Origin of the sequence: Shewanella sp. M-Br (assembly GCF_036245925.1) — a bacterium.
GTDB lineage: Bacteria > Pseudomonadota > Gammaproteobacteria > Enterobacterales > Shewanellaceae > Shewanella > Shewanella oncorhynchi.
Genome location: NZ_BJBV01000011.1, coordinates 115,344 through 160,108, shown reverse-complemented (window position 1 = coordinate 160,108; position 44,765 = coordinate 115,344). Strand labels below are relative to the sequence as shown.

At 46.0% G+C, this 44,765-nt stretch carries 35 protein-coding genes and 1 pseudogene (1 of these 36 only partly in view); 11 read left to right on the top strand and 25 right to left on the bottom strand.

Going from position 1 to position 44,765, the window contains the following annotated elements:
- Positions 1-310: 310 nt before the first annotated feature.
- From AAA952_RS11505 to slyA, 6 genes are all read right to left on the bottom strand, one after another.
- The gene (locus tag AAA952_RS11505) at positions 311-772 is read right to left on the bottom strand and encodes a hypothetical protein (protein ID WP_338257130.1); all 462 of its coding nucleotides are present in this window, start codon (positions 770-772) and stop codon (positions 311-313) included.
- Positions 773-1,449: 677 nt separating this feature from the next.
- Positions 1,450-2,517: a c-type cytochrome gene (locus AAA952_RS11500; protein ID WP_263256639.1), complete on the bottom strand. Its 1,068-nt coding sequence runs from the start codon at positions 2,515-2,517 to the stop codon at positions 1,450-1,452.
- A 10-nt stretch (positions 2,518-2,527) separates the two neighbouring features.
- A complete protein-coding gene (locus AAA952_RS11495) occupies positions 2,528-3,151 on the bottom strand; it encodes a c-type cytochrome (RefSeq protein ID WP_338257126.1) in 624 nt (207 codons plus the stop codon).
- A 225-nt stretch (positions 3,152-3,376) separates the two neighbouring features.
- Complete coding sequence (locus AAA952_RS11490; RefSeq protein ID WP_113940046.1) at positions 3,377-4,405, bottom strand: DUF2955 domain-containing protein; 1,029 nt, start codon at positions 4,403-4,405, stop codon at positions 3,377-3,379.
- A gap of 213 nt (positions 4,406-4,618) precedes the next feature.
- Complete coding sequence (locus tag AAA952_RS11485) at positions 4,619-5,677, bottom strand: HlyD family secretion protein (protein ID WP_263172872.1); 1,059 nt, start codon at positions 5,675-5,677, stop codon at positions 4,619-4,621.
- An 8-nt stretch (positions 5,678-5,685) separates the two neighbouring features.
- Complete coding sequence (gene slyA / locus AAA952_RS11480) at positions 5,686-6,159, bottom strand: transcriptional regulator SlyA (protein ID WP_220776938.1); 474 nt, start codon at positions 6,157-6,159, stop codon at positions 5,686-5,688.
- Positions 6,160-6,382: 223 nt separating this feature from the next.
- On the opposite strand from slyA, the gene AAA952_RS11475 reads away from it, so the two are divergent.
- Positions 6,383-8,284: a methyl-accepting chemotaxis protein gene (locus AAA952_RS11475; protein ID WP_338257141.1), complete on the top strand. Its 1,902-nt coding sequence runs from the start codon at positions 6,383-6,385 to the stop codon at positions 8,282-8,284.
- A gap of 51 nt (positions 8,285-8,335) precedes the next feature.
- On the opposite strand, the gene metF is transcribed toward AAA952_RS11475, so the two are convergent.
- The 3 genes from metF to metB all read right to left on the bottom strand — a co-directional run bounded on the left by metF (position 8,336) and on the right by metB (position 13,009).
- Complete coding sequence (metF, locus tag AAA952_RS11470; RefSeq protein ID WP_012088154.1) at positions 8,336-9,223, bottom strand: methylenetetrahydrofolate reductase; 888 nt, start codon at positions 9,221-9,223, stop codon at positions 8,336-8,338.
- A 217-nt stretch (positions 9,224-9,440) separates the two neighbouring features.
- The gene (locus AAA952_RS11465) at positions 9,441-11,834 is read right to left on the bottom strand and encodes a bifunctional aspartate kinase/homoserine dehydrogenase II (RefSeq protein WP_338257119.1); all 2,394 of its coding nucleotides are present in this window, start codon (positions 11,832-11,834) and stop codon (positions 9,441-9,443) included.
- Positions 11,835-11,845: 11 nt separating this feature from the next.
- Positions 11,846-13,009 carry a cystathionine gamma-synthase gene (gene metB, locus AAA952_RS11460; RefSeq protein ID WP_338257118.1) on the bottom strand — a complete coding sequence of 388 codons (1,164 nt, stop codon included), beginning with the start codon at positions 13,007-13,009 and terminating at the stop codon, positions 11,846-11,848.
- Positions 13,010-13,221: 212 nt separating this feature from the next.
- On the opposite strand from metB, the gene metJ reads away from it, so the two are divergent.
- Together metJ and AAA952_RS11450 are read left to right on the top strand one after the other, a co-directional pair.
- Positions 13,222-13,536, top strand: a complete 315-nt coding sequence (gene metJ, locus AAA952_RS11455) for a met regulon transcriptional regulator MetJ (protein ID WP_105251319.1) — start codon at positions 13,222-13,224, stop codon at positions 13,534-13,536.
- 134 nt (positions 13,537-13,670) lie between these two features.
- Positions 13,671-14,414, top strand: coding sequence for a sulfite exporter TauE/SafE family protein (locus AAA952_RS11450; protein WP_212600085.1), 744 nt, complete (start codon positions 13,671-13,673; stop codon positions 14,412-14,414).
- A gap of 104 nt (positions 14,415-14,518) precedes the next feature.
- On the opposite strand, the gene nrfD is transcribed toward AAA952_RS11450, so the two are convergent.
- The 5 genes from nrfD to AAA952_RS11425 form a co-directional block, all read right to left on the bottom strand.
- Positions 14,519-15,466: an NrfD/PsrC family molybdoenzyme membrane anchor subunit gene (nrfD, locus tag AAA952_RS11445; RefSeq protein WP_219253698.1), complete on the bottom strand. Its 948-nt coding sequence runs from the start codon at positions 15,464-15,466 to the stop codon at positions 14,519-14,521.
- Between the two features lie 2 nt (positions 15,467-15,468).
- Positions 15,469-16,035, bottom strand: coding sequence for a 4Fe-4S dicluster domain-containing protein (locus AAA952_RS11440; RefSeq protein ID WP_105251316.1), 567 nt, complete (start codon positions 16,033-16,035; stop codon positions 15,469-15,471).
- 12 nt (positions 16,036-16,047) lie between these two features.
- Positions 16,048-18,330 carry a thiosulfate reductase PhsA gene (gene phsA, locus AAA952_RS11435; RefSeq protein ID WP_168825633.1) on the bottom strand — a complete coding sequence of 761 codons (2,283 nt, stop codon included), beginning with the start codon at positions 18,328-18,330 and terminating at the stop codon, positions 16,048-16,050.
- A 430-nt stretch (positions 18,331-18,760) separates the two neighbouring features.
- A complete protein-coding gene (locus tag AAA952_RS11430; protein ID WP_338257110.1) occupies positions 18,761-19,423 on the bottom strand; it encodes a pentapeptide repeat-containing protein in 663 nt (220 codons plus the stop codon).
- Between the two features lie 104 nt (positions 19,424-19,527).
- Entirely contained in the window at positions 19,528-20,010 is a 483-nt protein-coding gene (locus AAA952_RS11425) for an SRPBCC family protein (protein ID WP_338257108.1), read from the bottom strand.
- Positions 20,011-20,257: 247 nt separating this feature from the next.
- On the opposite strand from AAA952_RS11425, the gene AAA952_RS11420 reads away from it, so the two are divergent.
- Positions 20,258-20,686 (top strand): hypothetical protein, encoded by a 429-nt coding sequence (locus tag AAA952_RS11420; RefSeq protein ID WP_219234511.1) that lies wholly within the window; start codon positions 20,258-20,260, stop codon positions 20,684-20,686.
- Complete coding sequence (locus tag AAA952_RS11415) at positions 20,673-21,776, top strand: phosphoribosylaminoimidazolesuccinocarboxamide synthase (RefSeq protein WP_338257104.1); 1,104 nt, start codon at positions 20,673-20,675, stop codon at positions 21,774-21,776. Before AAA952_RS11420 ends, AAA952_RS11415 begins: the two co-directional genes overlap by 14 nt.
- 438 nt (positions 21,777-22,214) lie before the next feature.
- On the opposite strand, the gene AAA952_RS11410 is transcribed toward AAA952_RS11415, so the two are convergent.
- Positions 22,215-22,721, bottom strand: a complete 507-nt coding sequence (locus AAA952_RS11410; protein WP_181800855.1) for an Imm26 family immunity protein — start codon at positions 22,719-22,721, stop codon at positions 22,215-22,217.
- 401 nt (positions 22,722-23,122) lie between these two features.
- Between AAA952_RS11410 and AAA952_RS11405 the strand changes: the two are divergent.
- Positions 23,123-24,091: pseudogene (locus AAA952_RS11405) on the top strand (transposase).
- 313 nt (positions 24,092-24,404) lie between these two features.
- Here the strand turns inward: AAA952_RS11405 and AAA952_RS11400 are convergent.
- From AAA952_RS11400 to AAA952_RS11380, 5 genes are all read right to left on the bottom strand, one after another.
- Positions 24,405-25,280 carry a toxin-antitoxin system YwqK family antitoxin gene (locus tag AAA952_RS11400; RefSeq protein ID WP_338257102.1) on the bottom strand — a complete coding sequence of 292 codons (876 nt, stop codon included), beginning with the start codon at positions 25,278-25,280 and terminating at the stop codon, positions 24,405-24,407.
- A 583-nt stretch (positions 25,281-25,863) separates the two neighbouring features.
- Complete coding sequence (locus AAA952_RS11395) at positions 25,864-26,442, bottom strand: porin family protein (RefSeq protein WP_105251308.1); 579 nt, start codon at positions 26,440-26,442, stop codon at positions 25,864-25,866.
- 616 nt (positions 26,443-27,058) lie between these two features.
- Positions 27,059-27,910 (bottom strand): class I SAM-dependent DNA methyltransferase, encoded by an 852-nt coding sequence (locus tag AAA952_RS11390; protein WP_338257099.1) that lies wholly within the window; start codon positions 27,908-27,910, stop codon positions 27,059-27,061.
- Positions 27,911-28,050: 140 nt separating this feature from the next.
- Positions 28,051-28,827: an EAL domain-containing protein gene (locus tag AAA952_RS11385; RefSeq protein ID WP_113940061.1), complete on the bottom strand. Its 777-nt coding sequence runs from the start codon at positions 28,825-28,827 to the stop codon at positions 28,051-28,053.
- Positions 28,828-29,032: 205 nt separating this feature from the next.
- Positions 29,033-29,746: an oxidative stress defense protein gene (locus tag AAA952_RS11380; RefSeq protein ID WP_113940062.1), complete on the bottom strand. Its 714-nt coding sequence runs from the start codon at positions 29,744-29,746 to the stop codon at positions 29,033-29,035.
- Positions 29,747-30,163: 417 nt separating this feature from the next.
- On the opposite strand from AAA952_RS11380, the gene rimO reads away from it, so the two are divergent.
- Positions 30,164-31,582 carry a 30S ribosomal protein S12 methylthiotransferase RimO gene (rimO, locus tag AAA952_RS11375; RefSeq protein WP_198573078.1) on the top strand — a complete coding sequence of 473 codons (1,419 nt, stop codon included), beginning with the start codon at positions 30,164-30,166 and terminating at the stop codon, positions 31,580-31,582.
- Between the two features lie 211 nt (positions 31,583-31,793).
- Here rimO and fumC read toward each other — a convergent pair whose 3' ends face one another.
- Both fumC and AAA952_RS11365 read right to left on the bottom strand, forming a co-directional pair.
- Positions 31,794-33,197: a class II fumarate hydratase gene (gene fumC, locus AAA952_RS11370; protein WP_338257096.1), complete on the bottom strand. Its 1,404-nt coding sequence runs from the start codon at positions 33,195-33,197 to the stop codon at positions 31,794-31,796.
- A gap of 208 nt (positions 33,198-33,405) precedes the next feature.
- Positions 33,406-33,630 carry a ribosome alternative rescue factor ArfA gene (locus AAA952_RS11365; protein ID WP_131523432.1) on the bottom strand — a complete coding sequence of 75 codons (225 nt, stop codon included), beginning with the start codon at positions 33,628-33,630 and terminating at the stop codon, positions 33,406-33,408.
- A 266-nt stretch (positions 33,631-33,896) separates the two neighbouring features.
- On the opposite strand from AAA952_RS11365, the gene AAA952_RS11360 reads away from it, so the two are divergent.
- Together AAA952_RS11360 and AAA952_RS11355 are read left to right on the top strand one after the other, a co-directional pair.
- On the top strand, positions 33,897-34,745 hold the full coding sequence (locus tag AAA952_RS11360) for a substrate-binding periplasmic protein (protein WP_317629814.1): 849 nt from the start codon (positions 33,897-33,899) through the stop codon (positions 34,743-34,745).
- A 282-nt stretch (positions 34,746-35,027) separates the two neighbouring features.
- Entirely contained in the window at positions 35,028-37,154 is a 2,127-nt protein-coding gene (locus AAA952_RS11355) for a TonB-dependent receptor (RefSeq protein WP_263142141.1), read from the top strand.
- Between the two features lie 222 nt (positions 37,155-37,376).
- On the opposite strand, the gene pmbA is transcribed toward AAA952_RS11355, so the two are convergent.
- Complete coding sequence (gene pmbA, locus AAA952_RS11350; RefSeq protein ID WP_338257088.1) at positions 37,377-38,720, bottom strand: metalloprotease PmbA; 1,344 nt, start codon at positions 38,718-38,720, stop codon at positions 37,377-37,379.
- Between the two features lie 437 nt (positions 38,721-39,157).
- Between pmbA and yjgA the strand changes: the two genes are divergently transcribed.
- Both yjgA and AAA952_RS11340 read left to right on the top strand, forming a co-directional pair.
- Positions 39,158-39,694 (top strand): ribosome biogenesis factor YjgA, encoded by a 537-nt coding sequence (yjgA, locus tag AAA952_RS11345; RefSeq protein ID WP_198573074.1) that lies wholly within the window; start codon positions 39,158-39,160, stop codon positions 39,692-39,694.
- Positions 39,695-39,723: 29 nt separating this feature from the next.
- A complete protein-coding gene (locus AAA952_RS11340) occupies positions 39,724-42,246 on the top strand; it encodes an Ig-like domain-containing protein (protein ID WP_338257085.1) in 2,523 nt (840 codons plus the stop codon).
- 145 nt (positions 42,247-42,391) lie between these two features.
- Here AAA952_RS11340 and AAA952_RS11335 read toward each other — a convergent pair whose 3' ends face one another.
- Entirely contained in the window at positions 42,392-43,717 is a 1,326-nt protein-coding gene (locus AAA952_RS11335) for an APC family permease (protein WP_263197854.1), read from the bottom strand.
- Between the two features lie 424 nt (positions 43,718-44,141).
- Positions 44,142-44,765 carry the 3' portion of an ion transporter gene (locus AAA952_RS11330; RefSeq protein WP_338257082.1) on the bottom strand. Its footprint extends 264 nt past the window's final position, so only the last 624 of its 888 coding nucleotides appear in the window; the start codon falls outside the window, past its right edge; its stop codon occupies positions 44,142-44,144.

The following is a 44,765-nucleotide window of genomic DNA, read 5'->3' as shown; positions in this document are numbered from 1 at the left end:
GTCCGGACTCACGCAATTTATTCCAACGCCCCGCGGCAACTTCGCAGAGGATGGTGAACTTCTGTCGCCACAGTGCCAACGATTAATCCCCAAAGATCTGTGCCTGTCCGATCTTGCAATTGGTTGTATTCATTAAGTCGTACCTAGTTCAAATGATATTTGGGTGTATTCATTTGGCTCTGTGAGCTGCATTCCTGAGTTATAGCAAGTGTATTCATAGATGCATACATGAATGAATACATTATTGAGATTAAATTAGATGTTTATGCTGAAAATAAGTAACTAGCATTTCTGGAAGGCCTGTTAGTTTTCAGTAATCATTTTCAAAAATAACAAACTTATTTTTAACCGAATAATGTAAATTTGATAGTTGTTCTATCTCTCGCTTCAGCCTAGGTACTTTGGCACATACCCACCAGCCTTCTTTAGGCTTCAATATTTTGTCTTGAGAAAGTTTTTCATTTTTATAATCTGCTAGTTCTGAGCTAAAGCCTTCTGCTTTTACACTAATATCCCATTCAACCTTAAAAACGGTTCTAGTACTTGAATTGTTTATAAAAACTTGAAGTGGGTAATGCTCTTTACAGCTTTCTGGAGAATATTCAATGTTGATTGTAACAGCATTCTTTGCCTCTTCATTTTTCCAATCATCATAGTAAGTATACCCACCAATTACACCGAAAATTAGCAGCACAACTCCTGCAAGTGTAAACATTTTCTTTGGCGAAAAGATGAAAAGCAAAAGTACAATCACAGCGGCAAACCATACCATAACGCATCCCTTTGTATATTTCAGTTACATTCAGACAATTGAAATAGGTATTTATTTTCAATTGATTATGTTTGTTTGTCTTAACATTGAAGAGTCATCTCCTTTGTGTGTCAATAAATTGCAATCTCAAACAGTTTATAAAGTATCTTATTCCCAATCTCATTCGTTTAAAATGATTTACTCAACAACCTGATCTCAAAGCGGGTGGATTGTGACTGCTTGTGATCGTGCATTCCAACATTGATAGATAATGTATGTGAAAAAATTTAGACGGGGTTCGACTCCCCGATATGTTTTGCACACTCAAGATAGTTTAATGAGCCACCCATGGCTAAATTCTCTGTATTTTAAACCAACAGGTTACGCAAATGCTCGAAAGGTGAGTCATGGTGATTTGCGAGGCGACCGTCCGCCCCATGGACGGGGCGGTCGAGCATCCAAGGATGGACTGGCTGCGTGTCGGTGAGCGAATGCCATGACTCATCTATACGTTGATACCTGCAAACACGAAGACCCCTACAACGTAAATCCCAGATGACTCAGTACAATTAACCAACACATATTTGACCCATTAAAAAACCAGTAAAGATAACCTCTACTGGCTTTTGGGTTCATGAAAATAGGTCTAGATTTATAACTAACTCAAACTCATCTCAAAACTGGCCTAACGCTTTGGGCTATGACTTCTTAGGAAAAATCGGATAGGACTCAGTGCCTAACACTTTGCCATCAACAGTGAGACCATAGTAATCGCTGTCATTGTGGTATTTCTCCTGCGCTTGCTTCACATCCCCCTTGTTACGTGGGTCCTGCGGACGCTCGTGGGAGTTGATGTAAGCGGCAACATCCCAAGCCTGTTGGTTCGTCAACTGCATACTCTTACCAAAGGGCATGTTTTCATAAATGAAAAATGCGGCAGTATTGACCCTGTGCATTCCCGCTCCCCAGTTATAACTTTGAGATCCCCACAGCGGCGGCAGTGCATACACACCCGCAATGGCTTGACCTTGCCCATCAACACCATGACAAGTTTGGCAATGGGCGACATACACGGCTTTACCTCGTTCAGGTGAATAGGCTTGTTCGGGTTTTGGGATCTCAGGATAAGCTCGACCCGGCAAGTTAGCACGTTGCTCAACTGTCATCGCCTTAGCTAATGCCTCTGGTAGTGGGAAGTCATCCCGCTTAGCACCTTTGACTAACTCAGCATCACTGATCTCAGGAACAGGGCCACTGATATTAGCCTCATCCATCAAGCCGCCCATGCCTAACCAATAGGCGTAGGCAGAAAGCGCCACTAACTCAGGGCTACCTGATGCAGGGGCTTTACCATTCATCGAATAGTTAAAACAGCCTTGGATGCGTTCTTCAAAGCTACTGACTTTATTGTCTTTTTTACGATACGCCGGATAAGCAAAATACGCGCCCCAAAGGGGTGATGCATTGGCTTTACGGCCTGCATCCATATGGCAATTGGTACAGTTAAGCTCATTACCCACATACTTATCACGCAGCTGTTGGGTATTCACAAACAGTTGATAACCTAAACGCACTTTATCACCAAAGGCGCCTTCGGGAATCGCACTCAAAGGTCTAGGGGTAAGATAGGTTTGATCTGCTACCTTAGGGAAAGAAGGCAGCGGAGCTTGCTTATCTGGGCGTTCTTGTACTGGCTCAGTTTCAGCTTGCGCCTGAACGGTTAACGACCCCATCGCGGCCAGTAATAACATTGCGGAATATTTCATGGCCGGCTCCTTATTTTAAATTCGCAAAGTAGTTGGCTAACGCATCAATCTCGGCGACGGTGAGCTTATTCGCGACGCTCCCCATCATGCCATCGACATCACCTTTACGTGTTCCCGACTGCCATGCTAATAATTGCGTTTTGATATAACTCGCCTGTTGACCTGCTAAGCGAGGAAATAAGCCGCCACCTAATGCAGAAGGACCATGGCAGGTCACGCAGGCTGGTAAACCACGGGACCAATCACCTTGATAGGCTAAACGGGCGGTATCATCATTAAAAACAACTTGTTCACCGCGGATAACAGGCTTGACTTCATTGGCAGGCTTAGCTGAAAAATAGCTCGACACTTGCTCAATACCGTCACCTTGGAGCGTCATTGCCATCGGCATCATGGTCGCGTTTTGGCGAACGCCCGCTTGGAAATGCTGCAATTGTGTCGAGATATATTCTTTAGATAATCCCGCTAATCGAGGGCCGAGTGGTTCAATACCCTCACCCCCTGCCCCATGGCAAGACACACATAACTGCGCAGCTTGTGGCATAACGTTCATCGATTGTTTGTCAGAAGGCTCGGCGGCAGCGGCATAGCCGCTACATAGCGTTAAGCCTATGACTAATGTTTTAATCTTCATGTTCTATCCTTGAAGAGAATTAAGCTCTAAAGCATAGGGGTTATTGTTATTTATGTTTGTGCTCACACACTAAACCCATTTTTAAATCAGCCGCTCATTTTTAAAACAGCCAATAAATGAGCCTTAACATTCATTAAGAGTCACTTATTGTTCAATTCAAACGGGATAAATTTACCTTACTCTGTACAAGGTTAAGCTGCAAGCCTTCAAGACTTAATGGCCTGCTCAATAACCAAATCGCGTCGATTCGAAACGATTCAATAACTTATGTATCAAATAGCATAAAAGTAACGTGCCAACGATAGCGATTAAAATACTGCTCACTCGATATAAGGCACTGAAGATTAAGTCGTTACCTGGGGTCAAATACTGCCCAAACAAAATCCCTAAGGTGGTCATAGCACCAAAACCGACACCTGAGCCATTCGCCTCGCGCACATGGGCTTGGCTAAAAATCATCAGTCCAATCCACAACAAGGGCACAACTAACATCAATAGCCCTGACCAATCATAGAGCAGCAACTGCACGAGTATCCCAAACGACACCCCCAACAGGGTGCCTATGGCGCGCTTACGGGCATAGTCGAGTGCACCATTCCAATGCATAGGAAACAATAGCAAAAGAGTAGTCGCTTGAGCCGACATCGAATCCCGCAGATCAAATATTTGGAACACCAGAAACGATGCCGTCGCTATGGTCGCGCCGAGCAAGGCTTCGTGGCGCATTCGATGCGGCGCCTTAGGCCCAGGTTTGTAAGCCGCTCTTGGTTCCACATCGGGCCAGAGTGCCGTCATAGCGTAGGCGATAACTACTGAAAGTGCTGTCGCCCAAAAATTACTGAAAACTAAGTCGTTTAAGTCAACGCCGGGATAGCTTGCAAAGTGCAGCATGATACTGAGACTCAGCACACCGTTGGCACCAAAGAGAAACAAACTGCCGCGGGACATGGCCGCAAAGCGGTATAAAAATAATAGGAAAACGATGGGAGTCATCATGCCGGGATGGCTGCCAAAGAAACCGCCGAGTAACCCAACCTCTAACCCAGCCATGGCAGATGAAGCCAATAATTGGCGCATAGCATGACCATTCATCACTGGCACTAATCCGAGTAGTAGCATAGGTGTCACAGTGAAAAAGACTCCATTGCTCCAACCAAAAATTTTACACAGGGTAAAACCTAAGGTCGCGCCAGTCGCAATCCGTAAACACTGGCGTAAATCGTTGGCCGTCAATGGGCTATGGCGTAGTAACATGCTCGTCGCCTTGTTCTATCGATACATTAAATGAGGATGTTTAGCTGGCTTATGCTGCGTTCACACTTATGTTGCTTTGAAGCGTTCACTCAAGCGACTCGTGGCAAATACAAACCACCGCGAGTCACTCGTGCTCGTCAACACAGATAAGTACTGATGGATATGCCGATAAATATGCTGGCAAATACGCTAGTAAACATTCTAGTAAATAGGCTAGTAAATATAGTGCAGCAGGCTGATTGCTTTAATTTGCACCTTAGCGAGCAAGCTAAACAGACTATTCTCGGGCAGCAGTTGCACGGTCGCGCGCGCACCCGCAGGTAAGCTGTTCATTGCCATACCATCTAACACTAGATGTAATCTCAATCTTTGAGCATCACGTACCCAACGGTCCGATTCCTGTGGCGCGGCTAAACGGCCATTAGCATCGAATTGCCCAGCACTCACGCCCGCATCAACACTGCTCACCGTCGCCCGATATAAACGCCCAGGTTCGCCATCGAACGCAATCAAAGCGGTCGAAGAAGCATTCACGCCACGCAGGCTCTTCTCGCGAAAATCGGCAATAATATCCACTTTATCCGATACCACGGCCAACAGAGGTTGCCCCACGGTCGCAAAACTACCGACTTCTAACTGCAGGTTAGTCACTATCCCATCTTGATCGGCACGTATTTGGGTGTAAGACAGATTAAGCTCAGCTTGAGCTAAATGGTTTTGCGCCTGACGCACTTTAAGATTCTCTTCGCCATAACTGCCACGACTCACTTTGAGTTTTTCTAAACGGGCATTGGCGGCAAGCAAATTGGCTTCTGCTGCTGCGGCATCACTATCGGCTAGCTCCTTTTGCTGCTGCGATACACCATGGGTGGCATACAGGGCATCGAGACGTTTAGCCTCGCTGCGTTTTTGTTGTGAGGTGGTTTTATTGGCATTGACCTCGGCCTTAGCAGCCAGTAGCGAGGCATCTAACTCAGCATTATCTTGACGGGCTTGCTCTAAGGCCAATTTAGCTTGCGATACCGCTAACTCATAGGGCGCGGGATCGACTTGAAACAACAAATCACCCTTGGCAACCGCTTGGTTATTGGTTACAGCTATGGTCTGGATTTTACCGCTGATCTGCGGCGTCACTTTCGTCACTACACGGGTCGCCATGGCTTGAGGCGTCAATGGCATCATAGTGTCGGCCAGCATGAAATAGCCAAAAACCATCACAAAGCCAAACATGGCAAATTTTACTAAACGGGCAAACTGTTGATCCGGTGTCATCTTCTTTCTCACAAAATGGTGTCTGTAACCTTGGTTAATTTGGCGCTGGCGTTGTCGCTGATCAGGCTAATAATGCGTTCAAATTCGCTCAACTCTTCGGCACTGATCCCGCCTAATAACTCACGGCGCACTTGAATAATCCGCGCTTCCATTTGCTTTAAAACATCTAATCCCGCTGGCGTCAGGCTCACAATCCTTGCCCGCTTATCTTTGTCACAACAATGACGCTCGACTAGACCTTGCTCTTCTAATTGCCCTAAGGTGCGCATTAACGAAGCCAATTCAATTTCTAAGGCATCGGCCAACACTTTTTGGCTAACACTGTCGCCTAAACGCAGCAGTTTCCATAGGGCAGTCCAACGGGGATGAGTTAATCCTAAAGGTGCCAGCTCAACATCGGCCACGGTACGCCACAGTCGATGCAGACGGCCTAAATGCTCCGCCAGTGATAACTCTTTTAGTCGCTCTAATTCTTTTTGCATCTTGCTCACCCACTTAGTTAGCGTGCTAAGCATTATACTTAGTTAGCAGGCTAAGTAAATATTTAGGTCACAAATAGATCTGTGTCCAAGGGCACGAAACGAGCGTAAGAGGGAATAAATAACTTAAAAAGGTTCGCTCCCTCTCAAATCTTATCAAGTTGTATCTCTATAATATCAAAAGGATAAATTGAGTTGATTTGCACATGAATTGGAGGCTGTTTTGATAAATCTAAAAATTAGTACGAGGATCGTTATTGGGATCTGTCTATTACTGTTAACAGTAATGAGCTTTATCATGCCGCTCGTTCTCTCTGAATTCAGTCGCCAAGTTGCAGAATCCGAGCAAAGAGAACTCCATAAGATCTATGAAACCGCTGTTGCCGAGATAGCCTCATCGGGCAAATTAGCCGAAGCAATGGCAACCATCATCTCACTCACGCCAGAAGTTCAAAGCACCTTTGCAACAGGCGAGCGTGATGAACTCACCGCCCGTACCTTACCTATATTTACCCAACTTAAGCGCGATTTTGCGGTTCAGCAATTCCAATTTCATAGGCCACCAGCCACTTCTTTTCTACGCTTGCATCGTCCCGAAAAATTTGGCGATGATCTCACCAGCATACGCAAGACCATAGTTGAAACAAATAGCCAAAAGCGCCCTCTTTATGGCTTGGAATATGGAGTGGAAGGATTAGGTATTCGTGGTTTAGTTCCAATGAGTTACAACGGGCAACACACAGGATCAGTTGAGTTTGGCATGTCCTTCGGTCAACCCTTTTTTGATAATTTTAAACAAGCCTATCAAGCAGAAATTGCCCTCATCTTGCCAGATGATTCTGGATATAAGTTATTTGGCGCTACATTCACGCCTGATACCCAAGCGACAGATGAACTCAATAACGTCATGCAAGGCCATGAAGTCATACGCACTATTTCCTTAAATAACAAAACCTACGCCCTGTATCGCAACGCCATAAAAGATTATTCAGGAAACGTATTTGGGGTACTCGATATTGCGATGGATAGAACCCATTCAGAACAAGCGATAGCGGATATTCGCCTTAAGTTGATCCTTATCGGTTTAGTGGCTCTGGTCATTGGAACTGCCATTGCTTGGTTTATTGCCAAAGGCATTACTCGCCCTATCGCTGAAACCACCCAAGCCATGAATGATATAGCTAAAGGTGAAGGCGATTTAACCCGCAGAATCGCGGTAAAAGGTAAGGATGAAATTGCTGAATTATCGATGGCATTCAACCGCTTTGTAGAAAAAATTCACAACACAGTTTCCCACGTCGCCGACTCAACAAGCCTGCTCGCCACCTCTGCTGAAGAAATGTCGAGCATTACGCGGGAAACCCAGAAGATGGCGAGTCGTCAGCACCTCGAAACCGAGCAAGTTGCCACCGCAATGAATGAAATGGCCGCAACGGTACAAGAAGTTGCCCATAATGCGACCGATGCGGCCGATGCAGCCAATCATGCCAATGACTCAACCGAACAAGGCAAATTGGTTGTACAAAAAGTGGTAACCACTATCGCCATACTGGCCGAGGAAATAGCCACAGCAGCGAGTGAAATCAATGAATTAGAGCGTAATACCGCTGAAATCGATTCTGTACTTGTAGTTATCCGTAATATTGCCGACCAAACTAATTTACTCGCACTCAATGCGGCAATTGAAGCCGCAAGGGCGGGAGAACAAGGTCGAGGGTTTGCAGTCGTTGCCGATGAAGTACGCACTCTGGCGAGTCGCACTCAAGCATCTACGACGGAAATTCAGCAGATGATCGAAGCGCTTCAGCATAAAGCTAAGTCTACAGTCAATGCGATGGAAACCAGCACCCGCACCACCCAAAGCTGTGTATCCCAAGTTCACCAAGCGGGTGAAGCACTCGAAGCCATTACCCATGCGGTTTCCACCATTAGCCAGATGAATATCCAGATCGCCAGCGCTGCAAATGAGCAATGTGCGGTTTCGGCTGAGATTAATAAAAATGTTAATAACATCAATGATATTGCGACCAATGCGACAGATAGTGCGGTACAAACCGCACGCGCTGGCGATGAACTTGCCCAACTCGCAGCCCGTTTAACAACTTTATTAGCTCAATTTAGAATTTAAACAAAACGCCGCATTCGCTGCGGCGTTTTTATTAGCTTATTTTATAAAGTTTTATTTAGGACGCACGCCTAAAGTGTGGCAAATCGCGTAGGTCAATTCGGCGCGATTTAAGGTGTAGAAATGGAAATCCTTCACACCTTCGCGGGACAGCACTTTCACCATGTCGATGGCCACGTTTGCCCCCACCAATTGGCGTGTACCCGCATCGTTTTCTAGGCCGTCGAATTGCTTATGTAACCAATTCGGTAACGACACATTGGTCATGCCCGCGAAACGTTTTAGCTGGGTAAAGTTAGTCACAGGCAAGATGCCCGGCACGATTTCAACGTCGATACCGGCGGCAACGCAGCGATCACGAAAACGCAGGTAAGATTCCACATCGAAGAAAAACTGGGTAATAGCACGGCTAGCGCCCGCATCAATCTTGCGCTTAAGGTTGATCAAATCCGCCTGTGCATTACTCGCATCGGGATGCACTTCTGGATAGGCCGCAACGGAAATATCAAAGTCAGCCACAGAGCGCAGTAAACGCACTAAATCCACTGCAAAACGGGTTGGCTTTGGGCTGCCCGCAGGTAAATCACCCCGCAGTGCCACTATGTCACGAATGCCCGACTTCCAGTAATGCTTAGCCAGTTCTAATAACTCTTCATCGCTGGCATCCACTAAGGTTAAGTGCGGCGCGGCAACGAGGTCGGTTTCCTGTTGGATACGTTCAATCACGCCATGGGTGCGGTCGCGAACACCAGAGTTAGCACCGTAAGTCACAGACACAAACTTAGGATTCAGCGGCTCTAAACGACGGATAGAGTTCCACAGTATCTGTTCCATTTCGGGGGTCGATGGCGGGAAAAACTCAAAAGAAACATTAATATCGCCATTTAGCTCAGACAAGCTTTGGTTTAGCGATTGTGAATGTTGTGCGTGATGAAAAGCCATGTGTATTTCCTCAACCGCCCTTGGCGCTACTCTTTGCTAGTATGAATTATTTCAAATGGACGTTTGGACGTCTATATGTCCATATACTAGAGAAACTGAGATGTAAGTCAAGCCCAAAAATACCCATAAACCGCATTTAATCTCGGTTAATTCGATAGATTTATTCTAGCCAATAAAAAAGGACTCGAATGAGTCCTTTAAGCTGCTGAATTTCAGTCTACTCTTGCAAGAGATCGCGACAGATCTGCGTCAGATCCGACTGCACCGCCGCCGCTGTCACTTCGCGTCCGGCGCCCGGTCCACGGATGATCAGCGGATTACCTTGGTAGAAGACACTGCGGATCACAAACACATTATCACCAGGGGTTAAGTTGGCGTAAGGGTGATGGGTATCGATCCACTGCAAACCCACTTCGGCCTTGAGCTCTGGGCCGCTGTTGTCTAAGGATGCCACATATCTGAGCACCTTATTTTGCTCCGCCGCCGCACCATACTGTTGCAGCAGATCAGCATCTAACTCGGCAATGCGGGCAAGAAATTGATCTAAGGGAATATCGGCCAAATCGGCTGGCACTAATGAGCGTAATTCAATATCTTCGAGCTCGATTTCAAGGCCAATTTCACGGGCCAAAATAAGCAGTTTACGCTGCATATCTCGGCCGGAGAGATCGTCGCGGGGATCGGGTTCAGTAATACCTAAGCCTCTGGCTTCAATCACTAATTCAGAGAAAGGCTTGCTGGTGTCGTATTTCTCAAACAACCAACACAGGGTGCCGGAGAAAATCCCGCCCACGGCTTCAACGCTATCACCGCTGTTACGCAGATCATTTAACGCATGTTGGATAGGCAAACCTGCGCCGCAACTGGCGTTATAGCGCCAAAATAAACGACGATTACCCAGTTGCTGCTTTAACTCACGGTAGAAAGGCAGTGGTCCCGAACCAGCGAGTTTATTCGCGCTCACCACATGTATGCCACGCTCGAATAGCTCTGGATATTGCAGCGTCAAACTAGCGCTAGCACTGATATCTAAGGCCACCAGCTCATCGCAGTTAACCCGTTCTAATTGCTCGAACAAATGCTCGTACTGCCAAGGCGTTGCTTCAGTATTAAACTCTGTTTGCCACGCGGCAAGATTAATGCCAGTGGATTTAATCAAGGCTTTACTCGAACTAACTAAACCAACTAACTCAACGCTAGCTTCGAGTTCATGATCCAGTGATGGCGATACCGACTTAAACAGATCAATCCAAGCCTCACCGATATTACCCACACCGAGCAGCAGGACGCCAATGCGTTTACGCGGCCCAGCGCAGCGACGGTGGACTTTTTGGGTTAACAGATTCACCTGTGACTGAGGCACTAACGTCACTAAACTTAAATCACCACTGAACAAAGGTTTAGCATCACGGCTCAGTAAACGGGCAAAGCTGCGACGATAATGTTCGGCGTCGGCACTCACTAATGCGACTAAACCAAAATCTGTATTGATCTGCTGATCGCTGATCCCGAATGCTTCTGCCTCGGCATCGAGTAATCTTTGAACTTGTTTTTGATTCTCAGCGGTATAGGCAAGTTCAACTCTTTGATGGGCAGAGGTCCAATGGGCCAATGGCGTTAAACCCGCGGCAATCAATAAATCTAATAAACGAGTTAACGCCCCTGTGAGTTTAAAGCCGAACAGGACAACAGCATTGAGGTTAGTCAACACAGGCGCGCTCGCCGACGAACTGTGGGGCGCGATTAAGGTAAAGTCGGTGTGGGACGCATAACTTGAACGCACCGCTAAGCTCACTTCGGTATTGAATAGCGGCTGCAAAGTGCGCGAATGCAATACTGGCGAGCCCAAACGCGCTAGGCGATCGGCTTCGGCAAGTGACATGCTTTTTAGTAACTTGGCATCGTTGATTTTATTAGGATCGGCGTTGAACACTCCTTCCACATCGGTCCAAATGGTCACGCGCTCGATATCGGCAAGGCTGGCAATCAGGCTGGCACTAAAATCTGAACCATTACGGCCAAGTAATAGGGTATCGCCACGCTCGTTAGCACAGATAAAACCTGTGATCACTAAGCGTTCATTGGGATGCGCGGCTAATAGGGCTTGTACTTTAGCGCGGGATTCTTGTACCCGAATTTGCGGCACAGCGGCTTCATCGGCCACTAAAATTGAACAGGCATCCACATGGCTTGCCGCAACGCCAGATTCGCGCAGCAGCGCCGCCATTAAACGTGCCGACCAACGTTCGCCAAAGCTCACCACATGGTTGATTTGATATTCGTTGCGCTCGTCTAAGGACAACAAGCTGATGAGTTGCGCTTTATCAGTGGCCAAACGCTCACGCAGATCGCGGGCTTGTTCATTCGACAACAACTGCTCAATCAACCCCTGTTGGTAGCTGATCAGCACTTGTAATTCTTCTTGCCATAGCTGACCCGCATCACGCAGCGCTAATAATTTATACAGGAAATTCGTGCTTTTACCCGCCGCAGAGACCACCACGAGATCATCACTATGACCGTGGGTTAACAGGATATGGGCGACTCGGCGATAACAATCGGCATCCGCTAAACTGGAGCCACCAAATTTATGTAAGTGACAACGTGCCATCTATTATTCCTCTACTGACAAGCCGCAACGGCGGCTAATCCTGCTTGAATATCTGCAACTAAATCGGCGGCATCTTCAATACCCACCGATAGACGCAATAGGGTGTCCTTAATACCAGCCTCGAAGCGCGCTTGCGGCTCCATGGCTCTGTGGGTCATAGTGGCGGGCACTGCCACTAAACTTTCGACGCCACCTAAACTTTCCGCCACGCTAAATAAGCTGAGTGCACCTAAAAAGGCCACGACTTCGGCCTCGCCGCCTTTGAGCTCAAAGCTCAGCATAGCGCCAAAGCCCTGTTGTTGCTTGGCCGCAATGGCATGACCAGGGTGATCCGCAAGACCAGGGTAATAAACTTTGCTCACCACAGGACTTTGCGTTAATACCTCAACAATGCGCTGGGCATTGGCTTGATGTTCACGAATTCGCACCGCTAAGGTACGCAGGCCGCGCAGGGTCAGATAACTGTCGAAGGCTGACCCCGTTAAGCCTAGAGTGTTCGACCACCAATGTAAGCTTTCACCGATTTGCGCGTCTTTAGCGACCACTGCGCCACCGACCACATCGCTGTGACCATTGATATATTTAGTGGTGGAGTGGATAACGATATCCGCGCCTAACAATAGGGGTTGTTGCAATATCGGCGATAAAAAGGTGTTATCGACCACCACCAGCGCGCCGACCTCATGGCTCGCCTTAGCAATGGCTTCGATATCTACCACACGCAATAACGGGTTCGATGGGGTTTCGAGCCACACCATCTTAGGATTCTGCGCAATGGAGGCGGCTAACGCTTGGCTGTCGGTTTGGTCGACCACAATGAGCTTAAACTGGCCTTTCTTCGCCAAGTTGGTAAATAAACGGTAGGAACCACCATAGCAATCATGGGGCACAACTAATAGGTCATCAGGGCCGAGCAAAGTGGTCACTAAGGTGATGGCCGCCATGCCAGTGCACGTCACTATGCCAGTGGCGCCCTTTTCTAATTGGGCTAATGCTTCACCTAAAATGCAGCGAGTTGGGTTGCCTGAACGACTGTAATCGAATTCGCGGGGATTTTTATGACCATCGAAGGCGTAATTAGTCGACAAATAAATCGGTGGCACAACTGCGCCATATTGAGTATCGCTTTCGATACCCTGACGCACTGCCAGTGTGGCTAATTGACGCTCTGCCATGGGTGGACTCCTAAATTCGGTAGACTGATAGAGATGTCTGGACGTCTAAATGTACCTAAGCCCAACGCCATCGTCAATAGGCGTGAAGACGTTTAGACGTCTGAACATAAAGAAATCTGTTTGCAATCACAAAGAAATAGTAGCAATAATTTGACTGTTCTTTGTAAGGGTTTAAAATCTGCCCCGAATTTAGCGTTATAACAGGTGAGTCAATGACTGAATGGAATGGGGAATACATCAGCCCCTATGCTGAACATGGCAAGAAGAATGAACAAGTAAAAAAAATTACTGTGTCTATTCCGCTCAAAGTGCTTAAGGTCCTCACGGACGAACGTACTCGTCGTCAGGTCAATAATTTGCGTCACGCCACCAACAGCGAGCTGTTGTGTGAGGCATTTTTGCACGCCTACACTGGCCAGCCATTGCCCAACGATGAAGATCTGTCAAAAGATAACCCAGACAGCATTCCCGCCGAAGCCAAGTTGTTGATGGATCAAATGGGAATCGAGTGGGAAGACATGGAATAGCGACTCGTCGCTTTCAAAGTCATATCACAGTGCTCATCAATAGGGATCGTTAACGATCCCTTTTTGTTTATACCCAAGCGACTTCAAACTTTAAATTTCACCATCTTGAGTTGGTTTGGGATATAGGAAATCCTATGTTTTCTATGATAGATCCACAGACACTCGCCTTAGCCTCGCTGGTCGTGTTTCTGGGCGCCTTAACCCAAAGTCTTATTGGGTTTGGGCTTGCGGTTGTCGCCAGTCCTTTGCTGTATATCGTCGATCCACAACTTGTACCTGCGCCTGTTATTGCTATGGGTTTCTCCATCGCCCTGCTGACCTTAGTGCGTGAACGCGGTCACTTAGAATTCAATGGCTTGCAATATGCGCTCATAGGCCGCGTGCCCGGTGGTTTTATCGGCGCGAGTTTATTGCTGTTTGCGCCTCAACCCATACTGGGTTTATCCATCGCCGCCATTGTAACTGTCGCAGTGATCCTCAGCCTGAATAAATTCAGCCTGCCAGTGAATAAGAAAACCCTCTTCAGTGCGGGTGTGGTTTCAGGGATCTTCGGCAATATCGCCGCGATTGGTGGCCCGCCGATGGCGATTTTGTTGGCAGGCAAAGATGCCTCGCAGTTTCGTGCTGCCCTGTCGGCCTTCTTCATTTTTAGCTCCATGATTGCATTGGTCATTTTAGCGATCACTGGCTTATTAGAATTAAAACATCTGTGGCTGTCGTTGATGCTGCTCCCCTCAGTGATTTTAGGTTACTTAGTCGCAGGACGATTAGTGGGCCGTGTCGATAAAGAGAAGACAAAGATGGCGACGTTAGTCCTGTGCAGTATCAGCGCCTTAGTGCTAACGGTGAAGTCGGTTATCGAGTTATTACCCCAATAAGCGTCCTGCTTGTATTGGCAAATCATCTGAAGATTCAAACAATAAAAAGCACTGACATTGCCAGTGCTTTTCTTTATCTATCAATATCTAAAGCCAGCTTACACTCAGCTTAAATAGCTTTGCCCTGCGTACACAATAAAGTGTCTTAGAGCGAGTACGCCGGTTAAGCTCGCGCAGGCAACCATGATCATTGCGCCCTTAGTGTGGCGAGTCGCGGCGGGTAACAGCATAAACAGCAATGGAATACCAAAGCCAATTCCGACAACACCTATCCAGAACACGCTTGCCCATAGCCCAGACGTTAACGATGCTAAGGCCGCAGCAGCCGCGCCGCCCTTAAAGTACAAGGCGCAGAACAACATGAACAGGAACAGAATTTCAATCGCCATCACAGGCAATTCTAAACCGTGCATCTTCACTAAGGTTTTGTCGTGGCTGTCCGTCTTAAACATCAGCAACGCCAGTACCGCATTTGCCGCAGCGCCCGCCGATAGACCTGACACTAAAAACAGCGCAGGCAGTACCGCAGTGTTGAGCATAGGGTAAGCATTCATCGCCGAAATTAAGAAGCCAGTGTAAGCCCCCACGCCAATGGCGAGGACAAACAACAATACTTCAATCAGCTTTCGAAATGGCATAAGTAACTTAGCGATAGGCGCTAGGAAACCTAAACCCCATTTTGGTAAGTCATCCCGCAGCACAATAATGGCGTACGCAAAAGCTAAGGGAGAATACGCCAGCAGCGCCAGCACCCCGATTGCCATCACAGACTGGAAGTTATAGTGAATTAAGATCAACCAAAAGTGGAATGGTTTGGTTAAGTCAAACACTAAACAAGCTAGACCTAAGCTAATTGCTACAGGCCCAATAATGGCTGCCGCCTTAAGAATGCTGCTTTCAGCTCCCGCGCTGAGTTCCTTATTCGCCCAGCGCAAACCAATGCCAATCAGTAAACTGCCCGCGGATAACCCCGCCATAAACAGGTAAACGGCGATGACCCAGTGCCAAGTGACAGGATCATATTGCGCCATGTCGCCCCAAGTATTGTTCATAATCAAATCCCCCCTCTTTTGGTAGGAACGCGATATACCCTAGGTTTAGTGCCCAAATGGGTTTTATCTTGGTAAGTGATTTTAGTGTTGAGCATGATGGCCACTTCACTGCGTGGATCATTGGCATCACCAAACACTAAGGCATCGGTTGGACACACAGTCACACACGCTGGCTCTTCGCCCCGCGCTAAACGCGTATCCTTGCAGAAGTTACACTTATCCGCCGCCTTGGTTTCTGGGTTCATAAAGCGCACTTTATAAGGGCACGCTGCCACACAGTACATACAACCGACACACTTCTCGGTATGGATAGAGATAATGCCATCTTCACCCACATAGGCCGCGCCTGTTGGGCACACTTTAACGCAGGGTGCATCTTCACATTGCTGGCAAGATACCCTGTGATATTTGAAATGCAGATTGGGCATCTCACCAAAGGGGCCTTCCACACGCACTTGCAGACGAGTTACGCCTTCGGGTACGCCATTTTCACTGCGACACGCCACGTTACAAGCTTGGCAGCCGATGCACTTATTCTCGTCGTGCACCATTACATATCGTTTATTCATTTAAGCCTCCGATTAGCGCTTTGCCAGCGTGACGCCCGTGGTGTGCACTGTCATGCCACACACAGGAGCAGTAACATGCGGCAGTAAGTTACCGCAGTGGATACCTTTGCCCGTTGCTCTGACCAACTCTTTGTTTTTAGAACCAAAGCCCATGTAAGCAAACACAGTATCTTGGCGAATACCCGGCGTGACTAAGGCATGGCCTTCTTCTGTGCCAACACTGCTGGTGAGGCGGATTGGATCGCCATTGCTGATCCCTAACTTGCCCGCAGTAACGGGGTGAACCCACACAGCGTTATCCGACATCAGGTTAGCGAGCATAGGCACATTGTGGGTGGCACCATTGGTGTGCACCGCCACTTTGCCTTGGATAAAGTACAACTCATCTGCTTTTTTAAGATTCACTTCGCGGAACTTGATCACCCCACGGCCCGGTGCCATGGCTTCGACTTTCGCGGAAGTGAGTTCAATCTTGCCACTCGGGGTTTTAAAGGTCAGTGCGCTGGCGTAAGTGCCGTCTTCATCGGCAGGTCGCGCATTGGGGTATGCCTTAATAAACTCGGCAACCATCTTAGGCTCGCACAACATAATTGGCTTACCGAAGCTCACAAAACCTTCGTCTTTGATCCGGCGCAGCAGGTCAGTGTCGCGGTTCACCTGCAGCATTTGCAGGGTTTCCATGTTTTCCCATGGATAGAACTCGCCAAGACCCATAGCCACACCCACATCCTTAAAGATCTGCCAAGAAGGCTTAGTATCACCTAAGGTTTCAACGACCCGTTGGCGCACATAATAGGCCGGATTTTTACCTGACTTATCAGCAATTTCTTCATCACGTTCAAGATAAGTTGACTCAGGTAAAATCACGTCCGCATAGGCGGCGGTTTCGCTGATATACACATCACACACGGCGATAAAGTCGAGCTTTTTCATCGCTTCAACAACGCGTGCTCTGTCTGTCATGGTTTGCATTGGGTTAGTGCGTGACATCACCCAACCGTGTAACTGGTAAGGAACAGCGCTTAATGTGGCATCGAGAATAGTTTGGTAAACGCCGCCCGATGTCCACATCATGGCGTACTGTTCTTCCACCTGATCGATACGTTTCGCTGCTGGTTTTGGCATGTCTTTCACGCCAGGTTTTGCCAATACGGGCGCAACCGCTTCACCGGCAAGCTTGTTGTAATCACCGGGTTTCTGGCCGATATAAATCCCGCCCTTACGCTCGATGTTACCAATCAAGACGTTAGCGGCGTAAAGGGCGCGGCGCATCTCAAACTCTTCGGTGGTAAAGGTGGCTCTGTGACCAAAATCGACCACAGCATGGGGCGCTTTAGCGGCATATTCGTGGGCGATACGACGAATGTCTTTGGCAGGCACATCGGAGATGGTTTCAGCCCATTCAGGGGTATAGGCTTTCACTTCGGCGGCAAAGGCTTCGAAGCCTTCCACATAGCGCGCGACAAATGCCTTGTCGTAAAGATTATCTTCAATCAATACATGGCATAACGCCAAGGCGACGGCCACGTCGGTACCGGGGCGAATGGCATACCATTCATCGGCTTTATCGGCCACGACGGAAAATCTTGGCTCGAACACCACCAGCTTGGCACCTTTGTCCATTTGCGCCGCCATCATGCCGCGGGTTTCGGACATATTGATGCCTTCGTACAGGTTATGGCCGAAGTTAATGATGTATTTAGAATTACTTAAATCACGTTTGACCTTAGTGCCAAAAATAGCCTTAGCGGCAATTTCATAACCACCAGGGCAAGTCGACGCGTGGGTAAAGGTATTTGGACTACCAAAGGCGGTCGCAAGGTGAAACAAATGCTTTTCTTGTGAGCCAGATTTTGACGAGAATGCCACGGCTTCTGGACCATGTTCTTTTTTGATTTTATTGAGGTTTTCAGCGATTAATTTATAAGCCTCATCCCAACTGATCTCAGCCCATTTACCTTCGCCGCGCTCACCGACCCGCTTTAACGGTTTAACGATACGCTGTGGATCGTACAATAAACTATGGCCTGCGCCGCCACGGGCACACACTTTACCGCCAAAGGATTTAGCGGCCTTGTTGCCACTAATGAAGACGTTTTTGCCCTCAATCACCCGCGCCGAAATCGGGCAGCGAGTCGAACACATTTCACAAATACTGGCAATGTCTTTGCCCATGCCCTTTAGCTGCTTATTCTCTAATGCCGCTAAGCTGCCCGGCAGCAGACTGGCCAACGCACACGTGGCGCTGCTCGCTCCTGCTCCCTTTAAAAAGGTTCGCCTATTAAGCTCAATCATGGTTACCTCCATCACGCTCATCCCACCCGCCAGTCGCCACATTGGACGCCATCGAGCAGAGGTTTGCTCACTGATTTGATTACTTTTTTAGTTATAAAGCGTTAAAACAGCGCCACCATATCTTCAAAATACACGGCATACGCTGAATACACTGCTCATCCACAGAGATTGTTATCCCGAAAGAGGTAGGTGGGTATTGTGGTAAACCACATGGGGAAGCTCGGTGTGATCTACCGCAACTAAAACCTAAGACTGACCTTGAAATACGTGAATAAGATCAATAGGTCTTAAAAAACGGACAGAAAAAGCCGCCAGATGGGACAAATGGCGGCTTCAAAAACAAACAGATATTTCAGTAAATTGCGATAACACTCGTGGGATGATCATCACTATGCTGAGTGAAAAGCTGAGTAAAAACCTACCACAATCCTTAATCCATTAATTCTATATCGAGGCAGTTGAGCAGCCGAGTCGCTTCATCGCGGCTAAACTTAGCGCCTTTGATTTTATTGTTAAAAATGTCGATATCGTAATTGGATGCCTCGCTGAAATCCGCCTCCAATAATTGAGTTCGGCCAAACAGACTATGACTAAAATCCGTGTAGGTGAAATTGGCTTGATTAAAACTGCCCTCGCGAAAATCGACATCGTGGGCCTTGCACTCTTCGATGATGATTTCATCGAGGGACAAGCCTAAAAATGAGCAGTCATTTAGGATGCATTGCTTAAAGGAAAAGGGCGCGGCAAAGGATAAACGCGACCACGCGGCGCGGGTCCAATCGATACCGACTAACTTACATTCTTCAAACTCCACCCCGCTGAACTGACACTGGGGCACTTTCACTAAACTTAAGTTGCAACGCACAAAGCGGCAATCGATAAACTTGCATTTACGGAAAGTGCTCTCGCTAAAATGGCAATCTTGAAAGCAACAATCCTCGAACTCGATGCCCTGTAGATCTTGGGCTAATTCCGACAAGCCATTGAACTGTTTTGATAAAAAACTATTGCCCTGCAAAGCCGCGCTTTGCGCGAGTTGCGATGGCGCAAGCTGTGATTGTGTAAGCTGTGGCACTTCTTTCTGTGACGACATAACACCTCTAATCCTGCCCAATCCCCAGCAATAAAATATGCAGGGCAATTGGGCTAGATACTGCTTATTGTTTACTCTCTGATACGAGGCTTGAGACTCACCGGCTAAATGCTCGCGACGAGTTCCTCAAGCTGATCGGTCGCCTTAGACCAACCCTGATGAAACCCCATATCCTCATGATTCTGCCTATCTTCACTATTCCAATGCAGCACCCGCGCAGTGTACTTGGTCTTGCCTTCCACAGGTTCAAAAGTAATAGTTGCCGTCATAAAGGCTTTATCGGACGGCACCCAAGCCTCAGTAAAGGCATCGGTAAATACGATGCGCTTATTCTCAACCACCTCGAGATACACGCCACGATTCGGGAAATCCTGTCCCTCAGGGCTGCGCATCACGATCATATTTGAACCACCGGCACGCACATCTAAGCTCGCGCTAGCCACAGTCCACGGCCTTGGCGTAAACCAAATTTTGAGGAGTTCTGGCTCGGTCCACGCGCGGAACAGCTTTTCTGGCGGCGCATCGATAATCCGCTCTAATACTAGCTCTCGTTGATTATCATTATGTACATGCTGACTTGTGCTCATATTCCCTCCATTGGATATTTGGCTTGATGGTCTTGTCGGCTGCAGCTACGTCATAAGCTCGCACATCAGCGCACTAAAATACAGCCCTTCAACATTCGCTCGTCCGCAGAACACCAGCCCTCCATCATGCTCAGCACTGAGTGTTAGCGCGTGATTCCCTTGCAAATCCTTATGCCCGCTAGATTCAAGCCACAGAACTATATAAAGAGCAGTGTAAAGGGCTATGTAAAGATCTGTGCAAAGAGCGATGCAAATAGCCGTGGCAAATTTTGTCAAAAAAGGTAGAATGTCGCCACTTTTTCGCGGCAGTCTAGAACAAGGTTCTCTCGGATTAATGGTTAGCATTTTCGAGCAAAATGGCACGGGCCCAGCCCGCTTTCGCAGACCACTTTCACTGTGGTGCCAACCTTGCCCTGCGTTTGTTCCATCCCTTGCATTATCTCCACCCAATACAATTCAAACACCGCCCGAAAATACGACTTTTGCTGTTCAAGATTTAACATCAAATCCCGCAAACTGGCTGAGCGATTTACGCCCTAAGCCAAGCGCGAATAATAAAGCGGTTGCAATGAATCTGGCTGTTGCTAACGCCATAGTCCATCTGCAAACCGACACTTATAAAAACCTTATCCCTACACTCTCTATCCTAAGGAATACTCGTCATGAGTCTTGCTGATTCCGTATTAGCCGTGAATAACGATTTGCCAATCCGCACCGACAGCCCAGTCCACAGCGGCAAGGTTCGCAGCGTTTACTGGCTAACCGATGCCGACAGCCGCCGTTTAATCAAAACCAAGGGTTATAACGTACCCGAAGATACCCCGCTCGCCATCATGGTGATCAGCGACCGTATCTCGGCCTTCGACTGTATCTTCCACGGTGAAGGCGGCCTCAAAGGCATTCCCGGTAAAGGCGCGGCATTAAACGCGATTTCTAACCACTGGTTTAAACTGTTCGCCGAAAACGGCCTAGCCGACAGCCATATTTTGGATATCCCGCACCCGTTCGTATGGATAGTCCAAAAAGCCCGCCCCATTAAGGTCGAAGCCATTTGCCGCCAGTACATCACAGGCTCAATGTGGCGCGCTTACTCTAAGGGCGAGCGCGTATTCTGTGGCATCACACTGCCAGAAGGCTTAGAGAAAGATCAAAAGCTCCCTGAGCTGTTAATCACCCCATCGACTAAGGGTATTTTAACCGGCATCCCAGGCGTGCCAGCCCAAGATGACGTGAACATCAGCCGCAGCGATATCGAAGCCAACTACCAAGCCTTTGGCTTTGAAAAGTTAGAAGATATCGACCTGTACGAGAAGCTGTTAAAGGATGGCTTTAAAGTGATTTCAAAAGCACTGGCCGACATTGATCAAGTGTTTGTCGACACTAAATTTGAGTTCGGTTATGTGACCGATAAAGATGGCAATTCAAAACTGATTTACATGGATGAAGTCGGCACCCCAGACTCATCACGCATTTGGGACGGCGCAGCCTACCGCGATGGCAAGATTTTAGAAAACTCTAAAGAGGGTTTCCGCCAATTCCTGCTAAATCATTTCCCCGATCCTGATGTGCTGCTCAACAAAGACAGAATGCCAGAGCGTGAAGCACTCGCCCGCGACAATAACCTCCCACTTGAGGCCATGATGCAAGTGTCACGCACTTACACCGGCGTTGCCGAGAAGGTGACTGGCGCTCCAATCCCGCTGCCAGCGAATCCAAAGGCAGATATCATCAAGATACTCAAAGATGAGTATGATCTGATTGTGTAATAGAGAGTTGTAATCAAATCTGAGGTTTTGGGTGGTTTACCCATAACTGAATAGTAGAAAAGGCGCTTAGGCGCCTTTTTGTTTAAGTCATTCAAAAACTTAACCAATACACCGCTGATGATTAAGCACTGTCATTCCAGTGACACGCCATGAACTCATCCATGAGGGCTCGACGACGGCATCTGATGTAAAAGGATTTACGAATGTCGCGATCACATGGATGTGAATGAGCGACCATGTCACGGACGGTCACTTACATGCCAATGCTTAATTCAACCAACTCTTCAGTAATCTGTATGCCTTTTCACAAGCAGACACTTTACAAATTTAACAATGGGCGGCTCGTTAAATTGTTTCGGTGTAAGGTGATAACTAGATCTGTACAGCCAACATGTCTAACTATGTAGTATTGATACAACCTCTGCTAATAGTAAAAAATTACAGACCATTGAGAACTGGTATATAGCAATCAAGCTTTTCATCAAACCGCAGATTATCAAACTGAACACCAGAATACTTTAACCTCACGAAAGCAGAGTAATAGTCACTATGCCTCGTGATAAATCTAGGATAAATATTTATATCATTATCCGCAGCGTCAAACGTGTCGCCAGTTACATAATTTAGGCATTTGAGCCTGCTTGGCAGCCCATATATTACTATAGGGTTTACAGGGAACTTAGGGTTGTCATATATAACTTTACGTAGTAACTCCCACTTTGGGTACATTGCATTTTTTATTTTAGCGAAAACAACCACATCAATTAGCCACCCTTCAATCAAAAGTGGCCGATCAAAAGCAGAGGCAATTTCCTTACAACTTATTGATTTAAAATCAAATATATTCACAATGAGAAACCGATCATCATAAACAATGTATCCGAAACCAAACTCACCGCTTTCAAGCGGAATGTAAAAACAAGTACCTACATCAATCTTTTTCATACGCCCCCACCAAGTTAGCATTTTTTCTTCGAAGATGAATGTGTTGACATTCTATTTCTATAGTTTTCATCAAACGCTTTGGCCCTCTTATCATTAGGAACACTCAATCTGCTGGGGTCGTAAGAGCGAGCACGGTTGCCTGCTCCAGCATTAAATTTACCGTCTTCTGTGTAGACTCCACGCTGAGAAGTATCTAACGTTTTGTAATGTTCAATATCCGCTTGTTCATACCCTCTGACTTGTGCATGAGAATACTAAAGAATACTAAATGGAAATACTAAATGGACATCCAAAATACTAAATGGACATCCATCGTTAATGGCGAGGTAGTTAACCTCCGAATATGCTTTGGTTAAGCATTAAACAAGGAGGTTTGTAGGCCGCGCCCTCGCAGAACTCAGATTAGTCTTGAAGACACCCCTTTTTATCACTGTTGCAGTCGTGTCGTTCGACGTGCTTTTTTGTGTGGCGATGATCGTTACTCAGGTAAAAACCATGACCATCGCCGCGCTTGGGTAGAATCGCTATTGTTTGAACTCGAAGCCGTTTTTGCAATAGATGTGGCGGCCTTTGCGGTGATGTCCAATCATCTACATGTGGTTTTACGCATTGATGTAGAGACAGCAAACCGCAGGAGCGACAGGGAGGTGCTTGAGCAATGGCATAAGCTATTTAAAGGCGATGAATTAACGCAAAAATTCGCCAAAGGTGGGTTGGTTGAAGCGGACGAGGTCAACAGATTAAGGCATTCAATCGCCATTTATCGCACCGCTTATGTGATATCAGTTGGTTCATGCGTTGCTTAAACGAGCCGATAGCAAGACAAGCAAATCAAGAAGATAACTGTACTGGGCGTTTTTGGGAAGGTCGATTTACCTATTTCTTTTATAGAGAATCAAGCTCTACTTGATGAAGCTGCCGTTTTAGCCTGTATGACTTATGTGGATTTGAATCCCATCAGAGCCCAAATGGCCGATACACTGGAGCGATCAGCTCATGCCAGTATTCAGCTTCGAATTCAGGCGGCATTGAAAGATGAGCAGCCCAAAAATCTATTGCCTTTTATCGGCAATGAACGCGATAACCAACCCATTGGCATTACGTTTTCATTAATAGATTACCTTCAATTGGTGGATGATACCGGTCGAATTATTCGAAATGATAAACTAGGTGCAATCACTGAAAATAGCGCCAAGTTACTGACAAGATTAAATATCCACCATGACAATTGGCTTAAGCTTACCACCGAGTTTGGTAAGCTATTTCATGGCCCTGTGGGAACCTTGCAAGAACTGACTGATTACTGCGAACACTTAGAAAAGCGACGACGGCACTTTGCCAAATGCTGTCAGCACCTCAACGCTGGCTGATTTCAATCCTGCATCATTAACCATGCCTTTCACAACAGCCAACAAGAGAATGGCTTAGGTATTTTTTACTAAAAATCTAAGTTTTTCAGCAAAATAGGCTAATTGAGTTAGTCCTCATCCTCTGGAGCAATACCTCGCAAGCTATTTAGCCGCTAAGTGACTTTTAGTCACTTGGATGCTAACTGAAAGTACATTATGTTCTTGTTTTATATTGGGTGGCCTGATTTATATCTTCGCTACAAATGGAGGACAAGATTTATTTCTTCCAACACTAATTGTCAATTGCTGCAATTTTTTTAAAGATTCCATCTAACTAATCATTATTATAAGTCGTTTCTTGAATTAAATGACTATCTTCATTATAGCTTTTCCAAATACCTTCTTTCTTACCATTTTCATAAGTTCCTTCTACTTCTATTATACCATTTTTATGATAACTCTTAAAAAGCCCCTCTCGCTCTCCATTTTTATAATATTCCTCAGCTTGCAATATTCCTTCCTCATCATAGGCTTTATAAAGACCATCTAATTGATCATTTTTATAAACGCCTTCCGCCTCTAATTTACCGTATTCATTATAATATTTAAACAGACCATTTCTAATACCATTAACATAGTTTTTTTCCACTGTCAATCTACCATTTTCATTATAACACCTCCAAACACCTTCTAATTTTCCATTTATATATAACGCTTCATTCTCTAGTTCACCATTACAATGATAAGTTCGATAAAAACCGTCTTCTTTCCCATTTTTAAAAATTTGTACTGTTACTTGACCATTTTCATTATAATATTTCCAAACACCTTCTAAAGTCCCATTTTCATAAGTCAATTCCGACTCTAACTGACCGTTTCTATAATAGCTTTTACAAATACCCTCTTCTTTCCCATTTACATAAAACTTTTCCTCCATTAGTTTTCCATTAGACCAATAATGCTTATAAATGCCTTCTCTATTGCCTTTTCTATAAGTTCCCTCTTTTTCTAACTGACCGTCTTTATAATAACTATTACAAATACCATCTAACGTTCCATATTTATAATTTTCTTCTTTTTCTAACTGACCGTTTTCATAATAACTATTACGAATACCATTTAACTTTCCATCTTCATAATTTTCCTCAATCCTTAGTTGACCATTTTTATAATGACCTGTTACTTTTCCTGTAAATATTTTTTTACTCATTTTACTATACCATAATTAAGATAACTCAAATTCAACTCCGAAGTGCGATACTCTAATCGAAGAATAGAGGCAAGATTAACGCCCAAGAGTGCAAATCTCAATCTATCAGTTCTATTTTTAACCATAGCTTACTCAAAAGCATACTTATGTTAACCATAGATGTAAGAGACTATCACCATGAATTATCTGTATTTTACCATAGTAAGACGATACCAGGTTTTTATTCTTTTAGAACAGCGCTTTCGATATAAATGTACTGATTGTCATCGTCCTAATGACGATAGGCAATCCTCCCATGCCTAAAATCGGTGGGGTTTGCATGTTTAAAAACGCCTTTTTTAATGAATTAGTTTGACTTTTGTACCATATATCGTCCCATCATTTTTAATGGTACTCGTTCAAGCAATTTTCGCCATAACAGATTGTAGGCAAAAAATGGAAAGTGAATTATATTGTTGTTTATAAATGGCTGCCAATACTTCTTATTAAATCCAATAACATCTACCATCAAGATAAAGTAAAAAAGGCGTGACACTTAAAGTATCACGCCTTAATAATTATGAATTGTTGATGAGATTACTAATTAGAAGCGATATTCAACACCGATACTGGCTTGATTAAAGTCTGTATCTGTTTTCCCGCCATTGGCGACGCTATCTACATTAATATCTGCATCATACCAAGTGTACTCAGCATTAATTAAAAATCGATCTGTGACTTTAAATGCCACACCAGCACCCGCAAATACACCTTCGCCATCGTCATTGCCAGAAAATCCGACGACGTCATAATCTGTCGAATACCATAACTGACCACCTTTAGCATATAGCTCAACTCGGTCTGCAATGGGAAGCATGACTTTAAGGGCTGCCGTATAACCATCGGTTTCGGCATTTGCTAAACCATTACCATAATCACCAAAGTTAATGTAACTACCTTCAAGAGCGAGGTATTTATTAAACTTATAACCAACAAGGCCCTGCATTACATCACTATTATCATCAAAATCATCATCGCCATCGACTTTTAAATAACCGTAGTTAGCGCCGACATAGATACCGTTTTCTGCGGCATCACTGTTGCTCATGTTATCAGCATGAGAATATGCACTAAAAGAGGCTAAAGAAATAATGGCAGCTAAAGTAAGAATGGGATTTTTCATAAAGTACTCCTAGTTAATTATTTAAATACACTAAGGACATTACAAAAATAATGCCAACCTCGCAAAACCACACTCAGATCAATACATAATGAAAACAATAACCTTACTTATCAACAGTATAGATTTATTTTAATATTTTAAATTCAAGTTAACTATTTTTATAAAACACATGAAACTTTTTTCATACTTACACTAAAGCCGTGCTAATTCTGTCTTAATGTATTTATTGCCTATGAAATTGTAACTATTTCATAGGCAACAAAATAAACATACAAAATCATTACATTTAATTAATTCCATTATCATTTATATTGTGCGACTTACTTATTAAAGCAAGTTTATTAAAGCAAGCTTTAACGGGAATACTGTGCGGCAGCGTTATAAACAAGAGTTATGGATGACGAACTGATTGTTAAACATGGACGTTATTTGGCGAGGAATATCCAAAAGGGGAACAGGTACTTTCCCCTTTTGGTCGACTCTTGATGAAAAATCAGGAGTGAAGTCTACTACTTTCATTTGGGTTTAAATAAAAACAGACTGAAAGAGAAGCGAGATTTAACAAGTCACACTGACATTATGAGCAAGCCTTCTGTTACCAACCTTCAACAGAAGGTCAAATCTTCACGCAAACAAACAGCGCATTACCTGATGCTAAATCCCACGGGACAATTCTTTCATAATCGTGTTCGAAAACATGCACTTCAAAATAGGGCGCTAACAATTCCTGCAGCTCAGTGAAGCTGGTAGCGACCATAGCATGTTGGTCTTGCCATTGCTCAATACTGTGGACTTCTTGTAAACCCACTTCTTGCAAACCTGCAGCGTTTAACTCGGCTTCCAGCGAGCCTAAGCCTTTCATATCAGAAACAGGTAAAGGCGAGAACTCAGCAAACGGCTGACTGCTTTTGGCAATACTCAACTTTAATGACTGTTTCTCACCTTGCCCACTGTAATGCCAGCCGGATTCGAAGGCGAAATGGCTACCATCAAACTCGGCAAAATGCTTAACCGAACTTGTGTTATCGATTCTGTGCTTATCGACAGTATTAAAACAAAACAGCCCACCATCATTAAGTGCGCTATGCACACTGGCGATACAGCTTTTAAGACGTTCAATGCAAGCACTGTAATGGATGGAATATAAAAAACAGGTAATCAAATCGACGCGCTCTTCTAAATAAAAAGCCGTCATATCTTGGAGGTTAAACTGAGCTTCAGGACAACGACGCATTGCCATGTCTAGCATAGGCTGATTAATATCAAGGCCACTGCACTGATAACCAAGGTCGATAAAATGCCGCACATGCGGACCAGTGCCACAGGCTAAATCAAGATGTTGCTTACCATTATTGCCGAGGAACTGATGCAGACGATGGATACTCGCGCTCTGTTGCTGGTAGTTGATATCGGAACACATTAAATCGTAATAACCGGATAAATCGGTATAGAGCGCGTTGGAAGACATAGTAGCGAATAGGTAACAAGGGCAATTTTAGGTGGCGCATGATATATCAGTTAGCCGATATCAGAAACAAAGAATTATCCATCGAGTCTCAGCACGTGTTATCACTCTAATCGTGCAACGATATCAATCCACCTAACCATTTACTTTGGGGCGTGAAAGCTCAGCTCTTCATAGGAACTCAAATATTCGAGTTGTGGTTTGGCAAAATAATAACCCTGAAAATACTCAATCCCTATTCCAGCGAGATAATTAAGTTCGGCTTCAGTCTCAATGCCTTCGGCCAAAACTCTTGTATTAAGCTCTAAACAAATACGCAGTATTTCATCCACGGCTAACTGCTTTTCTCTATCGAGATCGATATCACGGATCAAGGTCATATCAAGTTTTAATACTTGAGGGCGCAGGGCTTCGAGCCAGCTTAAATCAGCAAAACCACTGCCAAAATCATCGATTGCAGTGATAAAACCACGCTTAGCATAGCTCTCGAAGATACGGACTAATTTTGCCCGATCAACAATTTGCTCGCCCTCAGTCACTTCGAACATGATTTTGTGAATATCAAACCCATACATGTCGGCGGCTTCAATCGTCGCGCGGATACAGGTCTCAGGGTTATATACGGCATTAGGTAAAAAGTTGATACTGAGCATCTTATCGAGTCCCAGCTTTGAAGCGGTTTCTATCGCTTTAACACGGCAAGCCTGATCAAAATAGTATTTATTATTTTCATTAATCCGCTCAAACACCCACGCAGCCCCTTCACCATCAGGGCCTCTAACCAGAGCTTCATAACCGCTAATCTCACGACTAGGCCAATGGATAATAGGTTGAAATGCCATTCGAATTTCAAATCCTAATGACTTACCACTTAAGCAATCCATGCAAGTTTGTTGCTTTATTCGAGCGGGAAAATCCATAAACGGCCTCCTAAACATTAACACTTACTAGTGTGAGGATAAATACTTAAATTTGCCAGTTTTTACTGTTCATCATCCTAATAAAATCCATCACATATAGAGTGAAGAATGCTATTTCCAAAAATATAAAACGATTGTAAACGGCATAAAAAAATGGATGAATCTCAATAGGAGCTTCATCCATCACCATATACCTCAGACTGATTTACTTCAGTTTATAAACCACTTCAACTCTATCTTCTATGCTCACTTGGCCGTACTGATAGCTCTCGGCGGCGCCCATGGCATCGGCTTTAGCGCTCATGCGTAACATGACCGGTTGCACAGGGCGTTGATCGTAATAACGGATCTGCCAGATCTTACCGAGATTTTCACCAAAGCCTTTAGCCAAAGATTCGGCTTTTTGTTTGGCATCCACAATCGCAGCTTGACGTGCTTTGGCGACGTATTCAGCTTCTTTACTCGACTTAAGGGCGATGTTATTCACCCGATTCATACCCTCTTCTAAGGCAGAATCTAAAATAGCATTCAAGCGGCTTAAGTCTGTTACCGACACGGTAATTTGGCGACTGGCAGTATAACCCGTCAGCTCTGGCGCTTTATCCTGCACATAGACGTATTGCGGTTGAAGATTTAAATTCGCGCTCTGGATCTGATCTTTAGTCACACCCGCTGCGGTGAGACGGGCGATAAACTTAGCCACGGCGGCATCGGAATTATCTTTGGCGGCTTTAGCGGTTTTTTCGGTCACGGCCACTTCCACATTCACATCCGCCATATCAGGCTCGACTTGGATTTGACTCACCCCCATGGTTTCAATATGCGGGAAATCGACCTCAGCGGCGAGCACTGCTGGCGCCATAAACGCGCTAGAAAAAAGACCACCCGCCACCAATACCGCTAAAAGAGAATTTTTCATAACTTACTCCAAAATAATGTGCTTATACCTAAACCACTTCAAATAGAACGCATATTCAAAACGAGACGGCTAAAACGACTGTGTCGCTTATTTAGCGCTTAGGCTATCAGTAAAAAGTGCCAATACTTGTGCCAATATGTAACAGCATCAAGAAATTGTCTCTTGTCCCTATAAACGCGGCCAATTTTAAAAAGGGTTAATTTTTCTGAAAATTTTTTAGCGCTTTTTATCCAGATAAATTCGACCTTGGATCTTTGGCCTATCTTCCTATATCCACACCCAAAATAGGCCTTAGGGTTAACTGGCATATTCAGCGCCCCAGTTGTACACTTTTCAGCCAAAGCTACTGTACCTTTTAATCACTTCAGGTATAATCCGCCAACTTTTTTAAGGCGGCTTATACCTCAGCGAGAAACCATGACAGTTGAAACTTTTAAACCCAAGCAAACGACCACGCTTGATATCCCAGTCAAAACATTAGAAGCAGCAAGCACCAATGCTGTTACCACTGGGAATCGCATCGGTTTCGTGTCTTTGGGCTGCCCAAAAAACCTCGTGGATTCAGAGCGTATTCTGACTCAGTTACGCATCGACGGCTACGAAGTGACTAACAGCTACGACAATGCCGACTTAGTTATCGTCAATACCTGCGGCTTTATCGATGCTGCGGTGGAAGAGTCTCTGGATGCTGTGCGTGAAGCCTTAGAAGAAAACGGCAAAGTGATCGTCACTGGCTGCCTTGGCGCCAAAGAAAACCAAATCCGCGAAGTGCACCCAGATGTGTTAGAAATCACTGGCCCACACAGCTACGAAGCCGTGTTAAAGCACGTTCACAAATACGTGCCTAAGCCAGAACACAACCCTTTCACCTCATTAATCCCACAAACTGGGGTTAAGTTAACGCCTAAGCATTACGCTTATTTAAAAATTTCAGAAGGTTGCGACAACCGTTGTACTTTCTGCATCATTCCTTCACTACGTGGCGATCTCGACAGCCGCCCAGCGGGCAGCATCTTAGATGAAGCTAAGCGTTTAGTGGAATCAGGCGTACAAGAAATTCTAGTTGTCAGCCAAGACACCTCGGCCTACGGCAAAGACAAAGGCGGTCGTACCGATTTTTGGAACGGTATGCCAGTCAAGCAAGACATTACTAGCCTAGCGCGCCAACTGGGTAAAATGGGCGCTTGGGTGCGTCTGCATTACATCTATCCCTACCCATGGGTTGACGATTTGATCCCCTTGATGGCCGAAGGTTTAATCCTGCCGTATTTGGATATTCCAATGCAGCATGCAAGCCCGCGCATCCTCAAGATGATGAAGCGTCCAGGCCGTGTTGACCGTCAGTTAGAAGCGATTCAACGCTGGCGTGAAATCTGCCCAGATCTAGTGATCCGCTCGACCTTCATCGTCGGCTTCCCAGGTGAAACCGAAGAGGATTTCCAAATCCTGCTCGATTTCTTAAAAGAAGCTCGTCTTGATCGCGTAGGTTGCTTTAAGTATTCTGAAGTCGATGGTGCTGTCGCCAACACCATCGCTGAGCTTATCAGCGAAGAAGTGAAAGAAGACAGATACCACAGATTTATGGAACTCCAAGCCGAGATCAGCGCCGAGCGTTTAGCCCGTTTCGTTGGCCGTACTTTAGATATTCTGATTGATGATGTAGACGAAGAAGGCGCCATTGGCCGCAGCTTCGCCGATGCACCAGAAATCGACGGCATGGTGTTTATCAATGGTGAAACTGAGCTGGAACCCGGTATGTTGGTTCGTGCCCGCATCACCCATTCAGATGAACACGATCTGTGGGCTGAAGTGGTCGACGCTGACACCCAAGACTAAGCCGTTCTGATATAGGACAGGCTATGACTCAAAAAGCGAACCTCTGGTTCGCTTTTTGTTTTTATCATTTCGTAAGCATTAACACTGCGAATGCTTCAGCATCCTTACTCCACTGTTTCTTCACACTGTCTTGGCCCACGATATTGATTCATTGCCAGCCTCAATTTCGCTGATTTATCAGCAGCTAGGATGAGACGTTTTGAATTAAGCATTAAGCATCGGGTCCCAACATCTTATTGGCATCGACCCAAAGCTCGAACTCTTCTGCAGTCACAAACTCAAGTTCTAATGCCGCTTGGCGCAGTGTCTTATGCTCACTATGGGCTTTTTTAGCTATCTTAGCGGCCTTTTCATAACCGATATGTTGATTTAGCGCTGTCACTAACATGAGTGAGTTCTCCACATGCTGCGCGATTTGTGGCTCATTCGCCACTATGCCGACTACGCAATGGTCATTAAACGACTGGCAAGCATCCCCCAATAAGCGCCCCGATTGCAGCACATTGGCGATGATCATCGGCTTAAACACATTGAGCTCAAACTGACCATTGCTGCCGCCAATCCCAACGGCGACATCATTACCCATGATTTGCGCGCACACCATAGTCATAGCCTCGACCTGAGTCGGGTTGACTTTTCCCGGCATGATCGACGAACCGGGTTCATTTTCAGGCAGTAATAACTCACCAATGCCGCAGCGCGGGCCAGAACCTAACATCCTAATATCATTTGCGATCTTCATTAAACTAACCGCCGCCACTTTATAGGCCGCCGATAGAGCGACTAATTCATCGTGGGCAGCAAGGGCAGCAAACTTATTCGGCGCCGTTACAAAGGGCAAACCCGTGAGTTTTGCGATATTGTCCGCCACCTTAACGGCGTAATCCTTGTGTGTATTCAGCCCAGTGCCGACGGCAGTCGCACCTAAAGCTAACTCGGCCACCCGCTTGAGACTGTGCTCAATGCCTTCGATGGCATGACTTAACTGCGCGGCGTAACCGGAAAACTCTTGGCCTAACGTTAACGGTGTTGCATCCATAAAATGCGTGCGACCGATTTTAACTAGGTGCGCAAACTCCTCGGCCTTATCCTGCAAGCTCTGCTGCAATAACCTCATGCAGGGCAAAACGAGCTCAACGGCTTGGCGATAGGCGGCAATGTGCATTGCGGTGGGAAAGGTATCGTTGGAGGATTGCGAGCGGTTAACATCGTCATTGGGATGCAAGCATTTAACCGCATCGATAAGTTGTCCACCCGAGAGTACATGGCCGCGATAGGCAATCACCTCATTGACGTTCATATTGGTTTGCGTGCCCGAGCCTGTTTGCCAAATTACTAAGGGAAATTGCGCATCGAGTTCGCCTGTAATCAGCTCATCGCACACTTGGGCAATCAGTTGAGCTTTATCTTGGTGCAAGACGCCAAGCTGTTGATTGGTAATAGCGGCGGCTTTCTTTAAATAGCCAAAAGCGTGGATCACTTCGACAGGCATAGATGCCTCAGCACCAATACGAAAGTGCTGCCGCGAACGCTCGGTTTGTGCGCCCCAATAACAATCGACGGGGACTTTCACCTCACCCATAGTGTCGTGTTCAACTCGATATTGCTGTGCCATGTGCATCTCCTTCGCTAAAACGCTCTCAGCGTTCACCATACTCGCTCAGGGCGAAAGTACAATTAACCTCCAACAAGGAGTATCAATAATAAGGCTGATTTAAGCGTAAAGATTGGCGTAAAGGCAGGTGGAGGAGCATGAATTGGCAGGATTAACGAGGCACTAACACAGCAGACTAAAGCAGCGAACTAAAACAGTAAAAAGCAGATTAACAAAAGCGCAGACCTAGAAAGTCAAAAGGGGCATCGCCCTTGTGCTGATGCCCCTTTCGGTTTTGTGCCTTACGGTCGTATGACCCTTTGCCCTTTTTCGCTTTCTCGGTGCGGGTCCTAAACAAGGGACTCGTCACTAACGCTTTGAGTGCGTTATCGGTAATGGTGCCTCGACCACTTTCGTGTTCTAAGGGCATATTTTGCGGTTTTTGCTTAGTCATTTTATGCCTCACTGCTTAATGAAAGTTAAGCCCATAGCCTAACAGCGCAAACTATAACGCAATCAAATCAGATGTACAGAGTTTGTGCACTCCAACATAAAAAATGACTTTGACTAGTAGAAAAGTATGATAGATTATTCAAACAAAAATAATATATTAGCTTAATAATCAATAAGATTTTATTAATAGGTTTAGTGAGTGGATTTTGCCATAACCTTTATTGGCACTCAGGTTACACTTTGTAATCGACAGATAAGGAGATCAATTTGACATCCGTGTTAGTCGCTCAATCTTGGCTCGGCGCACTGTTTTTACTGATAATGCTTCAAACCCCGCTTGCCAACGCTTTTTCCAGTTCAGACTCCTGCGTGATGACCATGGGGTATCGTACCAGCGAACGCTTACCCTTTATCGGAGACGAGTCCAATAACACGGGATTTTATCACGAACTCTACCAAGCGGCGGCGAACAAGATTGGCTGCAAACTCAATGTGGTGCGCGCACCTAAATTACGTATTCTGCGGGATCTCAAACTCGGCAATATCGATTTTTATCCCGGCCTTAATTTCACCGAAGAGCGGGCTCAATACGCGCATTTTATCCCCAATGGACTTTCACAACGTGCGATTGGCATTAGCCGTGCTGGCGCCGCCGATATTCGCTCCATTGAGCAGTTAGCCCATAATGAAATGACCCTCTTAATCGCTCCCGGCAGTTACGACTTTGGCGGCTTACCCGACAAAATTAAGGTACGCAAACCGCCTGAGTTAACCGTCCCTAAAGCCTTGGATTATTTGCTTTCAAACCAAGGGGACTTTTTTATTTATGATCAAACCACTTTGCATTATTACCTTAAAAATCGTGACCAAAGCCAGTTTAAACTCCACTATCACTACAGCGAATTACCGCAGGAAATGTACCTCGGTTTCTCGAAAAAAAGCCGCCACTACCGCGGTAGATACAACCCCAACTATCGCGCTGATATCCCCATCAGCCCAGATAACAGTCCCACTGTGTTAACACCAGATTCTAAAGTCTTTGAATTTGCCAAAGCACTCGCCGCTATGGATTCCCAAGGTGAAACTCAGCGCTTGTATAGTAAGTATTTTGGCTAGCTTAAATCCCAGAAATTAAAATGCCTCATTTGGGTTAGCTTAAATCACAAAAGTACCGCTAACGCAGAGTTCTATTGGACCTTTTATCAATTGAGGTACCAATAAAGAGCTAGGAGAATCATGCCTAACTGATTAAAAAGTGGAAAACTTGTCTTCTGCTCAAGCCATATTCTGATGTTTTAACTCGCTTTGTTACCCTCTGCGACAATATGCCGCACCTGCCACACTGAGATGCTCTTTATAATGCAGCGCAATTAATCCAAGTGAATGGAAGACAATAAGATGGCTGCAAATTCTGCGTATTTATCTCACCCGTTTAAAACTTCAGTAATTTCCTCATCCCTCGCAATCGCCATGGGCTTATCGCTAGCGCCACAGGCTATGGCTGACGACAGCGAATTAGCCAATATTGAACGCTTAGAGGTCCATGGCCAACAGACCGAAAACCGTAACGCCTTAGGCTCGGCTGAAAATCTACTGAAAGGGCAAGGAGTCGATTTCTCCGAAGCGGGCGGCGTATCGGCCCTACCTATCCTCAATGGTATGATGGGCGATCGCATCAAAGTGCTGGTTGATGGCGCGGACATTACCGCGTCCTGTGCAAACCAAATGAATCCACCGCTGTCCTATATCTCCGCCAATCAAATCACCACAGCCGAAGTCATTGCGGGTGTATCGCCAGTCAGTGCCGGTGGCGACAATATTGCGGGTGTGATCAAGGTTAGCAGCCTTAACCCTAAATTTGGTGAAAGCGAGGCCATCAAATGGAATAGTGGCGATATTTCAACTGGATATCGCAGTGTGAGTGACACCTTATTACTCGGCACCAACGCAACAGTCGCCAGCAAAAATGTCAGCCTAAGCTATCAAGGCGCCTATGAAGATGCCAACAGCTATAAAGATGGCAATGGCGATAAAGTCATCGATACCCTGTACCGTGCACAAAACCATGCTTTGACCGCCGCATGGCGCGATGAGACTCAAGAAGTTGCCATCAAATTGACCCACCAAAATATTCCATTCCAAGGTTTTGCTAACCAATACATGGATATGACGGATAACAAGAGTTACGGTGCCCTCGCCCGTTATCAACTCAAACTCGACGATGACGGTGAATTCAGTGCCCAAGTAAACTGGCACGGCGTGAAACACGAGATGGGCTTTTTCACCCCAGAAAAAACCGGCAAGATGCCAATGAACACTGAAGGTGATGACTACAGCTATCAACTGCACTGGCGCTTGCCAATGGGTGATGACAGCACCTTACTGGTCGGCCAAGAATACTATAGCTACCAGCTCGACGATGTTTGGCCTGCGGTGCCTGGCACTATGATGGCGCCCAATGACTACATCAACATCAACGATGGCCAGCGAAAACGCGCCGCCGTTTATGGCGAATGGCAGCAAGATTTAAGTCAAAGCTGGTGGTTATCGGCGGGTGTTCGCTTTGAGTATGTCACCACCAATACTGGTGAAGTCCAAGCCTATAGCAACATGCCTATGATGGGCATGCCCAATGTCGACGCAGAAGCGGCAAAAGCCTTTAATGCAATGGACAGAAAACGTGATGATAATCTGATCGATGCCACCTTACTGGCGCGCTATCAATTATCGACCAATCAACAACTTGAGTTTGGTTTAGCCCGCAAGAATCGTGCTCCGAATCTATACGAACGTTACAGCTGGGGCCGCGGCACTATGGCGACCACTATGATAGGTTGGTATGGTGATGGTAATGGTTATGTGGGTAATCCGGATCTTAAACCAGAAACCGCCCATACCCTGAGCGCAGCCTACAAATATAACGATGATAGCTGGCAAGTCTCGACCACGGCTTGGTACACAGCTGTGACTGACTATGTCGATGCCGAAGTCATTGGTAGCTTCAATCGCACCAGTTCGCCTGATGGCAAACGCAATATTCTCCAATTCACTAACTTAGATGCCAATCTCTATGGCGCACGTTTTAATGCGCTCTATCAGTTTGCCGAAACCAGCACAGGTAAATGGCAAGTGTTAGGCAAAGTGAATGTAACCCGTGGCGAGCGAGATGAGGGTGATGAACCTTTATATCAAATCAAGCCGTTGCAAACAGAGCTGGCACTGCAACATCAGTTAGGTCAGTGGGAAAACAGTCTTTCATGGCAATGGGTTGCGACCAAAGATCGCGTAGATGACCGCCGCCTTGAAAATGAAACCGACAGCTACTCCTTGCTCAATTTGAACAGCAGCATGAAATGGCAGGATCTGACTGTTACCTTCGCCGTGAATAATCTGTTCGACAGCTACTATGAGCTGCCACTGGGCGGCGTGAGTGTGGCTGAATTTAAGGCCGATAATACCAATGGCTTTAACCAGATTGCCGGTGCAGGTCGCTCGTTTGAACTCAGCGCAAGCTACGCATTTTAATGACCGATTTTAAAGGCACTGTTTTTAACAACATAGTTCTTAACGGCACGGCTTTTTAGGTCGAGCAGCCCTAATCGACGCGTTAAACAAAAAGGGCAAGCAGATTAAGTGATTAATCGCTTGCCCTTTTTATGCTCAAACCACATTCATGCTACTAGCACTAAAGCACTGAGACGACTTAAGCGCACTATAGCAGCACGGCAGAACGAGTGAGACTATGGATTAGTTACCCGCAATCTTCATTTCAGATAACAAGATACCGCCGGTACGAATCGATGAGCGCAGATCAAAATCCTTACTCACGGCTTGTACGCCACGGAACATCTCTTTTAAGTTACCCGCGATAGTGATCTCTTCCACTGGATATTGGATCTCACCGTTTTCAACGTAGAAACCCGCCGCACCACGGGAATAATCGCCCGTTACCATGTTCACGCCTTGGCCCATAACTTCGGTCACAATCAAACCTGTGCCCATGTCTTTTACCAATTCGTCGAAGGTTTGGCCAGTGTGGCCGAGCGTCCAGTTATAAATACCGCCCGCATGGCCCGTGTTGGTTAAGCCTAACTTGCGCGCCGAGTAACTGGTCAGCAAATAGGTTTCTAACATGCCACGGTCAATAATGCGTCTGTCTTGGGTCGCCACGCCTTCACTGTCGTAGTTCGCGCTTGCCAATGCGCCCAGTAAATGCGGCTGCTCTTCGATATTAAACCAATCGGGGAAGATTTGGGTGTTGATCGAATCCAATAAGAAACTGGATTTACGGTATAAACTGCCGCCGCTGATCGCACCGATAAAGTGGCCGATTAACCCTGTGGCGATATCTGGCGCTAATAAAATGGGTAAACGCGTCGTCGCGATCTTGCGCGCACCGAGGCGGCTTACTGTCTTCTCGGCGGTCTTTAAACCTACGGTTTCTGGCGCAAGCATCTCGCTGAATTTACGGGCGATAGTGTAATCGTAATCCCGTTGCATATTGCCTTCGCTATCTTCACCGATCACGCTGCAACTCAAGCTATAACGCGAGCTGCAATAACCGTTTAAGAAACCGTGGCTGTTGCCATACACTTTAACCGCAGTGTGAGCATTGGCACTGGCGCCGTCGGAATTATTGATACGTGGATCGGCATCGAGCGCCGCAGTTTCGGCGCGGATTGCCAGTTGCGCTAACTCATCGGGGGAAATATCTTGTGGATAATACAGTTGAAGATCGCGGATCTGATTTGCCATCAAGGCTTTATCGGCAAGGCCACTGAATGGATCCGGAGAAGTATAACGGGCGATATCGTCGGCCGCTTTCACCGCGAGTGCAATGGCCTCTGAACTTAAATCCGACGTCGATGAACTGCCCTTGCAACCATCGCGGTAAACCGTAATTCCTAAGGCACCATCTTTATTAAATTCAACGGTTTCAACTTCTTTTAAACGGGTAGAAACCGACAAACCTTGTTGTTTACTGATCGCCACTTCGGCAGCGTTCGTTCCTAATTTGTTGGCATATTCCAGCGCCACGGCCACCGCATCTTTCAGCGCGCCCAATTCACTATCGATTCTGTTCAAAGACACAAAGCTACTCTTTCGTTGTCGGCAATGGCCGTAGCATAACAAACACAAATCCCATTCACATTAATTATTCGCGGCTGACTTAGGCTTGAGAGCGTATCCTATACCCAAACAACCTGAAGATGCAGGATTCAGCGGGAGTTTAACGCACTTTAGGCAAGGCGGTTATTTGCAGACCTAGCGGGCTAAGTTAAAAATAACCAACACAGCATAAAGTGCGTTAAAACCCGCCGGGACGGAGCGCCTAGGGCACTCCACTTCCGTGTTGCATCAATTCAAAAGGTGGCCGACATTCTGTCATTGATGCGCCTTGAATTGGAGCACCCTAGGCGCTCTGAAACTCGTATCTTCAGGTAGCTTGGGTATTAACACATTCACCTAGGCGATTTTTGGCTAGAGATGTTATTATTAGCCAGTAAATTACTTGAGGTTTTATCTATATGAAGATTGTTGGTGATTCAGAACATTTTAAACAGCCCTACGACATAGATGAAGATTATGTCAGCAGCAAAACAACGGACAAGCGTGATAGCGAAGCCGTGCAAAAAGTCGGTATGGAGCTTGTTTCACTGAGCAAGACTCAGCTAGATAAAATCGAGCTGGATGAGTTTTTGTACGACGCTATCCTGCAAACACGCAAAATCAAGGTCAATACTGAGGCGTATCGTCGCCACATGCAGTATATCGGCAAATTGATGCGTAATTTTGATATTGAGCCAATCAAGGCTTCACTCGCTATCGTGTTGAATAAAAACAACAACGAGACCGCTAAGTTACAAATGTTCGAAAAAATGCGTGAACGCTTACTCACCCAAGGTGATGATGAGATTCAAACTGTCGTCGAGCATTATCCGCAATTAGACAGACAAAAACTGCGTACTTTGGTGCGTCAAGCCACCAAAGAACTAGCCAAAAGCCCAGAATCAAAATCATCTAAAGAGCTGTTTAAATATCTACGCAGCGAAATCCAAGACTAATTAACTTCAGCCCCACAAGGATGTTGCTTATGCGACTTAGCAAAACGTTATGTAGCCTAGCTTTGCTTTTTATTGGACTATTTGGACTCGGGGCCTGTAACGGCCCTGCGGACGAAGATAACGGTGGCACAGATGCCACTGACGGTATCTATAAACTGTCTATCGACTTTAAGACCTTATCGGGTTCTGAATGCGGCAGTGTTACTTCACTCCAAAGTTTTCCTAAAGACACAGGCTTTTGCGCAGTCGCGAAGTTAAAGAAAGGCTCAGCTACAGTGAGCAATCAGAAAGTCGATTTTACGACAGACCTTGGTGTATTAACACCTAATAGCAAACTAACAGACAGTAACGGTGAAGCCATTATTATCGTTAGTAATCCTGATTTACTTGTCAATGCAGGGATAATTACTGCAACGACAACCCCAAATGATTCCACAACGGCGCTAACAGCTACCCGCAATTTTGAGTTTTTAAGTGCTAGCGATGGTACTTCTCCTGCTGCACCTAAACTCAGCGCCAGTATTTTAAGCAGCTCAGCCTTAGTCACTCGCTTTAAAGTCGATGAGGCGGTGCAATTACAAGCCATATTGCTCGATAGCGAAAGCAAAGGTATCGAAGGCGCTAAAGTCACCTTTACTGCAGGTTCAGCGGCGCTCAATCCAACCAGTGCGCTGACCAACACTCAAGGTATTGCGCAGGTACCCTATACGCCAAGTGCAACTGAATTAGGGGCAAATGCCTTAACGGTCACTGTGGACTATCAAGGTCAATCGCTGCAAACCAGCAGTTTGTATGAAGTGTTGAGTAAAGATGCCGTCAACCAAGAAGGCACGCTAAAACTCGGGTCATTCAATGGCGCAGTCTTTACCGAAGGTCAATTGGCGAGCACCTTAACGGCCGATGCCAATGGCAAATATAAAATCAGCGCAGGCGGTAGTTTTGGTGTAAGTGCAAGTTTAGTATTAGAGGCCAATGACGGCACGGTTACGCGAGTACAAACACCCTCATCCATCAGCTTTAGCTCAGATTGCACCACAAACAATAGCGCCACACTCGATACCCCAGTTACAACCTTATCGGGTAATGCGGGCTCGACCTTCCAAGACACAAGTTGCAGTGGCAACAGTGAACGTAGCGACCAAACCATCGCCACAACCGTAGCTGGCAATCAGACGTTAACGGCAAATTTCCCATTCACACTGCAACGCCAAACCCTTGCCAGCTTAAGTTTTGAGTCGGCCGAGCCCGCCCAAATTCGCATTAAAGGTGCGGGCGGCACAGGTGCAAGCGAATCCTCTTTAGTTAGCTTCAAAGTCACCAGCGCCAATGGCCAACCCGCAGCGCAACAGAATGTCAGCTTTACCTTGGATACGGTTGTCGGTGGTTTAAGTTTTGCCAATGGCACTGCGAATGCGCAAAGCCTGACTAACTCCCAAGGTATCGCCAGTGTGCGCGTATTATCCGGCACAGTACCCACGCCTGTGCGCGTGGTCGCCACTGCTGTTGATACTGATACTAAAGAAGTCATCACTAGCCAATCTGAACAGTTAACCGTGAATACTGGTCTACCTCAACAACTTGGATTTAGTTTAGCGACGAGTAATGCCAACCCTGAAGCGGGTAATATTGATGGTGAGAAAGTCACAGTGACCGCTAGACTGTCTGACAGTTTTGGCAACCCTGCGCCAAATGACACAACAGTTAACTTTACCAGTGAAGGCGGCCAAATAGAGCCAAGCTGCTTAACCCAAAATGGTGTCTGCAGTGTGACTTGGACATCAAGCGATCCAAGACCTCAAGACCATCGCATAACAGTATTAGCCTACGCTTTAGGTCACGAAACCTTTTTCGACACCAATGGTAACAACCAATTTGATTCGGCCGATGGTGGTGCAATTCTAAAAGCCTGCTTAATGAATGGCGCCCCCGTTGCCTGTCGTGGTAACGGCCTAGATGTAGAAACATTCCACAACTCAGGTTTTAGCGATTTGCCGACAGCCTTTCGCGATGATAACGAAAACTTCGCCTATGATAGTGGTGAACGCTATTTCGATAACCTCGCTAGCAACACCTACAAAGGTGCCGATGGCAAGTTTAACGGTCCTCAATGTCAAGGCGCGCTCTGTGGGACAGGACAAGCCAATAAAACTTACGTCCGTAAAGCTGTCGTGATGATAATGTCTGGCTCGAAAGCGTATTTCACACTGTGGCAAGATGGTGTCAAAGTATATGAAGATCACCAAGGTCAAAATATTCTTAACAATCTTGATTCGTTAACGGCCATACCAGCTGGGCAAACATCCAAATTTATCGTAAAACTCTACGATAGTGCCGATCAAATTATGCCCTCTAGTACAACGCTTAATGTAGATGCAGATAAAGGGGAATTACTGTCAACGCCTTATACTGTGCCTAAAACGAATGATGCTAATGCAAGTATGGCGGACTTTTACCTCAAAAATACTGAAACCGCTAGCAGCCAAGTGGTACTAACTGTGAATACACCAAGTGGCGTTGAAACCTTGCTTAAGTTCAATGTGTTGCTGCAATAATAACGAACTGATATATAACAAAAGACCCGCGAATGCGGGTCTTTTTATTGAAGATTTTATTAGAGGATTACAACTCACGGCCCTTAGATCTACTACACATCTTTAGTTATAGCTGTGCATCTATGAGCCATGACACTCACTAATTTTATAGCTCTACTGCACGGCGTAAACGGAAACTCCGTAAAGCCAAATACAATGCTCCCACTGCCGCCCATATAAGCCCCAGCTCTAATGATTGTGGCTCTAAGTTTGCCCAAAGCACGCCAATAGTGCCGGCGCCACACAATGGCAAGACTAAGTATTGTAAGTGGTCTCTAAAAGATTTATTACGTCGATCCCTTAGGTAAAACTGCACAATCACGGATAAGTTCACGAAGGTGAACGCCACTAAAGCGCCAAAATTCACTAAGGCTAAGGCCATTTCCAAATCAAATGAGACGGCAGACAGCGCAAGCGCCCCCACCAACAAGACATTAAATGCAGGGGTTCGCCATCTAGGATGGATATAAGCAAACCCTTTACGTGGCAACATATTATCCCGCCCCATCACATATAAAATCCGTGCAACCCCAGCATGGGCAGCCATACCGGATGCCAATACGGCAACAGTGGTCGCCACTAATACGATGGACTGGAATAGATTACCACCCACATAGAGTGCAATTTCAGGCAATACCGCATCAAGCTGTTGAAAGCGGGAAATATCGGGGAAATAGAGCTGCAAAAAATAAGACACGCCAACAAAAATCACGCCACCGAGCAAAGCCGTCAACACAATCGCGCGAGGGATAACACGTTGAGCATCTTTAGTTTCTTCAGTCAGTGAACTTAACCCGTCAAAGCCGAGGAAGGAGAAACACAGAATCGTCGCCCCTGTGAATAATGGCGCCATCGCCATATTATCGGCATAAAATGGTCGCACACTCGCGACGACACCTTCGCCTTCACCGAGGGAAATGCTATAGGCCATTAGACCAATGAACACCACAATAATGGCGATCTGTGCAAACACTATCACCCCATTAAAGTTCGCGACGAGATCAATCCCCTTGAGATTAAGCAAGGTCATTATGGTCACAAGAGCGAAAATAAAGATCCAAGGTTCGACGCTGGGAAACATGGCGGTTAAATAGATTTTTGCGAGCAACATATTGATCATTGGCATAAACATATAGTCCAGCAGCGATGACCAACCCACCATAAAACCAACATTCGGGCTAAAGGTTTTTTGAGCATAAGTGTAGGCTGAACCCGCATAGGGATATTTACGAACCAAATGACCGTAACTAAACGCGGTAAATAAAATCCCCGCCAATGCGAATAGATAAGACGTAGCCACATGGCCAGAGGTGATCTCGGAAACAATACCAAAGGTATCAAAAACGGCCATCGGCGTGAGATAGGCAAGCCCCATCACCACCACTTGCCATAAGTTGAGGGTCTGCTTCAAACCCAGATTTTGTTGGCTCATCAGCACACCCTCATTGTACAGGGTTGAACACCTAAGCACGCATCTGCAATTAGTTTTTGCTTGCGGCTAACCGTCTGTACTCTCGGTTTAATGGCTAACGCAACGACTTGATTTACAACAACTACCGACAATCCGGTACACAACAGCCCCATTGGTCTTTCCTCAGTAAAATAGGTTCAACTGAACCTCATATCATTTCCGGATGTTTACCGGCCTCAATTGTTTTAAAACACATACGCCATAAATAAAAAATAACCGAGATACTGAGTATCTCGGTTATTTTTTCGGCGCGCATTCTCCCCCAAAACCAACAAGAAGACAACCCAATAAAAATATTAAGTGATCCGCAATCTGTGATGGCTTAGTGAAAAACGACAGAATCCAAGTACAAGACTTGATATCAGCTCACGATCCTTAATCTGCTTTAATCAGAACCAATATCTCCCTTTGTCGATACATTAGAAGAATCACCAGCAGCACTGCGCAGCAAGGTTTGTAATTGTTGTAGCTCGAGTCTGATGGCTTTCAACTCCTCGTGCATTTGTCTTTGTTCCTGCTCCAAGACTTGTTTGTCCTGCTCACGCTCTAATGCATGCTCTTCGTCACTGAAGGTTTGCATGGTATTGACGATAATCGCAATAAACAAATTTAGCATAGTGAAAGTAGCCACCAGAATAAATGGCACGAAAAATACCCAAGCATAAGGGTAAACTTCCATCACTGGCCGCGAAATTCCCATAGACCAGCTTTCAAGCGTCATTATTTGAAATAGGGTATAAAACGAACCAGCAATGGTGCCAAACCATTCCGGAAACGTACCCCCAAAGATTTTGGTGGCGATCACCGCAAACACATAATAAATCAACAGTAATACCGTGGCGATCGATGCCAATCCTGGAAGTGATCCCAACAGAGCTGACACGACCCGTTTCATTGATGGCACAATTGTTAACACTCTCAGCACCCGCAACACCCGTAGCGAACGCAGTACAGCCAGAGGCCCAGATGCAGGGATCAGTGCAATCACTATCACGGTAAAATCGAACAC

What these genes read in the sequence shown, in the direction of transcription:
- AAA952_RS11505 (WP_338257130.1), bottom strand. Translation starts at nt 772, where the DNA reads ATGGTATGGTTTGCCGCTGTGATTGTACTTTTGCTTTTCATCTTTTCG.
- AAA952_RS11500 (WP_263256639.1), bottom strand. Translation starts at nt 2,517, where the DNA reads ATGAAATATTCCGCAATGTTATTACTGGCCGCGATGGGGTCGTTAACC.
- AAA952_RS11495 (WP_338257126.1), bottom strand. Translation starts at nt 3,151, where the DNA reads ATGAAGATTAAAACATTAGTCATAGGCTTAACGCTATGTAGCGGCTAT.
- AAA952_RS11490 (WP_113940046.1), bottom strand. Translation starts at nt 4,405, where the DNA reads ATGTTACTACGCCATAGCCCATTGACGGCCAACGATTTACGCCAGTGT.
- AAA952_RS11485 (WP_263172872.1), bottom strand. Translation starts at nt 5,677, where the DNA reads ATGACACCGGATCAACAGTTTGCCCGTTTAGTAAAATTTGCCATGTTT.
- slyA (WP_220776938.1), bottom strand. Translation starts at nt 6,159, where the DNA reads ATGCAAAAAGAATTAGAGCGACTAAAAGAGTTATCACTGGCGGAGCAT.
- metF (WP_012088154.1), bottom strand. Translation starts at nt 9,223, where the DNA reads ATGGCTTTTCATCACGCACAACATTCACAATCGCTAAACCAAAGCTTG.
- AAA952_RS11465 (WP_338257119.1), bottom strand. Translation starts at nt 11,834, where the DNA reads ATGGCACGTTGTCACTTACATAAATTTGGTGGCTCCAGTTTAGCGGAT.
- metB (WP_338257118.1), bottom strand. Translation starts at nt 13,009, where the DNA reads ATGGCAGAGCGTCAATTAGCCACACTGGCAGTGCGTCAGGGTATCGAA.
- metJ (WP_105251319.1), top strand. Translation starts at nt 13,222, where the DNA reads ATGACTGAATGGAATGGGGAATACATCAGCCCCTATGCTGAACATGGC.
- AAA952_RS11450 (WP_212600085.1), top strand. Translation starts at nt 13,671, where the DNA reads ATGTTTTCTATGATAGATCCACAGACACTCGCCTTAGCCTCGCTGGTC.
- nrfD (WP_219253698.1), bottom strand. Translation starts at nt 15,466, where the DNA reads ATGAACAATACTTGGGGCGACATGGCGCAATATGATCCTGTCACTTGG.
- AAA952_RS11440 (WP_105251316.1), bottom strand. Translation starts at nt 16,035, where the DNA reads ATGAATAAACGATATGTAATGGTGCACGACGAGAATAAGTGCATCGGC.
- phsA (WP_168825633.1), bottom strand. Translation starts at nt 18,330, where the DNA reads ATGATTGAGCTTAATAGGCGAACCTTTTTAAAGGGAGCAGGAGCGAGC.
- AAA952_RS11430 (WP_338257110.1), bottom strand. Translation starts at nt 19,423, where the DNA reads ATGTCGTCACAGAAAGAAGTGCCACAGCTTACACAATCACAGCTTGCG.
- AAA952_RS11425 (WP_338257108.1), bottom strand. Translation starts at nt 20,010, where the DNA reads ATGAGCACAAGTCAGCATGTACATAATGATAATCAACGAGAGCTAGTA.
- AAA952_RS11420 (WP_219234511.1), top strand. Translation starts at nt 20,258, where the DNA reads ATGCAAATAGCCGTGGCAAATTTTGTCAAAAAAGGTAGAATGTCGCCA.
- AAA952_RS11415 (WP_338257104.1), top strand. Translation starts at nt 20,673, where the DNA reads ATGAGTCTTGCTGATTCCGTATTAGCCGTGAATAACGATTTGCCAATC.
- AAA952_RS11410 (WP_181800855.1), bottom strand. Translation starts at nt 22,721, where the DNA reads ATGAAAAAGATTGATGTAGGTACTTGTTTTTACATTCCGCTTGAAAGC.
- AAA952_RS11400 (WP_338257102.1), bottom strand. Translation starts at nt 25,280, where the DNA reads ATGAGTAAAAAAATATTTACAGGAAAAGTAACAGGTCATTATAAAAAT.
- AAA952_RS11395 (WP_105251308.1), bottom strand. Translation starts at nt 26,442, where the DNA reads ATGAAAAATCCCATTCTTACTTTAGCTGCCATTATTTCTTTAGCCTCT.
- AAA952_RS11390 (WP_338257099.1), bottom strand. Translation starts at nt 27,910, where the DNA reads ATGTCTTCCAACGCGCTCTATACCGATTTATCCGGTTATTACGATTTA.
- AAA952_RS11385 (WP_113940061.1), bottom strand. Translation starts at nt 28,827, where the DNA reads ATGGATTTTCCCGCTCGAATAAAGCAACAAACTTGCATGGATTGCTTA.
- AAA952_RS11380 (WP_113940062.1), bottom strand. Translation starts at nt 29,746, where the DNA reads ATGAAAAATTCTCTTTTAGCGGTATTGGTGGCGGGTGGTCTTTTTTCT.
- rimO (WP_198573078.1), top strand. Translation starts at nt 30,164, where the DNA reads ATGACAGTTGAAACTTTTAAACCCAAGCAAACGACCACGCTTGATATC.
- fumC (WP_338257096.1), bottom strand. Translation starts at nt 33,197, where the DNA reads ATGGCACAGCAATATCGAGTTGAACACGACACTATGGGTGAGGTGAAA.
- AAA952_RS11365 (WP_131523432.1), bottom strand. Translation starts at nt 33,630, where the DNA reads ATGACTAAGCAAAAACCGCAAAATATGCCCTTAGAACACGAAAGTGGT.
- AAA952_RS11355 (WP_263142141.1), top strand. Translation starts at nt 35,028, where the DNA reads ATGGCTGCAAATTCTGCGTATTTATCTCACCCGTTTAAAACTTCAGTA.
- yjgA (WP_198573074.1), top strand. Translation starts at nt 39,158, where the DNA reads ATGAAGATTGTTGGTGATTCAGAACATTTTAAACAGCCCTACGACATA.
- AAA952_RS11340 (WP_338257085.1), top strand. Translation starts at nt 39,724, where the DNA reads ATGCGACTTAGCAAAACGTTATGTAGCCTAGCTTTGCTTTTTATTGGA.
- AAA952_RS11335 (WP_263197854.1), bottom strand. Translation starts at nt 43,717, where the DNA reads ATGAGCCAACAAAATCTGGGTTTGAAGCAGACCCTCAACTTATGGCAA.